This window comes from Parasphingorhabdus sp., assembly GCF_039982395.1.
Lineage (GTDB): Bacteria > Pseudomonadota > Alphaproteobacteria > Sphingomonadales > Sphingomonadaceae > Parasphingorhabdus.
In genome coordinates, this window is record NZ_JBDWYO010000001.1 from 794,561 (window position 1) to 850,313 (window position 55,753).

Below are 55,753 nucleotides of genomic sequence, written 5' to 3' on the forward strand. Positions count from 1 at the left end.
GAAGAAACCGACGAGCCAACGGCTCTGACGAAAATTCTCGAGATTTTGAATATTGCAGCGCCGCAATATTATGAAGTTAAGGAAGATTGATCGATAGTCTTCTGTCGTTCGTCGAAATAGGAAAGGGGTTGTCACAGCGATGTGGCAGCCCCTTTTTTCATGCTTGGATGAGGGTATTTTTAATTTGATCTCCGTCGAGCAAGGGTGTATTAGTTAATTAATACAGCATGGAGGCATAGATGAAAAAAGCAATATTCTTGATACCATTATTGGCGCTAGCAGCTTGCGAGGGCTCAATCGCCAATGCTGTTGGAGATGCGGCATCCAGCACCAGCAGTTTCTCCGATGGCTTGGCCATCGGAACCAGCGCAAGCGATCCCGGAGCCTTTGACGGCGTAACGCTGGCTGGCCCGGACAATATAATTTTCACAACCGCCGATGACTTTTCGATCCGGGCTGAAGGCGATGATGAGGCGATCGAACAATTGCGATACAAAGTCTCCGGCGACCAGATTAAAATTGGTCGAGAGAAAAACGGTATGTCATGGAATAGTAACGGCAAGGCGACGATCTACGTTAGCGCACCGGCTCTGAAAAGCGCAAAGCTTGCCGGTTCTGGTGACATAGAAATAGATGCGATGACGACGGATTCAGCGGCGTTGAGCGTGGCTGGTTCCGGCAATATCCGGGTGACAAAGGTCGATACCGCCTCGCTCAGTTCCAAGATTGCCGGATCTGGCGAGCTATCGATGGCTGGAACTGCAAAAGCGGTGGATATTTCAATTGCCGGATCTGGCGACGTCAATGGCAAGGCATTGGAAGCAGAAAGCGCCAATATTTCTATCGCGGGCAGCGGTGATGTCGAGCTGTCATCCGATGGCACGGTAAATGCCAAGGTCATGGGGTCTGGTGATATCCAAATCCACGGTGATGCAGAATGCAAGTCACGGAAGTCAGGGTCCGGTAAAATTACCTGCGGTTGATCGCGTGACCAACATGCTGAAATCGCTTGGCGATCTGTCCATGCTGTGGCAGATTCGCCGGCGATGGCAAATTTATGGGAAAAATATGCGGTTCCAAAGCTGATCCGCGTAGCATGTTCGCAGCCTGCGGTGATGAAAGACCGCAGCATGATCGTACCAAAAGCCGAAGGCGAGGTGCTGGAGCTCGGTTGCGGTGGTGGGATTAACCTGCAATTTTATGACCGGTCGAAGGTGCGCAAGCTAACCGGCCTCGATCCATCGGCAGAATTGCTCGACTATACCCGCAAGGAAGCAAGCGACCGGGGTTTTGAAATGGATATTTGCGACGGCATCGGTGAAGCCATGCCATTTGCCGATGCCAGCTTTGATACCGTGCTGACCACATTTACATTGTGTTCGGTGCAGGATGGCGCGCAGGTGCTCTCGGAAATGCGCCGTGTATTGAAGCCCGGTGGCAAGGTCCTGTTCCTAGAACATGGTCGTGCGCCCGACCAGGGCCCGGAAAAATGGCAGAAACGGATCGAACCTGTTTGGAAGCATATTGCTGGCGGCTGTCACTTGCATCGACCGGTGACAAAATTGTTTGAAACCCATGGCTATGCGATGACCGACAATGATGGTCATTATGCGCCGAAGACGCCGCGCTGGCTTGGTTGGATGGAATTTGGCGAGGCACGGCCAACATGAGATTTATATCTATTGCCCTTTTAACCGCATCTTTGCTGCTTTCTTCAGCGGCGTCAGCGGCAGAGCGCAAATTCTCTTTGTTCGGCTTTGATGATATTCGCATCGGCAATGGAGTGGATGTGGTGCTGACATCGGGCAAAGGCCCTTCGGCACAAGCAAAAGGCGAAACCCGGGAACTTCTCGACCGGGTGTCCTTGCAGAAGAACGGCAAGCAGTTGATTGTCTCCGTGCGTCCCAAATCTTTGGATGGTGATGACTATGATGCTGACAGCCCGGTCACGCTATATCTCAGCAGCTATGCAATCAGCAATATCACGCATCTAGGATCCGGCCTGGTGACGTTGGATCGTTTGTCCGGCCGGACGCCGCGCGTGCGGTTGGGTGGCTTTGGTACCCTCAAGATTGCCGCGATCGACGCCGACCGGGTGGATGTTGCCATGACCGGCGGTGGTCAAATGACAATGGCGGGTAAGGTGCGCGACGCGCGGCTAGAGCTGCAGGGGGCAAGTATGTTTGACAGCCCGGAACTTACGGCTGAAAAACTGAAATTAATTCAGCGCGGTCCGGCAAGCAGCCGAATGAGAGTGACTAGGGAAGTGGGTATTTCCAACAGTGGAACCGGACAGATTTCCATATCCGGAAAACCCAATTGTACGGTCCGAACCGATGGCGCAGCCGATATCCTCTGCAATCCAGATCGCTAAGTCAGTGTACTGTTCCGATCGTCTGGTCGATCGATAGCAAAACGCAGAGCCGTTCGACCTGCCGCCACTTACAATAATGAATATGGTTGCCGAGGGACCGGCTCTTGTCTGCGCGGTTGGCCGCTTCCAGACCTGCTTCTTCGCCATAGCTGGAAATCAACATCTCGGCGTCGCTATAATGGGTGGAGTCGATAAATACGGGTAATTGCATCAAGGGCTCCTTTTGCGGGAAACGATCGCGCTTCCACTCAGAATTCAAAGTCCTACAATTTACCTGTGGATATATCTTGAAAAGCTAGAGTTAACAACATGTTAACTATATGTTGGATCGGAATCTCTGGCCATCACGCAGCGCTTGGTTTAGGGCTGTCGCCATGGAACCCGAAACCTCAAAACATGCTTCCAATCCTTCCAGCGACGGATCGGAAAATCGCAGCGGCGGCGGCGTTTTCATTGCCATCGGCGCAATTGCTGGCGTATTTGTCGGCGGCTATATGGGACAGCCTTCTGCTGGTCTGCTCGTCGGACTAGCGCTGGGCGTCATTGCCGCACTCGCCATTTGGTGGAGAGGCCGGTAAGCGATCAGACCGCGCTTGTCAGGACGTTGGACGCCACCTATTATCGCTTCATGTTAAAACATCTCAGAAATGTAACGATTCTGCTTATCATCCTTGGGGTGGCCGCAGGCTATTATTTTACCCGGGGCGATACCGCTCGTTTGCCGCTCGAAGCAACCACCGGCGTTGAACCGCAATTGACCAATGTTCGTTCGGAAAATTTCCCGACGATCAATGTCGCGGAAGCTGAGCCTTGGGGGGAAGGAGAAGGGCCACTGGCTGCTGATGGCCTTGTGGTAGAACGATTCGCCGAAGGTTTGGATCATCCGAGAACGATGTTCCGCTTGCCCAACGGAGATCTTCTGGTGGCTGAAACCAACAGCCCGCCCCGGACCAACAAGGGTATTGAAGGCTGGTTCCTGCGCAACTTGATGAGCAAAGCGGGGGCAGGGACTGAATCCGCCAACCGGATCAGCCTGTTGCGGGACACGGATCAGGACGGTCAGGTCGATGAGAAGTTTACCTTCCTCGAAAATCTGAACTCTCCATTCGGAATGGCCTTGATCGACGAGACGTTTTACGTGGCTGATACGGACGCGGTTTATGCCTATCCCTATGCTGAAGGCGAGACCACAATCACCGCCGAAAGCCGCAAAGTTGCTATTTTGAACGCGAAGGCTCCGAACAACCATTGGACTCGCGATCTGCTGGCCAGCCAGGACGGAAAATTCCTCTATATTTCGGTTGGGTCGAATAGCAATATTGGTGAAAACGGGATGGAGCTTGAAAAGGAACGCGCAGCGATTTTGCGGGTTGAGTTAGCGACCAACAAGAAGGCTATTTACGCCGATGGCATGCGCAATCCTGTGGGGATGGCTTATCTGCCGGGTACCGACAAATTCTATACGGTGGTCAATGAACGCGACATGTTGGGCAGTGATATGGTGCCGGATTATCTCACTGAAGTCCGTTGGGGCTCTCATTATGGTTGGCCTTGGCATTTCTGGGGAGGCCATGTCGATCCGCGGATTGATGCAAAAAACCTCGATCACCGTCAATATGAGCGCCGACCGGACTATGCTCTAGGTGCGCACACGGCGCCGTTGGGCCTAGCCTTTTCGCATGGCCAGGCGCTGGGCAAGCCGTTCAATACCGGCGCGATTGTGGCGCGACATGGATCGTGGAATCGTAAACCCCTGTCTGGCTATGATGTTGTCTATGTGAATTTCAATGAGCGTGGCGTGCCGGAAGGCAAGCCTGTTACGATCCTCAGCGGATTTACCAATGAGGAAGAAATGGCGCGGGGTCGCCCTGCGATGGTCGCCTTTGACGAGACAGGAGCCCTGTTGGTCAGCGATGATGTTGGCGGCATTATCTGGCGTGTTTCCCGCAAAGCGGTCACCGGTGGTGCTGCGGCAGAGTGATCGGCTAAGTTAGGGCAACGCCCGTTCGTCCGGCCAGTTCGACAATATATTGCCATGCTATCCGGCCTGACCGGCTGCCGCGTTGTTTCGCCCATAAAAGCGCGTCTTCGCGATCGAATTGCAGCCCATGGATTTCGGCATATTTGGTGATTATCGCAAGATAGGCGTCCTGTGACGCGGCGTGAAAACCTAAGCGCAAACCGAAGCGATCGGACAGCGCCAGTTGGTCATCGACGGCATCGCGCGGGTTGATCGGGTCATCTTGTTCGCTCATCTGGCGTGATAGGATATGGCGCCGGTTGGAGGTCACGTAGAGGCGCACATTGGCGGGGCGTTGGCTCGCACCTCCTTCCAGCATTGAGCGCAGCAGCCGTGGTTCACTGCTGCCTTCGGCAAAGCCTATGTCATCGATGAAGAGGATGAAGCGGCGCTTTACCGGAGCAAGCGTCTCGAACAGCAGTGGCAGTTTTTCGAGCTGGTCCGATGGCGCCTCGATCAGGGCAATATCCTTACCTTGCTCTTGCAGCGCCCAGACTGCCGCTTTGGCGAGGGCCGATTTCCCCATGCCGCGTGAACCCCACAGCAAAACGTCATGGGCCCCATGACCTTTGGCGTGGCGGTCCGTATTGTCCAGCAAGCGTGCCTTTTGTTCATCAATACCGGTGAGCAGATCGATAGCGATAGGAGCAAATGGGATTATCGGACTGGCGTCTTGGCCATCCCAGCGAAATGCATCACCGGATGTCAGATCAACCGGGTTGGCAGCCGCGGGAGCGAGCCGTTCGAGCGCATCTGCAATGCGCTCCAGTGCCTCTCTATTGCCCCCATCAACCATGGCTATCCGGTCAATTCCGAGCTGCTGAGTTGATATAATATGTCAGCGCCATCCATGGCTGCGGCCTCTAGTCCCAATGCTTCCGGGACGATGTGATCCAGATAATAGCGTGTTGTCACGGCTTTGGATTTCAAAAAGCTGTCATCGCCATTGGAAAGTTCTGCCCGAGCGATGCGATTCTGTTTCTTCATCAACATGCCGCAGGTTGCGGTGGCCAGCATCGTCATAAAGGGGTAGCTCCCAGCCAAGCGATCATCGATCGATGCATCGCCGCTGGCCATCCATTTAGCCACTGTTTCACATGATTCTGCCAGCGCCAGCAGTCCGCTTTCATCGCGGCTCTCAGATTTGGCCTCGGCCTTGATATCGGCGATCAAGGACATCATCGCGTCACCGCCATCGAGCCCCAATTTGCGGCCTACCAGGTCGGCAGCTTGGATGCCGTTTGTGCCCTCATATATCGGTGCAATTCGGGCATCACGGAAGTGTTGGCCTGCGCCGGTTTCCTCGATGAAGCCCATACCACCATGTACTTGCACACCGATTGATGCGACTTCATTGCCGATATCGGTGCCATAGCCTTTGATCAGCGGGGTCAGGATCTCGGAACGCGATTTCGCTCCATCTACACCCAATGTCGCGCGATCGATGCTTGATGTGGCATAGTAAAGCAGCGCCCGTGCCGCCTGTGTCAGAGCTTTGGATCGCAAAAGCATCCGCCGCACATCGGGATGCTCGATGATCGCCACAGGCGTCTTATTGCCGCTGCCAGCGCGGGCCGATTGGACTCGTTCTGAAGCGAAAAGGCTAGCCTGCTGGGTTGCCCGCTCGGCGATTTGCACGCCTTGCGACCCAACGTTGATCCGGGCGTTGTTCATCATGGTGAACATCGCCTTTATGCCACCAAATTCGCCACCGATGATCTCGCCGATACAGGCATCTTCCTCGCCATAAGCCATGACACAAGTTGGCGAAGCGTGGATCCCGATCTTATGTTCAATCGATACGCAGGTGACATCATTGGGCGCACCCGGATTGCCGTTGGCATCGAGATGATATTTGGGAACAATGAACAAAGAGATGCCTCTGGTCCCTTCCGGCGCGCCCGGTGTCCGAGCGAGCACAAGATGAACAATATTGTCGGTCAGATCATGTTCGCCGAATGTGATATATATTTTTTGTCCCTTGATCCGGTATTTCCCGGCATGCTCTCCATCGACTATCGGTTCGGCTGTGGAGCGCAACGCGCCAACATCGGATCCCGCTTGTGGCTCCGTCAAGTTCATGGTGCCCGTCCATGCGCCAGAGATCAGGTTGGGGAGATATTGAGCCTTCTGTTTTTCGGACCCGTGAACCTGAATCGCTTCGATCGCTCCGAAGCTAAGCATGGGGCAAAGGGTAAAGGCGAAATTTGCCGCGCCGCAAGTTTCGAGGATTAGGGCTGACAGGGAATAAGGGAGATCTTGGCCGCCAAAGGATTCCGGCCCGTCGATAGAGGCCCAACCGCCTTCGACAAATTGTGCATAGGCCTGCTTATATCCCTCAGGCATGGTCACCTGTCCGTCATTCCAGCGTGCGCCTACCGTGTCGCCAATTCTGTTCAGCGGCGCAAATTCGCCTGCCGCAAATTGACCGATGCCCTCGACAATGGCCTCGACCATATCCGCGCTCGCTCCCGCAAAACGATCATGGTCAGCCAGTTCATCGATGTCAGCAACATGTTTGAGGACAAAATTTTGTTCGCGACCGGGGGCTGTAAAACTCATGAAATTACTATCCGTTGTTGCCTGAAATTCCGTTGGGCTATAGCGCAGGGTCATGTCCGGCTCAAATGATCATATTGGTGCAGAAGTCCGCCGCTACGGCACAGCGACGATTGGCGAGGCCGTCAAACGACTGCGCGCAGGCAGTCTGGTCGCCGTGCCTACGGAAACCGTCTATGGTCTGGCGGCCGATTCGACCAATACAGACGCAGTGGCGGAGATATACCGGACCAAGGGGCGTCCGGATTTTAATCCGCTGATCGTCCATGTTCCGGATTTGAGCGCGGCGAAAAAGCTTGGAGATTTTGGCAATCTTACCATTCAGTTTGCTCAAGCATTCTGGCCGGGCCCGTTGACGCTCGTTGTTCCCAAAGCCGCAAACTGTTCCGCTGCCGCTGCAGTGACCGCGGGCCTAGATACGATCGCTATCCGGTGTCCAGTGCATCCGGTGATGCGCGAATTGTTGGCGGAATCGGGAATGGTTCTCGCTGCTCCGTCAGCCAATCGAAGTGGAGGGATCAGCCCGACTACAGCGGATCATGTTGCGCGCAGCCTCGGAGATCGAGCCCCGTTGATTCTGGATGGAGGTCCATGCGAGCGAGGGCTAGAATCCACTATTGTTGCGATCGATGACAGCAATTATCGGATTTTGCGACCTGGACCGGTCACTCCGATGCAATTGGAAAAAGTGGCTGGCAAGCCATCGATGACTACAAGCACTGGAAAAATCGAGTCTCCGGGGCAATTGGCTTCGCATTATTCGCCTTCCAAGCCTCTGCGCCTGAACGCAACGGCTGCCGAACCGGATGAATATCTCATAGGTTTTGGATTGATTGCGGGCGATTGGAACCTTTCCCCCCAGGCTGACATTGCAGAAGCCGCGAGCCATTTGTTCGCTGCGCTGCACGATGCTGACGCGAGCGAAGGCCTTAAAATTGCAGTGGCTCCTGTGCCTGACGACGGTATCGGTCTCGCTTTGAATGACCGTCTTCGGCGCGCTGCATCGCCCGAATAGCAAGCCTCTTACACACTGTTACATCCTGTAACCTTGGAAAAACAGCCAATTTGCGGTACCGTTTGTTGGTTGGCGTTTGAATACGCTGTTTATCGATTGGAAGGGGAGGGTTATTATGACAACAATGCAAAAATCTTTAGCCGAATTTCTGGGGACATTCTGGCTTGTCTTCGGTGGGTGCGGCAGTGCGGTAATTTCCGCAGCATTTCCGGAAGTGGGCATTGGCCTTTTGGGCGTTTCACTGGCATTTGGTTTAACGGTAGTCACGATGGCCTATGCGATTGGGCATATTAGTGGGTGCCACCTTAACCCTGCAGTCACGATCGGTCTTTGGATGGGCGGGCGCTTTCCGGCCCAGGAAATTCCGGTCTATATTGTTTCACAAGTCGCCGGAGCGATTCTAGCCTCCGCTGCGCTCTATTTGATTGCTTCCGGCAATGCGGATTATAATCTTGCTGTGAATGGCCTCGCGTCCAACGGCGTAGCAGAGCATTCACCGGGCGGATTTTCTATGGGATCGGGCATCGCCATTGAAGTCTTGCTGACATTCTTTTTCTTGATGATCATTTTGGGTGCGACAGATGGTCGCGCTCCGGCCGGCTTTGCGCCCTTGGCGATTGGCTTGGGTCTGACATTGATCCATCTTATCAGCATTCCAATTACCAACACTTCGGTTAATCCAGCCCGCAGCACCGGGCCTGCCTTGATTGAAGGCGGCATAGCATTGTCGCAATTATGGGTGTTCTGGGTAGCGCCAATCGCAGGTGCGGTTTTGGCTGGGATCGTTTACAAAGTCATGGGTGGCTCTGCTAAAGACGTCCCCAGTACCGACGGCTGATACTGACTCATATATGACACATCCAAGGGGCCGGATTTGACAATCCGGCCCTTTTTGGTTTCATTTTGCAATTTTCTACTGGTCAAGCCCTGATAGCTACGTAAGATGCGTTCATTAGGGGTGGTAGTTCGCAATATGACGCTTGGCAGAACGATAATATCGATTTTGGTCGGCCTGGTTTTTCTGACCGGATGCAGCACCAGCGAGCCCGATGACAAACCCGAATCAAGCGAACCCATTCCCGCAGTCGTGACAACTGTTCAACCGATCAGCGCCAATGAAATCATCAACGCTGCAGGAACGGTTCGTTTGCGCAGGGAAACCTCTCTGGGCTTCACGACAAGCGGCAAGGTCGCATCGGTTCGATATGACGAAGGCGATAGGGTAAAGCGCGGCGCTGTGTTGGCTGCTTTGGACAATAGTATTGTTGCAGCGAACCTGAATGCAGCTCGTGCGGAACGCGACCGCGCAGAATCCGAATATGACCGTATCCAGAAATTGTTCAAAGATGGCTGGGTAACCAAATCCCAACTCGAACAATCGGAGGCCGCCGCGCGTGCGGCCCGAGCGCGGATCGAGTCAACTGAATTTGCCAGCCGCACTTCCCATATTCATGCGCCGAGCAATGGCATCCTGCTGACTCGCAACATTGACGTCGGCCAAATCGTAGGCGCGGGCACGACCGCTTTGGTTCTAGGAGAAATTGACAAAGGCTTTGTCCTGCGTGTGCCCATGACCGATTCCGATGCTGCCCGTTTGACGGTTGGCATGCCTGCCAAGGTCTCACTTTCTGCGGTTTCCGATACATTTCTCGAGGCTGTTGTGAGCGAAAAAGATGGACGAGCGGACGAGCGGACTGGAGCATTTGAGGTTAGTTTCTTGCTTCCTGGCAGCGATCAATTGCGTTCCGGTCAATTGGGGACGGTCGAAGTCCAGGTGGCACGGGAGGCATCGTCTAGCTTCGCGATTCCGGCGAATGCCATATTCGGGGTTCGTACCGGAGAAGGCTTGGTTTTTGTAGTAGATGACAAGAACAGGGTCAGGCATCGCAGCGTTACCCTTGGAAATTTGACCGATAACAACTTGGAAATTTTGGCAGGATTGTCGGAAGGCGAGGTTATCGTGATGCGGGGCATCGAGAAACTGCGCGACGGCGATTTGATAAAACCTCTCAGGACAGAGCGGTGATCGCTGCCTGGACCCAAAAGGACCGTCAAGCCTGATATGCTCGCCCAATTCGTCATTTCTCGCTGGCAGCTGACCTTGGTCCTTTTCCTGTTGCTGGTTGTGCTGGGCATGGCTGCGCTCAACAATATTTCAAAGGCTGTTGATGCCCATTTCCCTATACCGGCGGTAAAAATCATTGCGATCCAGCCCGGCGCCGATGCGCAGGAAATGGAAGAGACGGTAGCCAAACCCATAGAAGATGTTGTTCAAGGCCTGGATGATATCGTCGAAGTGCAGTCAACGAGCACGGATGGCGGAACTGTCGTCACCGTTGAATTCAGTGAATGGTCAGGGGATGTCGATGGTTATTTCGATGACGTTGTCCGCGAAGTCTCGGCCATTCGTGATCAACTTCCTCAAGAATTGCAAAAACTAGAATATCGTAAAATCCGTACGACCGAGGCTGCGGTGATGCAGGTGGCTTTGGTCAGCGAAACCGCTTCTTGGCGGCGGATGGAAAAATATGCAGATGATTTGGTGGACGTCTTTACCCGCAATCCCGGTGTCCGGGAATCGCGGATATTTGGCTTGCCTCAACCCGAGGTTAGTGTGGCAGTTAACCCGGAACGATTGTCTGAATTGCGCGTTCCCGCTAGTGCTGTTGCTGATGTCATTCGTCAGGGCGGTGCAGATTTGCCCGGAGGCGCAGTACAAAGCGGCGAGTTGAGGTTGAACGTCGAGGCCGGCGGTGCTTTTCGGGATTTGGATGCCATTCGCGGATTGCCGTTACGAGCGTCGGACGGTTCGCTTTTAACCGTCGGAGATGTCGCGGACATTGGCTGGGGAGCGGAAGAGCAGATTTATCGGACCCGGCACAATGGTCAGAGGGCCGTGTTTCTAACCGTGACGCAGAAAGACGGCGTCGATGTTACCCGTTTGAAAACCGAGCTTGATATTGCGCTGGATCAGCAGCGGGCGATTTTGCCTCAAGATATCAACCTTATCATGCAGTTCGATCAGAGCCGGGACGTGAAGAGACGATTGAGCGAGTTGACCCGCGACTTTTCGATTGCAATCGCATTGGTGATCTTCACGCTTTTGCCGCTTGGTTTGCGGTCTTCGGCGATCGTGATGATCTCTATCCCGCTGTCGCTGGCTTCCGGTCTTTTGGTCCTTTACGGGATGGGATATAATCTCAGCCAGCTTTCGATCGCTGGTTTTATCGTCTCGCTGGGTTTGCTGGTGGATGATAGCATTGTCGTGACAGAGAATATTGCTCGGCATCTGCGAATGGGCAAGACCCGAACCCAAGCAGCAATTGAGGCGAGTTTGGAGATCCGTGCTGCGGTTATTGGGTCGACTGCTGTTTTGGTTCTGGCTTTTGTACCCCTGCTGTTTTTGCCCGGTGGTGCGGGCGCTTATACCAAGTCTTTCTTCATCGCGATAATTGCGACGGTGATCGCTTCTCTGGTGATTTCCCTCTCCCTTATTCCCTTTCTCGCGAGCCGCATGTTGCGCCGCAATGAAGATCCGGAAGGCAATCGGGCGCTGCGTTGGGTCAACGACAAGATTCATAGGTTTTACCGGCCGTTTTTGGGCGTCGCATTGGGCGCTCCTGTGAAGACGGTTGTCATCGCTTTGGCTTTGTGTCTCTCGGCTTTCGCGTTTGTTCCCGCACTGGGCTTCTCGCTCTTTCCCTTTGCAGACGCCCCTTATTTCCGCGTCGCAGTTGAAGCAGAGCAAGGCAGCAGCCTTGACCGCACGGACCAGATTGTCGCGGAAGTTACGAAAGTCCTGGAAACCGAACCCAGTATAAAAGTGCGGGCCGAAAATATCGGCAACGGCAATCCTCAGGTATTCTATAATGTTGGTCCGAAGGCCGAACGCATCAACTATGGTGAAGTGCTGGCCGTGCTGGACGAATGGGACGCCAGTGAAGGTCCGGAGATGATTGATCGTTTGCGTAAGCAATTGGATCAGATTGCGGGTGCACGGATTAAGATTGAGCTTTTCCAAAATGGCACGCCGGTTGACGCACCAATTGTCATCAGGGTCACTGGCCCTGAACTGGACAAGTTAAAGGAACTGTCGAGTATAATTGCCGATGTGTTGAGGAAGACTCCGGGTGCCCGGGATATTGTCAATCCAGTGGAGACGGACAGGATTGATCTGGATATTGGTCTGGACGAGAAAAAGGCGGCTCTGCTCAATATACCGTCGGGCGAACCCCGGCGCGCTATCCGGCTTGCGATTAGTGGCGAACGCGCCGCATCGTTCCGCGATCAGGAAGGGGACAATTATCCTGTGACTGTTCGCTTCCCCTTCGAAGACAGCCTTCCGATATCAGTGCTGCAAACAATCTATGTCGCCACGCGCGCCGGTGATCCAGTGCCGCTATCTCAAATAACCGACCCCAAACTTACCAATGTCACTCCGCAAATTCAGCGCTATCAGCTGCAGCGGACAGTGCTGGTTACAGCGCAGGTTAACTTTGGCGAGGTCCCTTCGAAAGTCAATGATCAGGTCGTGCAACGGCTGGAGCAGGTCGATTTCCCCGATGGTTATAAATGGTCGGTCGGCGGCGAAAGCGAAGCCATCGGGAAGACCTTTGGAGACTTTGGGCCGTTGATCATTACTGCACTGATGCTGATTCTGGCCGTTTTGGTCGCCGAATTCCGGCGCTTTCGTGAAACGATTGTTGTTGCTGGCGTTATTCCTCTCGGGACTTTTGGCGGTATTCTTGCTCTTCTTATCACCGGGAACTCACTAAGCGTGATGGCCATTATCGGCTTCATTGCCCTGATCGGCATTGAAATCAAAAACTCCATATTGCTTGTAGACTTTACCTCACAATTACGAGCCCAAGGTATGGGATTGCGGGAGGCGATAGAGAAGGCAGGGGAAGTGCGCTTTCTTCCCGTTCTGCTTACCTCTATCACCGCGATTGGCGGCTTAACCCCTCTCGCCTTATGGGGGGGAGCAATGTATGCGCCCTTGGCCGTCATCATCATCGGAGGATTGATCAGTTCGACCCTCTTGTCTCGCGTGGTAACACCCGCCATGTATCTTTTGGTGGCTAGAAGCGATGAAGAAGGCAAGGGCACGGAAGAAGATCCAAGAGGCGATGCCGTCGCCGTATAAAGGAAATATATATGGCAACACAGGAAGCTATTTTTGCCGGCGGTTGTTTTTGGTGCACTGAGGCGGTGTTTAATGACATTGCCGGAGTGACTTCTGTCGAGAGCGGCTATATCGGAGGCGCCAACCCCGATCCTACCTATCGGGAAATTTGTACGGGCACCACTGGCCATGCAGAAGCGATCAAGGTCACCTTTGATGATCAGGTGGTGAGCTATTCGATATTGCTGGAAATCTTCTTCGCTACGCATGATCCGACGCAACTCAATCGCCAGGGCAATGATATTGGCACCCAATATCGTTCGGCAATTTTTCCATTGGATGATGATCAGCGCGCTGAGGCGGAAGCGGGAATCATAAGCGCCGGCGAGGGGCGCTCCGAGCCGATCGTGACCAGCATCGAAGGGCCTGCGACCTGGTATCCGGCAGAAGACTATCATCAACAATATTGGGCTGATGAAGGGCGCGGAAACCCTTATTGCTTGGCCACCATCCCCCCCAAATTGCAGAAGCTCCGAACCAGTTTTGCCGATAACCTGAAGGACTAGATCGAGACCATGAAACCAATTAAAAAAGCCGTCTTCCCGGTTGCAGGCATGGGAACCCGTTTCCTTCCGGCAACCAAGGTGATGCCCAAAGAGCTGTTCCCGATCGTTGACCGGCCCTTGCTCCAATATGCAGTGGATGAAGCGCTGGAGGCCGGGATCGAGCAGATGATCTTCGTCAATGGTCGTGGCAAAGGAATGATCGAGGATCATTTCGACATGGCATATGAGTTGGAACACACCATGGCCGATCGATCGAAGGACCGGTCGGTTCTCGATGGCACCCGCCTCAAACCTGGTGATTGTGTCTTTGTCCGGCAGCAGGAGCCGTTGGGTCTGGGGCATGCCATCTGGTGCGCCCGGGATATAATCGGCGACGAACCGTTCGCGATTTTTCTGCCCGACGAGTTCATGGTCGGTGCGCCCGGATGTATGAAGCAAATGGTGAGTGCCTATGACAAGCTGGGCGGCAATATCGTCTGCGCGCTGGAAATCCCGATGGAGGATACGCCGTCTTATGGGGTCATCGATCCGGGTAAGCGGGATGGGCCGATTACCGAAGTCAAAGGCCTGGTGGAGAAGCCAGCGGCTGGCACAGCGCCATCCAATTTGATTCTGCCGGGTCGCTATATCCTGCAACCCGAAGTGATGCGGATATTGGAAACCCAGGAAGCCGGGGCTGGCGGAGAGATCCAGTTGACCGACGCCATGGCACAGATGATTGGCAAGCAGGCTTTTCATGGCATGACCTTCGACGGGAAGCGCTATGATTGCGGATCGAAACAAGGCTATGTCGAAGCCAATCTGGCCCTAGCCCTGACCCATCCTGAGATTGGTCGCGACATTCGGGCAATGGCCGAGAGATTATTGGCTGAATCCTGAAACGATCCGGCATTCATCCGGACTTCATGATGGGGGCGACATAAAGCAATTGAGGAGTTTTACATGCGTGTATTTCCTAGCTATTCTGTGGTTCTTTCCTCTCTAATATTGTCTGGCTGTGTCGCGAGCACGATCATCTCAGCGCCGTTCAAGGCCGCCGGCACCGTTGTCGAAACCGCCGTCGATGCTACCACCCAGTCGCAATCCGAAAAAGAAGAAGACATAGGACGCCGTGTGTTGGCCGAGCGCAAAGCGGAGCGAAAGGCCTGTCTGGACAGGGCCGACAATAAAGAAGAGCGCAAGGCCTGTAAAAAGCAATATAAGGACGACTGATCGCCCGTCATTCCCATGCTATCTGCCGGAATGATCAATCATTGATAGCAAGCAAGGGTGGTGCATATTTGCCATCGACCGGATCGACCGCCGCCATTTTCGCGATTTCCTCTTCGAACAATTGCACCCGCTTTTTCCAGCGATAATGGGTTGAAGCGGAGAAGATGCCTTTGCCATGTTCCTTACCATAGCGGGTCCAGAAACGGATTGCGGCCTGCGGGTCATAGCCGGCATTGGCCATCAACCAGACCGATAGCCGGTCCGCTTCAATTTCAGCCTCTTTGACCCGACGGGCGCTTTTGCCAAATTGTCCGAAAAACCCTCGATTGACCTTCTGGGCATCAAGCCGTTCCCGGTGCTTCAGTAGATTATGGGCCAGTTCATGCGCGACAACCGCTGCAAATTCATCATCATCCAGAAAATATTCGGCGAGGCGAGAGGAGACGCGGACCAGCTTACCATCGGCGGAAGCGCTTCTGTCGGCGCTGACCCGGATCTGAAATTGTCCAGGACATGTCAGAACCGACGCAATGGGAACAGTCCGATTGATCCCTTTTTGGGAGACCGTCAATTGGACATTATTCTCCACCAGTGCCTGCTCGATCATCCGATTGATAGCGGCGATCCTGCGATAGGCGGGTTGCTCCGCCAAAAGCTCTGGATCATCAACCGTGATTTCATCGATCGACATGGTGTTGATCGCGCGGAGCGTGTCGCCCGGTGTCAATTTTACGAGGTCGGCCGGACTGTTGGGCGCCACCGCTGTGATTCCTATCGAACTATCGAACCCCAGTGCGAAGCGGGCTGTTTTCTGATCGGCATATTGGGCTACATCGTTGAGTAGTAATCCCGTTCGGGCCGCCTTCGTGTCGCAAAAGCGTATATTGGCATGAACGAGCCGATAGCCGATGTTGTGCAACCGCTGATCAAGTCGTTGCAGGCCTTTTACTGCGTCCAGCGCCTCCGGGTTGAAACCGTCATCGGGCGCTTCTTTTGCAGAGACAGGCGCCGCCAGCGTCAAGAACACCATAGAAAGGCAAAAACGGATCATGGCACACATCTAGGCGATGGCTCCTTTCGTCAGGTTGAACACGCTCAGCATGCTGCTGTCGGCGAGGTTCCACCAAGCCAAAATCAGCGCTGCTCCTATCAATACAGCAGATGCAATCTTCTGAAACACGGGTTGTGCCTGATCAGCATTGCCCAGATTGCGCGCCTTTGAAGCAAGCGCTGCATAAAAGCTCAATCCGATGGTTTCGGTGATCACGGTCAGACCAGCCAGGATCGCGAATTGCATCAGCAAGGGGCTGTTAGGGTCGATAAAGGGTGGGATGAATGCGGTGTAGAATAGCAAGGCCTTGGGATTGGACATATGGACCGCCAAGCCGTTCAGAAACCCTTTGGTGAAATGGGCACTATTGACCGGTTGCGCGTCAAGCTTGCTAGCGGCCTGTCGAAACATCCGGAAACCCATCCATGCAAGATAGGCGACGCCAATCCAGCGTAGGATGGAATAAGCGGCCGGCACAGTCTGTATCAGGGCAATCAGTCCGAAAGCGGTTAGCCCATACCAAATGAAGTTACCGACATTGATGCCGACCATAGGTCCCAGTGCACCGCGCATTCCGCCTGCGGGACCTTTTGGCAAGGCATGGCTGACGGTGACCATCGTCGCAGGCCCTGGCGTTAAACAGAACATCAAGTCGACAGTGATGAATAGGATGATGGTTTCGATCGGCATTGATATTTATATCTGTTTTCCTGACGAACTTTACAAAGTTTACAGTGTAAGAGCAAAAATAACTTCATGTTCGATTTGGGTGAAAATCCTATTCTGAGGCACATGACATTGTCCACGTGGATCAAATCTATCGGCATTGGCACTGATTCTAATTTCATGATTCATAAGACAAAGATACAGCTTTCGGCGTGTGTAGGACAGAAGGAATGATCGGCAATCGATCGGTTCCGCCACAGGCCTTAGCGCAGCTTGTCCTTAAGATAGTTGATGAGCGCATCGACCCGGGCTGGACGCAAGCGCGATGGCGGCATGATTATATTCAGAGCGATATCACCCATGCGCCACCCCGGAAAGACATCGACCAATTCTCCAGAATCCAGTGCATTTTGACATAGAAAGTCGGGCAAATATCCAATGCCCCGTCCGGCAATGAGCGCTGGCAGCATTACATCTCCATTGTTGCTTCGGAACCGGCACCTGGGTGTGACATTCACCGTCTGGTTGTTCGGCCCAGCAATGTGCCAGATCTCGGGGCTTGTGTGGTTGGAATAGAGAAAACAGTCGTGAGCGGCGAGATCGGCTGGCGTTTCTGGTTGGCTGGAACGATCGAGATAACTTGGGGCGGCAAGGAAATAGCCCTTCATCTTGCGCAGTTTGACGGCTCTCAGGCTGCTGTCAGGCAGAACGCCAATGCGGATCGCACAGTCAAAACCCTCTTCGATCAGATCGATTCTTGCATCATTGAGTTGGAGGTCGACAGTGATCCCGGGATATGCGCACATGAAATCGGCGATTACAGGTGCGAGGTGCGAGAGGCCATAGCTGAGCGGCGCGGCCAACCGGACCTGTCCTTGCAATAAGTGGGTGGTATCGCGTGCCGCCTCCATGGCGGCTTCCCCGTCCCGCGTAATTTGCTGTGCATGATGCAGAAGCGATTTTCCTGCGGTGGACAGAGAAATTTTACGCGAGCTGCGGTGGAACAAGACCGTACCAAGCGACCGTTCCAACCTGGATATCGCTTTGGATATCGTGGGTTTGGAAAGAGCCAGCTCATGCGCTGTCGCGGTGAAACTGCCGAGCCGTGCAACCGCCGCGAAAATCGCCCATGCTTCATAATCGGGTAGAGCCATGAATTGATATTAGATAATATTGGGAAACAATCAAATTCTATATTGTCTATTTTAGAAACTGATAGATCATCCTATCTCCTGATCAAGCGGAACCGAAACGCCTCCGTTCGAAAAGGAGAAAGACGATGATAGAGAAACGCGAATTCAAAGACCTGGCCCACATCAATCATGACTGGCTTCAGGCCCGGCATCATTTTTCCTTCGGCAAATATTGGGATCCCGCCCGCATGGGCTTTGGTCCGATCCGGGTGTGGAATGATGATGAAATCAGCCCGCAAACCGGATTTCCGATGCACGGCCATCAGGATATGGAGATCATCACCTATGTCCGCGAAGGCGCGATTACCCATCGCGACAATATGGGCAATGAAGGCCGCACCGAGGCGGGCGATGTTCAGGTGATGAGCGCCGGCAGCGGAGTGATGCACAGTGAGTATAATTTGGAGAATGTCGCAACGCGTCTGTTCCAGATCTGGATTGAGCCGCGCGCACCAGGAGGGGATCCTCGCTGGGGAGCGCAGAGCTTTCCGAAAGCAGATCGGGCGGATCAACTCGAAATTCTCGCCAGTGGTTTTGAAGAGGATCTCGATAGCGGCGCTTTGATGATCCAGTCCGATGCCCGCCTATATGGCGCTACGCTGACGTCTGGGACAGAGATCGAGCATGAGCTTGCCGATGGAGCCCATGTCTATCTGGTGGGCTCAGCGGGGCAGATCAAGGTCAATGGCGAGCATATCCATGCCCGCGACTCGCTCGCTATCAGAGATGTCTCTATGCTGACGATCGAAGCGATCGACGATGCTGAGCTGGTCTTTGTAGAGGCATGGGATTCGCCAAATTAACACCCGTGCCCGGAGGGATGCTCTCATCCCCTATGACCCAGAGCATCCCTCCATTCTTACCGCATAACCCCAATTCAAAAGGAACTGATTTTATGACACAGACACCAAATATACTCCGCATCGATGCCAGTGCGCGCACCGCTGGTTCGTCTTCCCGCGCCCTGACAGATGCCTTGATAGAGAAGCTGGCACCGAATAATGTGGTCACCCGCGACCTAATCGAACCCTTGCCATTTGTGACAGAAGAGTGGGTGGGCGCAAATTTCACCGACGAAAGCGAACGGACCGCTGAGCAGAAGGCTGAACTGGCTTTGTCAGATCGGTTGGTAGATGAATTGTTTGCGGCCGACATATTGGTGATTGGCACGCCGATCTACAATTTTGCAATTCCGGCTTCTCTCAAGGCGTGGATCGATATGATCGCCCGGGCCCGCAAGACTTTCCACTATACCGCCAATGGTCCCGAAGGCTTGCTGTCTGGCAAGAAGGCCTTTGTGCTGATCGCATCGGGTGGAACCGAAGTGGGCAGCGACATCGATTTTGCTTCCGGCTATTTGCGCCACATACTCGGCTTTGTCGGGATCACCGATGTAACGATAGTCGCGGCTGACCAGCAGATGATGAAGGGTGAAGCGGCGCTGGACCAAGCGCTGGCGGATGTTGCTGAAATCTAGACAGCTCTACAAAAAAAGCCCCGCTGGAGATCGTCCAGCGGGGCTTTTTTATTTTGGCTTGGACCGTGACGTTTATTCTTTTTCGTCGGTCTCGGTTTCCTCAGAAGCGTCTTCCGCAGGTGCTTCTGCAACCGCTTCAGCTTCTTCTTCAACGACCACTTCTTCTGCCGGAGCTTCAGCTTCTGCTGCTGGAGCGGCGAAGACGTCTTCTGCGGTTGGCTCTGCTTCGACAGGAGCGGCAGCCTGGGCTACTTCTTCTGCCTTCAGTTCCGCTGCAGCCTGCATCGCATCCAGCATTTTCTGCTGTTGCGCCCGCAATGCCGCATCACGGCTGGTTGCGGCGATACGCGCGCGGTTCATACCCGCTCCGGTACCGGCCGGGATCAAACGACCCACGATCACATTCTCTTTGAGACCGATCAGCGAATCCTTCTTGCCCTCAACAGCCGCCTGGGTAAGCACCCGGGTGGTTTCCTGGAAAGAAGCGGCAGAGATGAAGCTGCGGGTTTGCAAGCTCGCCTTGGTGATACCAAGGAGCACTGGCTTACCAGCTGCAGGCGCCTGCTTTTTGGTCAGCTTGGCGTTATATTCGAGCATCTCTTCAAGATCGACCTGTTCGCCCGGAAGAAGCGTCGTATCACCGCCGTTGGTGATTTCAACTTTCTGCAACATCTGACGAACGATCGTTTCAATGTGCTTATCGTTGATTTTCACGCCCTGCAGACGATAGACTTCCTGAATTTCCGATACGAGATATTCGGCCAAAGCCTCGATCCCCAGAACTTCAAGAATATCATGCGGATCCGGAGAACCGGAAACGAGATTGTCGCCCTTCTTGACGAAATCGCCTTCCTGAACGTCGATGACTTTCGTCTTCGGTACCAGATATTCGACTGATTCGCCCTCTTCCGGAACAATCGCGATTTTGCGCTTCGCTTTGTAGTCGCGAACAAATTCAATCCGGCCATCGATTTTCGCGATGATGGAATTGTCTTTCGGAATACGCGCTTCGAACAGTTCGGCTACCCGTGGCAGACCACCCGTAATATCACGCGTCTTCGCAGCTTCGCGAGACACACGCGCCAGTACGTCACCAGCAGCAACCTTGGCGCCGTCGTCGACGGACAGGGTTGCGCCATTGGCGAGCATGTAGCGACCGGATTCGCCGCTATTCTCATCCAGCAGGGTGAGGCGCGGACGCAGGTCCTCTTTGTTGGCACCACGGCCGGAAGCCCGATATTCCGTGATCACACGCTGTGCGATACCGGTGGCTTCATCGGTTTGTTCGGTCATCGTCTTGCCGTCGATAACGTCCTGATATTTGATGACACCGGGTTTCTCAGTGATCATCGGCATGGTGAACGGATCCCATTCTGCCAAACGATCGCCGAGGTTAACCTTCGCGCCATCCTTGATCAGCACGCTGGTACCATAAGGCACCTTATCAGCCGAACGTTCACGTCCCTCACTGTCGATCACGGCGATAATACCGCTACGCGCCAATGATAGGAAGCGACCGTTCTTGTCTTCGATAACCGGCATGTCGCGATATTCGACTGTACCTTCTGCTACCGCTTCCAGATTGGACTGTTCATTGAGCTGTGCCGCGCCGCCGATGTGGAAGGTCCGCATCGTTAGCTGCGTGCCTGGTTCACCAATGGACTGGGCTGCGATAACACCAACGGCTTCACCGATATTTACCGGTGTACCGCGAGCAAGGTCACGACCGTAGCATGTGCCACAGACACCCATTTTGGATTCACAAACCAGCGGTGAGCGAATGCGCGCGGACTGAATGCCGAGCTCTTCGATCACAAGGATGGCTGCTTCGTCCAGCAAGGTGCCGGATTTGATCACAACGCTATCGTCTTTGCTGTCGATAATATCTTCCGCCATGGTCCGACCGAGGATGCGTTCGCCAAGCGATGCAATAACCGAACCACCCTGGACGATGGCCTTCATCTCCAGTGCGTTTTCGGTGCCGCAATCGACTTCGACGATGGTGCAATCCTGAGAGACGTCAACGAGACGACGGGTCAGATAACCCGAGTTTGCCGTCTTCAACGCCGTATCCGCAAGACCTTTACGGGCCCCGTGGGTGGAGTTGAAATATTCCAGAACCGTCAGGCCTTCTTTAAAGTTCGAGATAATTGGTGTTTCAATAATCTCGCCAGAAGGTTTGGCCATCAAGCCGCGCATACCGCCCAGCTGCTTCATCTGCGCCGGTGACCCACGCGCGCCGGAGTGGCTCATCATGTAGATCGCGTTAATCTCGCGCTCGCGGCCATGTTCGTCCTCTGGCGTCGCAGCCAGCTCGTCCATCATGGCGTTGGCAACCGTGTCACCACAGCGAGACCATGCATCGATGACCTTGTTGTATTTTTCCTGCTGCGTGATCAGACCATCTTGATATTGCTGTTCATAGTCAGCCACCAAGGTCCGGGTTTCTTCAACCGTAGCATCTTTGGAGTCAGGAATGATCATATCGTCCTTACCGAACGAAATACCGGCACGGCAGGCGTGGCGGAAGCCAAGACCCATGATCGCATCGGCGAACAGGACCGTGTCTTTCTGACCGGTGTGACGGTAAACCTGGTCAATCACGTCGCCGACTTCTTTCTTGGTCAGCAAGCGGTTCACGATATCGAACGGCACCAGATGTGACTTCGGCAGGCATTCTGCGATCAGCAGGCGGCCAGGGGTGGTTTCGAACCGTTTGAGGATGGGGTTGCCATCTTCATCGGTCTGCGGAACCCGGGTGGTGATCTTGGAGTGCAAGGTCACCGCACCAATTTCCAGCGCCTGATGGACTTCGGCCATATCGGCCAGCAACATGCCTTCGCCCGGTTCGCCTTTGCGATCCATTGTGAGATAATAGATGCCGAGAACCATATCCTGCGAAGGAACGATGATGGGCTTACCATTTGCTGGTGACAGGATGTTGTTGGTCGACATCATCAAGACACGGGCTTCCAGCTGCGCTTCGAGGCTCAGTGGAACGTGGACCGCCATTTGGTCACCGTCAAAGTCGGCGTTAAAGGCGGAACAGACCAGCGGGTGAAGCTGGATGGCTTTGCCTTCGATCAAGACCGGTTCAAAGGCCTGGATACCCAAACGGTGAAGCGTTGGCGCGCGGTTCAGCATCACGGGATGCTCGCGGATCACTTCTTCCAGAATGTCCCAGACTTCTTTGCGCTCTTTTTCGACCCATTTTTTGGCCTGTTTGAGCGTCATGGAGAGGCCCTTGGCGTCAAGGCGCGCGTAGATGAATGGCTTGAACAATTCCAAAGCCATTTTCTTCGGCAGACCACATTGATGCAATTTCAGTTCAGGACCGGTCACGATAACCGAACGGCCGGAATAGTCGACGCGCTTACCGAGAAGGTTCTGACGGAAACGGCCCTGCTTGCCTTTGAGCATGTCGGACAGAGACTTCAACGGACGTTTGTTCGCACCGGTAATCGTCCGGCCGCGACGGCCATTGTCGAACAACGCATCAACCGATTCCTGAAGCATACGCTTCTCGTTGCGGACGATGATGTCTGGCGCGCGCAATTCCATCAGGCGTTTCAAACGGTTGTTCCGGTTGATAACCCGGCGATAGAGATCGTTGAGATCGGAAGTCGCGAAACGGCCGCCATCCAAAGGCACCAACGGGCGCAACTCGGGTGGAATCACTGGAATGATTTCGAGGATCATCCATTCCGGTTTGTTGCCAGAATCGATGAAGCTTTCGACGACTTTCAAGCGCTTGATGATCTTCTTGGGTTTCAGCGTCGACTTGGTCGTCCGCAGATCTTCCATGAGATCGTCGCGTTCTTGTTGCAGATCGAGGTCCTGCAACATGATTTTGACGGCTTCTGCGCCGATGCCGGCAGAGAAAGCGTCTTCGCCATATTCATCCTGCGCTTCGAGCATTTCGTCTTCGGTCAGCAGCTGGAATTTTTCCAGAGCCGTCAGACCGGGTTCGATAACGACATAGCTTTCGAAATAAAGCACGCGTTCCAGCTGCTTGAGCTGCATGTCGAGCAAAAGACCGATGCGCGATGGCAAGGATTTCAGGAACCAGATATGCGCGACAGGAGCGGCAAGGTCGATATGACCCATGCGCTCACGACGGACTTTGGTTACTGTGACTTCAACACCGCATTTTTCGCAAACGATGCCTTTATATTTCATGCGCTTATATTTGCCGCACAGGCATTCGTAATCTTTTACCGGACCAAAGATACGCGCGCAGAACAGACCGTCACGTTCCGGCTTGAAGGTCCGGTAGTTGATGGTTTCCGGCTTTTTGATTTCACCAAAAGACCAGCTGCGGATGCGCTCTGGCGAAGCTAGACCAATTTGAATTTGGTCAAATGTTTCTACCTTGGCGATCGGATTTGCGAAATTTGTTACTTGATTCATGTCTTAATTCCTCTTGGGCTTTCGCCCCAAATTTGAAATGCTGCGTGGTGTGAAGCTCGGGCTTCACTCCGCCGCTATCGCAATCCCGTCGTCGTCTTCCTCATCGTCGTCACCAAAGCTGGAGAGTTGGATGTTGAGGCCGAGCGACCGCATTTCCTTGACCAGAACGTTGAAGCTCTCCGGCACGCCGGCTTCGAATGTATCGTCGCCTTTGACGATCGCTTCGTAAACCTTGGTCCGGCCGATGACATCATCCGATTTGACCGTAAGCATTTCCTGCAGCGTGTAAGCCGCGCCATATGCTTGCAGTGCCCAGACTTCCATTTCCCCGAAACGCTGTCCGCCGAATTGGGCTTTACCGCCGAGAGGTTGCTGCGTGACCAGGCTGTAGGGGCCAATGGAACGAGCATGGATCTTGTCGTCGACCAGATGGTGAAGCTTGAGCATGTAAATATAGCCCACGGTCACCTTACGGTCGAACTTGTCGCCGGTACGGCCGTCAAACAGATTGACCTGACCACTGCGATCCAGACCCGCCAATTCCAGCATGTCGGAAACATCGCTTTCATGGGCACCGTCAAACACTGGCGTTCCCATCGGGACGCCGTGGCGAAGATGGCCAACCATTTCGACGATCTCATCGGAATCACGGCTATCAATATCATCATGATATTGTTCGCCATAGATGACCTTGAGCCGTTCCTTGACGGCATCCGGCGGCGGTGCCGCTTTCGGATCTGGATTTGCCAGCTTCCACTCTTCCAGAGCTTTCGTTACCTGTTCGCCAAGACCACGTGCGGCCCAGCCAAGGTGGGTTTCGAAAATCTGCCCGACGTTCATTCGCGAAGGCACACCCAATGGATTGAGCACGATGTCAACCGGTGTACCGTCTTCCAGGAACGGCATATCTTCTTGTGGAAGGATGCGGGAAATAACCCCTTTGTTTCCGTGACGACCAGCCATTTTATCGCCGGGTTGCAGCTTGCGCTTCACCGCGACGAAGACTTTGACCATCTTCAACACGCCCGGTGCGAGTTCGTCGCCGCGTTCCAACTTCTCACGACGGTCTTCGAACCGCTCGTTGATCAGTTTGATCGCTTCGTCATATTGTTGACGGGTCGCTTCAAAGTCGGACTGAACCTGGTCATCCTTGACCGCGATCTTCCACCAGTCGACCTGTTCCAGTTCGGTCAGGCCTTCTGCAGTGATTTCAGCACCCTTCTTCATCGGCTTCGGAGCGGAGGTCGCGACCTGGCCAATCAGCATATCCTTCAATGCGTTGAAGGTTGCACGGTTCAGAATAGCGCGTTCGTCGTCACGATCCTTGGTAAAGCGCGAGATTTCTTCGCGTTCGATCGCCAGGGCACGTTCGTCCTTGTCGATACCGTGGCGGTTGAACACACGAACTTCGACAACCGTACCAGCAACGCCGGGATGCAGTCGCAAAGACGTGTCGCGAACGTCGGATGCTTTCTCGCCGAAGATGGCGCGGAGGAGTTTTTCTTCCGGCGTCATCGGGCTTTCGCCTTTGGGCGTAATCTTGCCGACGAGAATATCGCCTGGCTCGATTTCAGCACCAATATAGACAATGCCTGCTTCGTCGAGGTTGCGCAGGGCTTCCTCACCGACATTCGGAATATCACGGGTGATATCTTCAGGGCCCAGCTTGGTATCACGCGCCATCACTTCAAATTCTTCGATATGGATCGAGGTGAAGACATCGTCTTTCACAATCCGCTCGGAGATCAGGATGGAATCTTCGTAATTGTAGCCATTCCAAGGCATGAAGGCGACGAGGCTGTTTTTGCCAAGCGCCAATTCGCCCATATCCGTGGACGGACCATCAGCAATCGTGTCGCCCTTCTGGACGATTTCGCCAACCTTCACCAGTGGACGCTGGTTGATGCAGGTGTTCTGGTTGGAACGCTGGAATTTCTGAAGCGTGTAAATGTCCACGCCCGATTTTCCGGCTTCCACGGCGCCCGATGCGCGGATCACGATACGGGTGGCATCCACCTGATCGACAATACCGGCGCGTTTCGCGGCAATGGCAGCGCCAGAGTCGCGGGCCACGGTTTCTTCCATGCCGGTGCCGACAAACGGCGCTTCGGCTTTCACCAAAGGCACAGCCTGGCGTTGCATGTTCGATCCCATGAGTGCGCGGTTGGCGTCATCATTTTCCAGGAACGGGATGAGCGAAGCAGCAACGGATACCAGCTGTTTCGGACTAACATCCATCAGGGTAATGATGTCGCGTGGCGCCATCAGGAATTCGCCAGCCTGACGGGAAGAAACGATTTCTTCCACAAAGCTGCCGTCTGCGGTCAGGTCGGCGTTTGCCTGTGCTACGGTGTGCTTCTGCTCTTCCATCGCGGAAAGATAGACCACATCGTTGGTTACTTTGTTGTCGACGACTTTCCGATAAGGTGTCTCAATGAAGCCATATTGATTGACGCGGCTAAACGAAGCGAGCGAGTTGATCAGGCCGATGTTCGGACCTTCAGGCGTTTCAATCGGACAAATCCGGCCATAGTGGGTCGGGTGAACGTCGCGGACTTCAAAGCCGGCACGTTCACGGGTCAGACCACCGGGGCCCAACGCCGATACACGGCGTTTATGCGTAACTTCTGAAAGCGGGTTGGTCTGATCCATGAATTGGGACAGCTGCGAAGAGCCGAAGAATTCACGAACCGTTGCAACAGCAGGTTTCGCATTGATGAGATCGTTCGGCATCACTGTGGATACATCTACGCTGCTCATGCGCTCCTTAACGGCACGCTCCATCCGCAACAGGCCAACGCGATACTGGTTTTCCAGAAGTTCGCCAACCGAACGGACACGGCGGTTTCCGAGGTTATCAATGTCATCAACTTCGCCCTTGCCGTCTTTCAGATCGACGAGGGTTTTCACGACGGCGAGAATATCTTCCTTGCGGAGGATCGTATAGTCAGCAGGCGCATCAAGTTCGAGACGCATGTTGAGTTTGACACGACCCACAGCGCTAAGGTCATAGCGCTCAGGATCAAAGAACAGGCCTTCGAACAAGGCTTCAGCGGTTTCACGCGTTGGTGGTTCACCAGGGCGCATGACGCGATAGATATCGGACAGCGCGCCGTCCCGATCTTCAGCCTTGTCGACTTTCAAGGTGTTGCGGATCCAAGGGCCGGTCGTGACATGGTCAATGTCCAGCAATTCGAGCGCGTCGATGCCGGCATTGTCAATCTTCTCAAGATTTTCGGCGGTTACTTCGTCACCAGCTTCGATATAGATCTCACCAGTTTTCTCATTGATCAGATCAAAGGCGCTGTAGCGACCGAAAATTTCTTCGGTCGGGATGACGATGTTTTTCATGCCATCGGATTCTGCCTTTTTCGCAGCGCGCGGCGTGATTTTGGCGGTGGCTTCGAAAACGACTTCGCCGCTCTCCGAATCGACAATGTCGAAGGTCGGCTTAAGCCCGCGCCACTGTTCTGCTACGAAAGGAATGGTCCAGCCATCTTTCGCACGCTTGTAGACAATGCGCTCGTAGAATAGGTTCAGAATATCTTCTTCCGAATAGCCCTGCTTGACGATCTTGACGATTTCAGCGCTCTTAGTGCGGCCTTCATCTTCAATCTTGCCGCCGTTAAATTCGATTGCGCCCATCGGCTCGCGGATGGTGATCAGATTGCCGTCAATTTCCAGGATTTCGGCAGGCTGTTTCATCCCGCCAACCCGAACCATTTCGCCGACTTTGAAATCAGGCTTCTTTTCTTTGACTTCGAGAATTGCGTCACCCAGCGAACGCAGCAATGCGGTCACAGGTAGTTTGCGCTTCCGGTCGATGCGGACGTTGACGATGTCTTTGGCATCAAATTCAAAGTCGAGCCAGCTGCCGCGATATGGAATGACACGGGCGGCGAAGAGGAATTTACCAGAGCTGTGGGTCTTGCCGCGGTCATGGTCAAACAATACGCCGGGCGAACGGTGCATCTGGCTGACAATGACGCGCTCGGTGCCATTGATGACGAACGTGCCGTTCTTGGTCATCAAAGGCATGTCGCCCATATAAACGTCTTGCTCTTTAATATCGAGAACCGAGCGCGCTTCCGTTTCTGGATCGACTTCAAAGACGATCAGACGCAGCGTGACTTTCATCGGCGCTGCATAGGTGATGCCGCGCTGACGGCATTCTTCTACATTATATTTGGGATCTTCGAGCTGATAGTTGACGAAGTCCATTTCAGCGGTACCGGCAAAGTCGCGGATCGGGAAAACGCTGCGCAGCGTTTTTTCGAGGCCAGACACATATCCGATCGAGGCATCAGAACGCAGAAACTGTTCATAGGATTCGCGCTGTACTTCGATGAGATTCGGCATCTCGATGACTTCGTGAATATCGCCGAAGATTTTGCGAATACGCTTTTTTCGGGTGGGTGTCGGAGCCGTCGTTTTGACCGAAGCTGCTTGGGTAGCCATATAGTTTTGCCTTCTCGCCATCGCCGGAAAACCGGCGGAAAATCAAAATGTGGAGGCGCTTCAAGACGACAAAAGCCGCATGTCTCCCAAAGCGGGAAACTGCAGCTTCTTAGCGTCCTGAAAACCGTTCAAATTCCATTTCTTTTGGCGTGCCGCGCGACTGCACGCCCTGTCTCGAAATCTGTGGTAGGCGCGGGATATAGAGAGATGTTGGATTTTGGTCAAGGGTTGGCAATATCCTTTGGCACCTGTCCGTCACTTGGATCCGCCTGATACCATTTTGTCGCCCCTATGCGCACCAGCCAGAAAAGCATGATGGCCAAAATTAGTGGTTCCGGTGCGGACAAAATACCGCTTTCACGAACCGCTTCGGGAAAGGCCGATGCTCCCGGGCCGGTGAACAAGGAGCCGGCAGCAATGAAATAGGCAAAGCACATCCGCCACAAATGCCTGGCGATGCGCTGTTTGCCGGCAATACCACGTTTCGCAATCAACGAGATGTCGCCTGCTGCCGCGAACAAAGCCAGTGCTCCGAAAAAATAATGGGGGAAGGCTGGCAAGCCGTCCTTCAGGCCGGTCGGGCTGTTTTGTGCCTCCAGCCCAAAGGCCAGCCCGCCAACGGCAACGCCGAGTGCCAGTGCAAGCGCCAGATAGTCGAACATGCTCGTCCCGCTTCTGGTTCCACGCGCCGCAAGCCAAGATGTGGCAACGAGATAGATTGTGAAAACGCCGACCAAGATTGAAATTGCCATCGGCTTGGCAATGGCCAGATAAATGCTAGCGGCGGCCATGATCAGCATGGTGCCGAAAAATATAGTGCCGATCATGCGATGAGGGCGTGAGCCTTTGCGCACCATTAGGGCACCCGCGCCTGCGAAAACGGCGAGTGTTCCCATGCTGATATGAATGAAGATGATGAACGACATTGGCTTTCCTTTGGTGCTGCCTTGAGATGCCGAATAAAGTGAAGCATATCGAAAAACAATAAAATAATTGACGATTATCGATATTGTGATATTGAAGAACGATAAACAATGACGAATCAGAAATGGAATCAGCAATGACGGAAACCAAAGAAGCAAATGATATGGTGCTGAAGTCAGCACGCGGGATATTGATTTTCACCAAATGGTTGTTGGTGCTCGGGGTCGGCGGGCTGGTTGTCGGCATACCATCGATTTTGATCTTCGCGGACAAGGTAACAAAAGGGATGGCGGACGTTTTTGTTGCGCCGCCCGGCACCGAAGTTGTCTGGATGATTGCAGGCATCATGATGTTTGCGGTGGTCATGTTGCTGCTGACGCTCTTTTCTATCAACCGCCTGCGCCGAATTGTGGACTCGGTGGCGGAAGGCAATCCTTTCACCCGGATAAACGGCACGCGACTGCGCGGCATGGGCGTCGCGGTATTTGCGATTCAGGTGGTGACATTTTTTGGAGGCGTGCTCGCCACAACAATTCTGACGACCCTGGGAGAGGTGAAGCCGGATCGGGACTTCCACATGTCGATCGATGGCGGCATTTCGGTCACCGGCATTTTGTTGGTGCTGCTTCTGATCATCCTCGCCCGGGTCTTTGATCGAGGCGCTGACATGCAGGACGAGCTGGAAGGGACAATTTGATGATCAATATAATCGCTGATCCCTTTTTAAAAACCGGGGCTTTCGCCCTAAAGGCGGGCCAGCATCTCTTTGCCATCGCCGCTGCGCTGGTTCTGCTTGCGGTGCCGCTCGCGGTCGTCTTCTCTGACCATATATTGCAGGCTGTTCACCAACATTTCTCGATTGCAGAATCGCACTATCCAGTTGGCCCGGTCGTGCTGCTAATGCTGCTGGTGTCGACGGCCCTATCTCTGTGGTGGATGTTCTTTCGCAATCTGGCAAATATCGCCGACACCGTGGTCAAGGGCGATCCATTCATCGCCAGCAATGCAGACCGATTGCAGCGGATGGCCTTTCTTTTGCTCGCGATCCAGTTGATCTACATTCCCACAGCGGCTTTCGGATTGATCGTTGAAACGGCCTTTAAGGGACCAACATCAACCGTGGACGTTTTCTGGGATTTTACGGGAATGTTGATGGTCATCACTTTGTTTGTTTTTGCCCGCGTCTTTCGCCAAGGCACCGACATGCGTAGCGAATTGAAGGGATTGATTTGATGGCGATCACTGTGAAGCTCGACGATCTGTTGCACGACAACCGGATGACCCTCACCGAGCTGGCAGAGCGGGTCGACATAACGCTCGCCAATCTCTCCATATTGAAAACCGGCAAGGCCAAGGCCATGCGGTTCACGACATTGGAGGCGATATGCCGCGAACTTAATTGTCAGCCTGGCGATTTGCTGGCGTTTGATGAGGCCGCGGCAAAAGGATCGATCGGATGAACATCCAAGATAGCGCCTTGCAAGCCAGCCCTCAAAAAATAGGCCGGATAGCTGGCTGTTCCTTGTTGGGAACCATCTTCATCGGGATAGTATCAGCGCTATTTGTAGTGGAGGGCATCGACATAAATCTGTCCGCAGATGTAATCGCCACAGCGCAAAATATGCTGGAAGCCGAAACGCATTTGCGCGCGAAAGCCTATATTGGGCTTGCAACATTCGGTCTTGGAGTGGCGGTGAGTGTCGGATTGTTCCTGCTTCTCAAACCATCCGGTCAACTGCTGGCCGGGTGGAGCCTTTTGGTCAGCCTGGGCTCCGCCATATTATCATTGCTCGGCGCGGTGTTTGCCTTGACCGCGGCTGAAATCGCAGGTGATGTTGCTTATGCCCAACTCGCCAGTGATGATCAGCGGCTTTTGCTTACCGGTCTGCAAGCGACCTCAGATTATACATCTTTCCATCTGGGCCTGATTCTTTCAAGCGCATCCATGGCTGGATTTTTCTATCTGTTTTTGAAATCTGGTTTGTTGCCCAAGATTCTCGCCGGCTGGGGTTTGTTTGCCTCGCTCTTTGTCGTCACAGCGGTCGTTGTCCGGGACTTCATACCTATTGTCGGGCACAATGCAGTTACGCTTTCGTTCATGGCGTCGAATTTAATCGCATTGGTCGGGACAGGACTTTATCTTGCGATCAAGGGCGTTCGTTCAGTCTGATTGGCTCAAACCGAAGTCCATCATCGTCACAACTTTACGAACCAGCTCCGGATCATATGCAATCTGACCATCCAGGATTAGCATCGCTAGCCCGTGTACCAGCGACCAAGAATGCAAAGCGGCGGCCGTGCGTTTTTCCTCCGGCATTTCACCGGGCATCATGGCGGCAATGCCGGCCTTTAACTGGCGAAACGCCTCGCCCATTTCATCGGGATCGCAATCCGCCAGATCGACATTTTCGACACGGTTGTAAATCAACCGGAAAAGAGCAGGGTTGGCGACCGCCCATTCGACATATGTAATCCCGACTTCTAGAAAACCTTCGCGGCCTCCGCCTGCTGCCATGCCAGCCTTGGCCTGATTGCTGCCCAGGCGATAGAGCGCTTCCAGCGCCAATGCATCCAGCAGAGCGTCTTTGTTGGGAAAGTGCCGATATAGCGCTGTTGCTGAGACGCCGAGATCCCGCGCCAGAGCGCGCAGTCCAACGTCGGGATGTTCTTGTTTCTCAATCCGCACCATACCCAGTTCAAGCACCGCTTTGCGCAGATCCCCATGGTGATAGCTACTTGCGTTCTTGGTTTCGCCTTTAATGTTGACACTGTTATCATTTGCGTTCATGTTAACGGCATAAACATTCCTGCTTGTACGTGTAAAGGAAATTCACCATGGCTTCCGTAATCGAAAAAACCATTCGCGCTGCCGTAACCCCCGTTCTGACAGGCGTTGCCGGCCTCAACCGCAAACGGATGAAAGCACCGGAAGGCGGACACCCCTATTTGACCGGCCCGCACAAGCCGATGACCGAAGAAGTGACGCTTGCTGATTTGCAGGTCGATGGAGAAATTCCGGTAACCCTCGACGGCCGTTATCTGCGCATCGGCCCCAATCCGGTCACTCCTCCCGACGAGGCAAGCTACCACTGGTTTGTCGGAGATGGCATGACGCACGGTATCCGGATCGAAGATGGCAAGGCTCTGTGGTATCGCAACCGCTGGGTGCGGTCCAACCAGGTCAGCGATGCTTTGGGAGAGGACCGCAAGCCCGGTACCCGCAAGCCGCGAACCGATACCGCAAACACCAATGTGGTCGGGATTAACGGCCGGACCTTTGCGATTGTCGAGGCTGGTGGATACCCGGTGGAATTATCTGATGAACTGGAAACGATCGCGCACAACCCGTTTGATGGCACGTTACAGCACGGATTTTCCGCTCACCCGCATCTTGACCCCAAGACCGGCGAAAGACATGCCATTGTTTATGATGCACCGGTTGCCGACACAGTCTGGCACACCGTGCTCGGTCCGGATGGACTGGTGAAGCGGCAGGAACCGATCCCGGTCAAGGATGGCCCGTCCATCCACGATTGCCAGATCACCGACAATTACGTGTTGGTTTTTGATCTGCCTGCAACTTTTTCGATGAAACGCATGCTCGCCGGTTTTACCTTTCCTTATGACTGGAATCCGGATCATCCGGCGCGTGTTGGACTGTGCCCCCGCAATGGCCTGGGTATGGAAACTATCTGGTGCGACGTTGATCCTTGTTACGTCTATCACCCTGCCAATGCATTTGAAACGGAAGACGGCAAGGTCATTGTTGATGTTGTGGTGCACGAAAGCACCTACGCGCGGACGACTTTCGGCCCGGGCGGAACATGGTCGCGGCTTGAGCGCTGGACGGTTGACCCGGAGGCGAAGAGAGTGGATCGCAAGATATTGCACGATCGGGCGCAGGAATTTCCACGTTACGACGAACGGAAGACCACGCAAGATTATCGCTATATTTATAGCATAGCGCTTGCAGGGCGTCCGGATGAGCTCGACATGGCGGGCACAGAATTGTTCAAACATGATCTGACAACGGGGAAAACCGCTGTTCGAACCTTTGGCGAAGATCGCCATCCCGGGGAATTTATATTCGTCCCTCGCAGCGAGGACTCCGGCGAAGATGAAGGTTGGTTGATCGGCTTGGTGATCGATATGAGCAATGAAACCACCGAGCTACAAATTCTGAATGCAGATGATTTTCTTGGGAAACCACAGGCGGTTATATATTTGCCGCATCGCATCCCTCCGGGATTTCACGGCAATTGGGTCGAAAACTAAAGCAATTCGATAAACCGCGCTGCCTCTCGGGCGGCGCGGTTGGCAGCCCGTTCCAGATTGGCGTGAAAGTCGCCGGAACTTTCGCTGTTCGCGCCGTCGGTCACCGCCTTGATCCCGGCCCATGGTATATCGAGTAGCGTGGCGATTTGCGCCACGGCTGCTGTCTCCATATCTACCAGATCCGCCTTTAGCGCATCGCGCAAATAGCCGGAGCGGTCCGGGCATTTCACAAAGCAGTCCGCCGTGGCAATGCGGGCATGGGGCAGGCCCAGCCCATCAGGCTGGGGCAGGGCCGCAAAGGGGGACCATTCCGCTGGCCCGATTGGCCAAGCGCCTGCGTCATAGTGGGTAAATCCTCCGTGATCGCCGAATTTCTCCAACGTCCCATAGTCGGCCTGCACGCTTTCATGCAGATAGAAGCAATCGCCTTCACCGTCGCTTACCTGACCTGCTGTGCCAATCACAAGAAACAGGTCCGGTTTGAAATGCTGTCGCAAAAACATCGCGGCCGCCCCGGCGTGCACTTTCCCGATGCCTGAACACAGGACCGCCAGCTTTGCTGGAATCTTGTTCAGCCTTGGATGATATAGGGTCCGATAGTCGCCAAAGGGACTGGCTTCTCGATCCGCACTTTGGTCCCGAAGAAAGGCATCCGCTTCATCTTGAACGCCAGTGATAATGGCTATCCGATTGATATTCCTCAAGGCATCAATCACCGGCAAAGGCCATCAATGCCATGGGCTGCACTCCGGCGCCGGCCAGTTTCTGAGCGCCGCCAAGGTCAGGCAGGTCGACAATGAAAAGCGCCGATTCGACTATCGCACCCTGACCCCGCAACAATTGGACACCTGCCATTGCTGTTCCGCCGGTGGCAATCAGGTCATCGACGAGCAGCACCCGCTGCCCCGGCTGGACCGCATCGACATGCATCTCAATCCGGTCGGTTCCATATTCCAGCGCATAGTCGATGCTCACCGACTGGCCTGGCAATTTCCCCGGCTTTCGCAACATGACCTTCCCCTTTTGCAAGGCATAAGACATTGCTGCCGAAACGATGAAGCCGCGCGCTTCTATCCCTGCAATCAGATCGAAACGTGAGGGATCCACCAACGCGATCATCCGGTCGATGGTTTGTCGAAAGGCTGGCCCCTCGAGCAGCAAGGTCGACACATCGCGAAACTGGATTCCCGGCTTTGGATAGTCCGGAATTGTCCGAACCAGATCGATCAGGTCCTGATTGTCGGCCATGTTGTCCCTTCTCTTTTTCCAAACCCTAGTCGCGGAGCCGTTAAACTCTGTCAATCACCCTGCCCCAGAAAGAGACCGGCATATCGGGCAGCTTCCGCGTTATCCAGAATCGCTCTATGGATGGATCATGACCAAGTTTCAGATATCGCTTGCCGCCAGTTTTGCTGCCCTGGCCCTTTCCAGTCCAGCGCAAGCGGATGAACTATATGGCGGGTTGGCGGCGCATCAGGTGGCCACCATCATCGCGGTGGATTCCAATCAGGAAGGCGTTGATTTTCAGGTCGGCTATCGCGGAGACCCGATTGAAGGCCTGTCCTTTATCGGCAAGCCGTCGCCTTATATATTGGCATCGATCAACCTCTCTGGCGATACCAGTTTTGCTGCAGCCGGCTTGAGCTGGAAGTTCGGGGACAAGGTCTATGTGCGTCCTGGCATCGGTATTGCCGTTCATGATGGCCCCGAATTGCGCTTCGCCCCTGACGGCTCGCAAACCCAATTGGGATCGCGGATATTGTTTGAACCGGAATTGTCAGTGGGTGTGCGATTGTCGAACAAGGCCGACTTGGAAGCCACATGGGTCCATCTCAGCCACGCGGGTATCTTCAGTAGCGTTCAGAATCCCGGGTTGGATATCATTGGTGCCCGGCTGGTCATCAAACTGCCATAAAAAAGGGCGGCTTCCGCATTGGAACCCGCCCCTTGAATTGGTTGTAGTCGAAAAGCTTACTTGAGCTCGACGGTACCGCCAGCAGCTTCGATCTTGCCTTTGATTTCTTCTGCTTCGGCTTTGCTAACGCCTTCTTTGACGGCCTTAGGCGCGCCTTCGACGAGGGCTTTGGCATCGGTGAGGCCGAGAGCCGTGATCGCACGGACTTCTTTAATCACCTGGATTTTCTTGCCGCCGTCGCCGGTCAGGATTACGTCAAATTCGCTCTGCTCTTCAGCAGCTTCGCCACCGCCTGCAGCCGCAGGTCCAGCAACAGCAACAGCAGCCGCTGCAGAAACGCCCCAAGCTTCTTCCAAAGCTTTAGACAGTTCAGCCGCTTCCATGACGGTCAGTTTCGAAAGTTCTTCAACAAGTTTAGCAATATCAGCCATTTTATAACTCCAAATTTCTAATCAATTTAATCGGTAAAAGTTCACTCACCCGTAGCAGCATAAGCGCTGGTTACGCGTGCAACACTGGTTGCCGGCTCGACAAGAACCCGAGCGATTTTGGTTGCTGGTGCTTGAAGCAGTCCAACAATCGTTCCGCGCAGTTCATCAAGCGAAGGCATAGAGGCCAGCGATTTAACGCCAGCTTCGTCCAGAAGGGTATCGCCCATTGCGCCACCAACGATTTCCAAACGGTCGTTGGTTTTTGCAAATGCAACTGCAATTTTTGCAGCAGCCACCGGATCATCCGATGTTGCGAGCGCGACTGGACCCGTTAGCAAATCTGCTATCGGGGCATAGTCGGTTCCTTCAAGAGCCAGTTTGGCAAGGCGGTTTTTAGAGACTTTGAAGCTTGCGCCTTCTGCCCGCATTTTCGTCCGCAGCTCGGTTGATTGAGCGACAGTCAGACCCAGGTTGCGTGTTACCACGACGACCCCGGCCTCTTTGAAAGCTGCGTTCAGAGCGGCAATCGCTTCGGTCTTTTGACCACGATCCATATTTTGCTCCTTCACATGAATATGAGCCGAAACCCATATCCCATTCTAGTTACCGTCATCCTGAAACAGGTTCAGCATGACGAGCGAAAGGATTGATCGAAATCAATCCTGTATAATCCGAAGGGGGGTTTTGGCTGCTCTGCCAGGTTAGCTAACCTTGGCTGCGAACCCGTGTGTCTCCACACGAAAAAACTGATCCCCGTCTAGGCTGGAAATTAAGAGGGCCAAATTACCCTCACCCGCTGTCTCGGACGGAAATTGTGATTCGTTTGACCGAACCGCAATTTGTAGGGGAGCCATTAAAGGATGGGGCAAGGAAGTCAAGAGCTGTCGCTGCGCCATAGGCGCCGAATCTCGCCGTCAGCGCCTCGGACCTGACTTCCGATCTGCCTCTTTATTCGGCAAGGCTTTCCATCGTTTTCAAGTCGATGGCCGCAACGGCAGCTTTCAATTCGTCAATGGAATCGACCTTGCCTTTGGCCTCTACATTGAAGCGATCAGCAAAAATCACGCTGTAGCGGCCCCGTCGGTTGCTGCTATCATAGCGTTCTGTTGTCATTCTTCCGTCAACCTTGCCGGTTTTCTCCTGGACCGTTCCGCTTTGTTTCTCTGATTCGATGTTCAGGGCTCCGCCCAACGCAGCAAGGCCTGCGACCCCGCCCAGATCGGTGATTTCGAGAGTGATCTTATTTTCGCCGGTGCCGTAGGTGGCCTCGGCGGCCGATCCTCCAATGCCGGCAACGGAACCGCCGTTGGTTTCAAAACCGGACCGATCCAGCCCGCCGGATAGGCTGGTTGGCAATAGTTCGAGCAATTGGGCTGGTGGTGTAGCGGGCGATGCGTCGCCGTTCTGGGCCTTTTCGCTAGCAGCAGCGAGTTTTTCGCCGGCTTCTTCCAATTTGCCGAGATCCAAAGAGCCGACGCCCGGAACAGAAACGGTTCCGGCGATCCTGCTATCATCATCCAATGTAGAGGCCCCGCCAGCGAAGAGTAGCATCAAGGGAGCCATGATTGCGCTCAGAATGAATCCGGCAACGGCGGCGGAGACCACGATAACAGCGGTGTAAGCGATGCTCTTATCTTCTGGCGCTTTCATCAATATGGGTAGGCCGGTGTATAGAAGATAAACACTATAAAGCCCGAGAAGCGAGAGCATGCCCAAGCCCGGCACAAGATTGAAAATGGCCGCAACCCAACCGGCAGTGGCGCTATAGGCAGCAATCTTGAACGCCTTGTCCCGATTGGCTGTCGCGCCAAATTTCGGGGCCAAAAAGTCAATCAGCAAAGCCAAAAGATAGACAATGATGAGGGTCGCCAAATAGCTGACTATTGCGGTAGAAATGGCGCTCAAGAAAGACGGGCGATAGGTGATGCCAAAGGCGCCGTGTCCGAAGACCAGCGAATGGAACAGTGTCGCGACGGGCCCGATTGCTGCGAGCGGGAGAATGTAGGATTTATAAATTTCTGCTACGGATGTGGTCTCGCCATCAATGACAGACCATTCCGCCTTCGGCTTCATCAATATACCTTTGACCCGATCCACTATGGCATTTGGAAAATTTTTCTCGACCACTATCGTCCTCCTATGATGCTCACAAACGAGCATGGATGTGAAATCTAGGCAAGGTCTGTCCTTGCTTCGATTGTGTAATATATCCTGTAGAAATAGCTATTTATAGTATCGCCTGGGCGCAACCAACTAAGTTCTTGGCGCTATCATAGTCCGTTAAACAGCGATGGCAGTGAGGCAGATCACTGAGGAATGTCAGGAAACCGGTTTCGCTATGTCCACTTGGCGCGCAGGTCCGTTTTAAGATCTGAGGCCAACAGGACTTTAAGTGTCCCGCTGCAAAACCCCTTCTTCAATTGTATAATAGTCTCCCTTGTCAGCGACAAAGATGTGACTCCAGATTTTGGTGTCCGTCGGCGTGTCAAACACGCCCATGGCAATGGCGATCTTGTCGTGATGGATGGGATCCCAGAACAGAGATGCGCCGCACGTGTCGCAAAAGCCACGGCGGACTTTGTCTGAGGATTGATACCAGCGGACATGGTCTTCGCCCGTCACGCTCACAGAGCTGGTGGGGACATCGGTAGAAGCCCAATAATGGCCGGACTGCTTGCGACATTGGGTGCAATGGCAGGCATCGGCCTCGGGCAGTTCACCCGCGACTGTAATCTTTACTGCGCCACAGAGGCAGGAGCCTTTGTGCATATTTTCCTCCCGGATTAGTTCGGTGACTATCCTAAGGGAAAAATCTTTCCGTTTGAAACTCTGAAATTGTCGGCTGGATTTCGGACGGGTGACACTGGCACGCATGCCGAGTGCTTAACCCAAAAAAAAGGCCGGGATTGCGCCCGGCCTTTTTATTAAATCTTCGGGCTGAGCCCGGGGCTTATCAGGCGCCTTCAATCTCGTTGAGATCAATCTTGAGCCCTGGGCCCATGGTTGAACTCAGGCCGATTTTCTTGACATATTTGCCCTTTGCACCGGCTGGCTTAGCTTTGACGACAGCATTGACCAGCGCATCGAAATTCTTGCGCAGATCTGCTTCCTTGAAGCTGGTCTTGCCAATGCCGTTGTGGATGATACCCGCTTTCTCAACGCGATATTCGATCTGGCCGCCTTTGGCGTCTTTGACCGCTTGCGCGACATTCGGGGTAACCGTGCCGAGTTTCGGGTTAGGCATCAGGCCTTTTGGACCAAGAACCTTACCGAGACGGCCGACAACGCCCATCATGTCAGGGGTTGCGATGATGCGATCATAGTTGAGGTCGCCACCTTGCATGGCTTCCATCAGATCTTCTGCGCCAACCGTATCAGCGCCTGCTTCTTTTGCTTCGTCTGCTTTCGCATCCTTGGCAAATACAGCAACGCGGGTTTCTTTACCCGTGCCGGCAGGAAGCGAGATCACGCCGCGAACCATTTGGTCTGCATGGCGAGGATCAACACCGAGGTTGATAGCAATATCAAGCGTTTCATCGAACTTGGTCGTCGATGCGAGGCCTTTCAGCGTCTTGATTGCTTCGTCGATGCTGTACAGTTTTTCACGATCGACTTTTTCGTTGACCGCCTGCATTTTTTTGGAGAGTTTCGCCATATTCTTATCCTCCCACCACGTCGATGCCCATCGAACGCGCGCTGCCTTCGATGATTTTCATGGCTTGCTCAATGCTGTTGGCGTTGAGGTCGACCATTTTGGTTTCAGCAATTTCTTTGATCTGCGAAGATTTGATTGTTCCGCCTGATACTTTGCCAGGTTCGCTTGAACCTTTTTTCAGCTTGGCGAGCTTCTTGATCAGATAGCTTGCTGGCGGGGTCTTGGTTTCAAAGGTAAAGCTGCGATCGCCATAGACCGTAATCTTGGTCGGGATCGGTGTGCCTTTTTCAAGCTTGTCTGTAGCCGCGTTAAACGCCTTACAGAATTCCATGATGTTGACGCCGCGCTGACCCAATGCTGGACCGATCGGCGGGGATGGATTTGCAATACCGGCAGGTACTTGCAAATTGATATAGCCATCAATTTTTTTAGCCATTTGGCTGTCCTTTCATTCTTTTGGGATTGGCGAAATTGCCGCACCCGCAAATTAAGCGGTCAAACAGAGATCGAAACCTCCTCCCGCGCTGGCATTCGAAACCGAAGTTTCAAATTCTGTGTGCTCCGAGTTAGAATCCGGAGCGTGAAAACTAGCTGATCAGGTCGACTTCGCCAAAGTCCAGTTCGACCGGGGTTGCGCGACCAAAGATGGAAACGGAAACCTTGACCTTGTTCTTGTCGAAATCCAGTTCTTCGACAATGCCGTTGAAACTGTTGAAGGGGCCGCTCTTGACCTTGACCTCGTCGCCAATTTCGTAGGCGACTGTGATCCGCTCTTTCGGAGCGTTGGCCGCTTCTTCCTTGGTGTTCAGGATACGCGCTGCTTCTGCTTCGCTGATTGCCTGTGGTTTGCCGCTGCTGCCGAGGAAGCCGGTAACCTTGGGCTGGTTCTTGACCAAGTGATAGACATCATCGGTCATTTCCAGCTTGGCCAACACATAGCCGGGGAAGAATTTCCGCTCCGACTGGATCTTTTTGCCGCGTTTGACTTCGGTAATGGTCTCGGTCGGGACTTCGATATCCTCGACCAGCTCGGTCAGGCTAAGCCGCTTGGCGTCAGCCTCAATGGCTTCTTTGACCTTGTGCTCAAAGCCCGAATAAGCGTGAATAATATACCAGCGTGCCATGCGAATAACCTAAAAAACTGTGAGGGGCGTTTAAGCGAGGCTCAGGAGCCAGGCCACAATGCCGTTAAAAACCGAATCAACGCCCAGAAAAAACAGGCCTAGAATAGTGGTCATGATCAGCACGAGGATCGCCGTACGGACGGTCTCGGGCCATGTAGGCCAGACGACCTTATTGGTCTCGGCCTTGACCTGATTCATAAATTCGCCTGGATTGACTTTCGCCATGCTTGATTCCCTAAACTTTCTCGCCGGTTTCCACATAAACTCCGGGTGTCAGTCATTTGACTGTGTTCGGATATATGCATGGTTTCGGAAAGAACCAGCCCTTTAGACGCAGATTCCCGGATTCGCAAGAAAAAGAGTAGGATTTTGCCGGATGCTCGTCCCTAGATCAGGGACCGTATCCAGGGAAGATGTTCCCGGCCAAGGAAGAGTTGGTCGGCAATGATATAAGATGGTGATTCGAAAACCCCCATTTCTTCAGCCTTTTTCCGGCTCGTCATCAGCTTTGCGTGCGCCGATTGCGGATCGGGGACCACCATATCCAGCGAAGCAAGCAAGGACGCTACCACCGATTCATCATTCAAATCTGCTTGCTCTATCCAATAGGCATCGAAAGCGGTCTGGATGAACGGGATCGGGTTGCCTTCTATGCCAGCCATGGCCGCGAGGGCGTGGTCGCTGCCGGCAGGGGCGTCCGAAAAGCACATCTGGAGACCCTGAACCGCGGCATAGTGTAAATGGGTGTCCCGCTGGGCAATCGCACGAACGCGACGGTGGCGATCACCCACTGTCTCGTCAGGCCTTTCTTCCGGCACGGAAAAGGGACGAACCGAAAAGGGAAGCCAGTCAATTTCCACACCGGTTTCCTGTGCCAGATTCAATGTCGGCCGAAGCGCCAGATAGGATGCCGGCGATTTGAAATCGATGGAAACCGTCAACATGATACGGCCTCCAAGGCTTCGATCTCGTAAGCTATGTCGGGGGCCGAGCCTTTTTTGCCTTCCAGGTGCCAGCGGACAAAAGGCAAATGTTCGCGACCGAACAGGATGGTGTCATCAAACACATAGGTTGGGACACCATAAATACCGCTAAGGTGGAGCTGGGATTGCAGCTCATCATGCTGGAGGCGTCCTTCGCCTTGTTGAAAGGCAGCAAAACCCTCTGCATTGATTCCCGCAGCCTTCAGGCAGCCTTCGACCACCGCAATATCTTCAATATCCAACTCACGTCGCCAAAAGGGAGGATAGACGGTCTCCAGATAGGCGCCGAGTCGATTGCGGTCCGTCTGCATGACCCATAAGATCCCGATATTGGCGATCGAAGAGTCCCAGATTTTTTCTGTTCCCTTCAGCATTAGTCCCTGGCGTTCGGCATAGCGGCGTGCGTCGCGATAGCCGTATTTCACACGCTCCCATTGGCTCGCGCTGCGGGTGCTTTCGACCACTTTGCCCTGACTCTTGCGCGCGGAGCCCAGATAGCTTGGAATGTCGAGCGTCAAGGGCCGCCAGTCGAATCGCATGCCGAGCGCTTGCTCCAGCGCCAGCGTTGGCCGGATGGCGGCAAAGGCATAGGGGCTTTTGATGTCGATATAGATGATGAGCGGCGCGTCGCTTTCCAGGGCTTTCAAAGCTATCTCCTTTGACACGAATTATATCCGGCGATCCGATTGACTAACCCGCCAATGTTCTGCCCGGATGCATGCCATCGACATAGCCCATGAACGGCTCGTGGATAGAATAGCCCAGCAATTCCTGAACGCGCTTTGGCAAGGCAGCGGCTTTGTCTTCCGGCACCGCCAGCAACATCGTTTCGAGGGGCCGCATCCAGCCCGGGCAATATTGCGGTGTCACGATCAAACGCGACTTGTCTGAACGGTTTGCACCGCCACGATGCCATAGATTTCCCTTGGTAATCATCAGGGAGCCAGCTGGCATGATGGCCTTTATTGCGTCCTTATGTGCGCCGGGATCCACATCTTGATCGTCGCTGCCTTTGCTGATGAAATCGCCGAGGCTATTGGCGCCGTTCAATTCGACCTTGCCCCATTTGTGGCTACCCGGAATGAGTTCGGTCGCGCCATTATCTTCTGTCATCGGATCAATCGCCCAGAAGGTGCTTACCCCCAAGGCTTTGCGAGGAGATGGCTGGCGACAGTGGTCATCGTCCATATGCCAGGGCTGGACCGTTTCTCCCGGATGCAAGTTGATTGCAAGACAGGCTGACAAGAGGCAAGACTGTCCCAGTTCTTTTGCCGCAAAAGCCAATTGCAGAGGATGGACTATCAGGTCGGAAAAAACAGGATCTTTGCCCAACATGGCGTAGATGCGATTGGACTGGACGCCTTCAAATACATTGCGCCCGCGAATGTCGGCTTCGATAAAGGGTTGCAACGCGCCCCGCTGCCGTTCGATATCTTCCTCGGACATGATTCCTGGGAAAATCACATAGCCATCGGCTTCATATTGTTCCCAGCATTGCGCGAAACTTCTGCCGCCCAGATAGGGCTCCAGTGCGGCCTCGTCGGCTGATGCCATTTTATGTTTGTTCATGGGAGGATAGTGGCAGAAAATGGCGCTTCAGGCAATTTACTGTGGTGACGCTACGGCATCCGATTATTAGTGCCGTTCGATCAGATCCCATTTGTTGCCAAAAGGATCCCGAAAGACAGCCACCTGACCATATTTTTCGACTCGGGGTTCTTCCACAATGTCGATGCCGGCCCGCTCCATGAGAGCGAAATCTCCCTCAAAATCGTAGGTTTCGAGGAACAGGAATACCCGGCCGCCGGCTTGTTCGCCAATGATCTCTTCCTGCGCTTCATTGCTCGCTCTGGAGAGCAGCAGGCGGGTTTCTGTGCTGCCGGGCGGTGCTACCAGAACCCAGCGTTTGTCCTCGGACAATTCGGTGTCTTCGATCAGCTCGAATCCCAATAAGCCGACATAGAATGCGATGGCCTGATCATAGTCGGGAACGACTAGCGAAACGGCGGAAATAAACTGGGTCATGAGAATTTCAATCTTCAATGAAAGAAATGGCAGGAGTGCACGGACTCGAACCGTGGGCCCTCGGTTTTGGAGACCGATGCTCTACCAACTGAGCTACACTCCTGCACGGGACGTATCACCCTTGCGATACAGCCGGTTCGCGCGCCTTAGCGTCCCGAGATGCTTTCGGCAAGCGTGATTGTACGCAAGCAGGGCAAAAGACAAGATGGTTAAATTTTACCAAATGGCTGTTTACCTCGAGGAGGAAGACACGGTTTACCTGCGAAGACCAATATGTTTCTGTCGCTGGCTAATCAAGGACCAGGGCGGCGTTGGACGCCGTATAACCCGCGCACAGGAAACAGAAATGTCAGACTTAACAATCGACTTGCTTTCAGAAGTTGCCAATGATGCAGACGAGCTTGTCCCTTATGCCATTGCTTCTGATGAAGACCGATGCTCCCCACGGCATCGACTGGCGATTCCTGCGCGAATGCGATTTTCCTGTTCCAGTGGCTTTGCTGTGGAGGTCACGGACATGTCGCTTGCCGGCTTTGCCTGTGATGCCTTGCTTGAAGTGCATCCCGGTACGCTATGCTGGATAACTCTCCCGGGTCTCGGCGCGCTTGAGGCCGAGGTGGTGCGGCATAGCAATGAAGGTATTGGCTGCGCTTTCAAAAACCTGCTGAATTTGGCTGTCCTGAAGCATTATCTGGACAAATATCCCGCAGAATAGGCAAAGCCTAACAATTTGCCCGCTTTTCCTGAGGGCGTCTGCGCTGCTATGTTCCCCTTCTACTTTGATCCGGAGGAATATATGACAGACGCAGGCGCTCCCATTTCCCAAAAGCCGGAACCGCTGAAAGTCATGCGGATCTTCAGGGGCCAGGATGCACCCAGCCTCGATGAAGCGGGACATATGGCATATGTCGACAAGGATCCGGTGATATTGGATGGTGCGGCCAAGCTTGGCGAGGCCGGTATTGGGGAAGGCGCCGTTCTAAAATGCCTGTTCAGCGGCTTTGGTTTCTCGCTTCATTATGTGTGGTTCAAGCCCGCTTACCCGTTGCCGTTGCACAGCCATGACAGCGATTGCCTCTATTATCTGATCAGCGGTACAATCAAAATGGGCACGGAAGAAATGGCGGCGGGCGACGGCTTTTTTCTGCCGGCCGACACCCCCTATACTTATACGGTCGGGGACGAAGGCGTCGAGATTCTTGAATTCAGAACCCAGGAAGATTTTGATATTCAATTTAAAGGGAAAACCGAGGCCTATTGGGAAAAAATGCTCGAAAAACTGCGCACTGAGCAACCCAAGTGGAAGGAAGCGATGCCCCCTGTTCGGGAATATCGCAACGTCTGAGCCCCGCTATTCCGCTGCTTGCAACTGCGGCGCGAATATCTGATCCAGTTCCGCGTCATCGGCCTTGATCAACCGGTCGACCCATTGGTGGAAGACCTGGCCACCGCCTTCGTTGCGGCCAAACCAGACCTTGTCCATCAATCCGGATTGCAACGCTTCATGCTGCCGCTTTCCGGTTTTATAATCTTCTTCCGCGACGACCGTTTCCAGAAACGCAAATTGATCATGTGCGCCTTGCCGGACGGCGTCATCGGTCGGTTCAAATTCCATCACATAAAATTGTGTGGTGTAGCTTTCGCCCACGGTCTTGCCTGGGAAAAGCTGTGAAATAAGCGCGCCACGCCCGCCTCCGCCATAGAAGCTGGCGATCGAGATGTGCGGGAAGATCGTCCAGACGCCCTGCAAAAGAGCATCAATTGGCCAGTCTTTTTCATCAATTTCAGTGAGATCAATTTGCTCATCGCTGCCGGTCTTCTGAATGCATTTTGAGGGCGAGGAAAGGCGCTGATGTGGCCCCCAGGCAAAGAAATTGGCGCGGTTGAAGAAATCCGCGCCGAACGTGTCCTTGTGGAGGACAGGCAGGTGGTAAAAATCGAGATAGCCATCATAGGCTGTCTTCCAGTTGGGTCCCGAAATCGTACGCTGATCGAACAGATGCCAGCCGTCGAAACCAAAATGTTCGAGTAGGCTATCATAGCCGCACAGATAGGCTTCGATATCGAGCGTGCTTTCCGGATCCAGGGTTGCCCAGATCAAGCCGGCGCGTTCCAATGTCGGAAATTTCTTGAGACAGAATTGCGCTTTGTCGACCGTACCAAAATCTTTAGGCGACGCGACCGCTAACAAATCCCCGTCATTTTTGAATGTCCAGCCATGATAGCCACAGGTGAAACGGGTGGCTTTCCCAGAACCTTGGGCAACCGGATTGCCACGATGTGAACAGCTGTTGAGGAATGCCTGTGCGGTGCCGTCCTTCTGGCGGGTCATCAGCACAGGGATGCCGGCCATTTCCATCGCTTTGTAACAGCCCGGCTCAGGCAATTCGCACGACGGCGCCATCATCAGCGGCAAGCGTTTGAAGATACGATCTTTCTCAAGTTCGAAACGGTCTTCATCAATATAGTCGGCCACGGGTACCGCGACCACATCATCGGTCAGTTCCATGGTGTCTGCTTTGCCATGTTCTACCAGCGAACGAGTCATTTCCAACAATTGCTGCCGCGACATTTTTCTCTCCTTAATTCACCCGTAGAATATCAGATTCGCGTGCAGCGCACACTATTCTTTCTGCGAAGGGGGGCGGGTGATTGCTTTTTCAGGATCGGGCTCGTTGCGGGTCCATATCCAGCTGCCGCTGATCAACGCTGCGGCAATGGGAATGAGGTTCCAGGGCGGTTTAACAAATAGAAGGGCAATTACGCAACTGGCTGCAAAGGCGGCTGTCGCGGCCCATTTTCCGCGGCGGGTGATGGCCCGTCGCTGACGCCAGTTGTTGATATGAACACCGAATACAGGATGCTCGACGAGCCACGCTTCCAGCCGTGGCGAGCTATTGGCAAAACAGAAGGCGGCCAATATCATGAAGGGTACGGTCGGGAGCAACGGCAGAATCACTCCGATGCCGCCGAGGCCGAGCGATATCAGGCCCGCTATCAGATAGAATTGCCTCTTCATATTTGTGCTCTATCACGGATTGTCAGGAACGCCGATAGATTCGATCGATCCATTTGATCTACCAAAAGGGTGTTTAGCCATTGTTGGTTCTAGCGGCTGGAGCGGTGTGCCGACGAGAAAAACCGCAAGAGACAATATCCCAGCAGACCCGAGACCAGTGAACCGCTAATGACGCCCAGCTTGACGGTTTCTATCTGGGCGGGATCGACAAAAGCCAGGTTACCGATGAACAGGCTCATGGTGAACCCGATCCCGGTCAAGCAGGCCAGTCCATATAGTTGGAGCCAAGAGACGCCGGTTGGTCGCTTAACCAGGCCGAGCTTGGTCGCGAGAAACATGAACCCGAACACACCGATTTGCTTGCCGATAACGAGGCCCGCCGCCACGCCAAGAGCCAGGGGCGCCATCAAGTCGGAAATTTCTAGTCCGGCTAAGGAGACGCCGGCATTGGCAAAGGCGAATATCGGCAGCACCAGGAAGGCGGTCCATGGATGTAGGGTATGCTCGAGATGCTTTAACGGCGAACTGCCATCTTTGGCGTTTAACGGTATAGCAAGAGCGGCAATCACGCCGGCCAGCGTGGCGTGGACGCCGGATTTCAGGACGCAAATCCAAAGGAATGTGCCGACCAATATGTAGGGGGCCGTCCGAATCACGCCCATGCGGTTCATTGCAAACAAAAGGATGGTCCCGCCTCCCGCGAGCAACAGAGAGAAGCTCGATACTTCTGCGGTATAAAAAAGAGCGATGATGACGATTGCTCCGATGTCATCGATGATCGCGATCGCCAGGAGCAATATTTTCAGTGAGACGGGCGCATGTTTGCCGAGCAGGGCGAGAACACCCAGGGCAAAGGCAATGTCGGTTGCCGCCGGAATGGCCCAACCGTTGATATTCGAGGGGATCGACCAGTTAAAATAGAGGAAGACAAGCGCCGGGACTGCCATGCCACCCACCGCTGCGATGGCCGGAAGCGACGCTTGCTCGATACTCGAAAGCTGTCCCTCGAGCAGTTCGCGCTTCACTTCTAATCCCACCAGGAAGAAGAAAATCGCCATCAAACCGTCATTGATCCATAGCGCTAAGGGTTTGGCAATTTCCAGTCCGCCAAATTGCACGGCAACCGGAATGTCGAGAAAAGCCAGATAATAAGGACTCAATGCGCTGTTCATCGCAATCATGGCGGCGACGGCCGCGCAAAATAAAACAATGCCTGCGCTGGTTTCCTGCGCAATAAACTCCTGAAGGGCGGTGCCCATTTTTTTTACCATCGCGGCATCATCCTGATTGAAAAAATAGGGGCGGCTAGCGGGAGAGGGAGTGCTGCCGCCCCAGGAGAGGGGGAACGAAAAGGATCAAGCGGATTCGCTTGGTTGATTATATCGGGTCCTGCGCTGTAATTCCTTCAGCTCAAGACCTTCTTCGCTATTGTCGTGATCGCTCGCGATCTCATGGTCCAATTTGCGCCGATTTCGGATTAAGCTGTTGGCGTATTGTTCCATGATTAATACTCTTTCTATCGCGCATCAGCGTCGATAGAGTTGATATATCGAAAAACGCATGATAACCCCAATCGAATGAAATTGTAAAAAACGATAGAAATTTTCTATAAGGTGAAATGATAGGTTTATGCCAACTTTACGCCAATTCGAATATCTAGTCGCAGTTGCTGATCACGGTCATTTTGGTAAGGCGGCCCAGGCCGCCGCTGCTTCGCAACCAACGTTGAGTCATCAGCTGCGAACCCTTGAACAAAGATTGGGCGTGACCTTGGTGGAGCGGCGCACCCATGGTGCGGAACTGACACCTGTGGGCCGCGAGATTGCTGCGCGCGCGCGACAGGTGTTGGTGGAAGTGAAAGATATTCGTGATTTGGCTGAACGGGCGAGCGACAGTCTCGCCGGTATATTGCGTTTCGGTGTGTCTCCGACTTTAGGCCCCTATCTCATGCCTCCGGTGATTGCAGCCTTGCACCGGACGCGACCGGATTTGCGCTTTTACATGCGAGAAGGGATTCCCGATTTACAAGCTATGGAGCTGACCAAAGGCTCGATTGATATGTTGCTAGGGCCCTTGCCAATCGAAGGCGAAAACCTTCACATTGAACCGCTTTTCCGCGAGCCGTTGATGCTTGTCGCGCCACCCGATCATCCGTTTGCGTCTCGTGACCATCTTACGCTTTCCGATTTGGCCGGCTCGCCGGTGCTGAGTCTTGATCGACGGCATCACCTGCACCGTGATGTGGTCAGCCAATGCCAACAACATGATATGAACCTGCTGCGCGATTATGAAGGCACTAGCCTGGATAGCGTGCGACAAATGGTTGCATCGGGTCTGGGATTGGCCATTTTGCCGGAACTATATGTTCGCTCCGAACTGGCGCGCGGCGGTGATGTAGCATTGCTCAATGTCGAGGGCTGGTCCGTGACTCGCAGCATCGGGGCTGCTTGGCGAAGCAACGCCGGTTTTGCTGCCGAATATGCTTTGATTGCGGCAAAAATTGCCGATGAAGCACGCGTGTTGATGGCCAGTTGAGCGGTAGCAAGTCTGGTCTGATTCGATATGGTCGGGTCACGCTGTTCAGGATATCCTTTCAAAATGACAATTGACCTCGACCTGCTTCTCAAAGCCTATGCGTCCGGGATTTTCCCTATGGCGGATGCACGGGATGACCCGGATACATTCTGGGTAGAACCGAAAAATCGCGCGATCATGCCGCTCGACAATTTCCAGATGTCTCGCTCGCTTCGCAAAACCATCAGATCCGATCGCTTTCATGTGACCGTAGATCGTGCTTTCGCTGATGTTATTGCGATCTGTGCAGAAGAAGCTGCTGACCGGAGAGAAACTTGGATCAATGCCGAAATCGAACAGTCTTTCAATGAACTGCATAAACGCGGATATGCGCACAGTGTCGAATGCTGGCTCGCAGATGATGCTGGCGGCGAGGATGCCCTTGTCGGGGGGCTTTATGGCTTAGCCATTGGCGGAGCCTTTTGCGGTGAAAGCATGTTTTCAAGAGCAAGTGATGCGTCGAAAGTCGCGTTGGCATGGCTCGTAGCCCGCTTGAAAGTCGGCGGTTTCCTTCTGCTCGATTGCCAGTTCATAACGGACCATCTCGCCTCTTTAGGGGCGATCGAAATCAGTCAGCAAGAATATCTGGAACAGCTTAGTCGGGCCAGGGGTTATTCGTCTGCTTCGGTTTCGGCGATCAAGTCACCGATCAAATCTTCCGGCTCGGCTGCAGGTGGCGGTGCGGGAGCAACTGGTGCGGGCCTGGCCGGCGGCGCGGCTGCGGGGGCTGGCGCTGGAGCTGGAGCCGGTGCGGCGGTTTCAGGAACCGTTTCGTTCGGGGCGCTTGATACGCTATTGGACAAATTGGAAGAAGATGTACGCGGCGCGGTCGGATTGATCGAATCTTCCGGTGGACTTTCTTCACCCGGGAAGCTCATCGCGCAGCTCTTGACCCACACATCGTAAATCGGATGTTCCACTACGTTTAGGGACGGTGATTCCCGAAACAGCCAGCCTGAGAATACGCGCTTCCATTGATCATCGCCGGACCGACTGGACGGGCGTTCATTGACAAGCAATTGCACAAAAGCACCTTGTTCGGGAGTGAGCTCCCAAGGGGCTGCTCTCTCGCAAGCGCGCAGACGGACAATGGCCCGTCCGATCCTAATCGACTGACCCGGCCTGAGTTCTAGATCTCGCGTCAGTCCGTTGCGTTTGTTCAAGAAACCAAGCGTTGCCACACGTTCTGCCATCGGTGTCCCGATCTGCTCGGTCACGGAAGCGATCAGATCATCATCCGTTGCCGCGACTTCGGCCTTTTCGGCAGATTGTCCGGTGGCATTTTCATCCACATTATCACTGTTGAACCAGCTGCAACCAGTCAGCAGGAAGGTTGCCGCGAGCAGCGAGAAAAGATTGGATTGGCGAATCATGCCGGTCATTCCGCTTCGGCGGGGTTCCAGGATTCATAGTCGCCGGTTGCTGCAGCGCGATGGCCGCCTTCTTCTAGCGCACCTGCAGGCCGATAGGCTTGCGCGGTTCCGGTTAGGTTTCCGCTCGGTTCTTTTTCCCAGATCCGCGGCTGTGGAAGATGGCTTTCGGGAATTTCATCATAGCTATTGTGAAGCCAGCCATGCCATTCGGGCGGCACGCGGCTGGAATCGTTGGAGCCATTATAGATGACCCAACGTTTTCTCGCGGGATGGCCGGTGCCAGCTTTCTTTGCCTGAAAATATATATTGCCAAACACATCTTCGCCGACGCGTTGACCATTGCGGGCACTGAACAGGGTCGTGCCGATTGTTGCGCCGTCCCACCAAGTGAAAATTTTCGCCAATATGCTCATGGCGTTCGCTTAGCCCCGCAGCCATGCGCTTCGCAATGAAAAAATGTCAAATTGGACGGATGTTGGTCGATGCGGAGGTCATCGAGGCCAAGTGACCGTGTCACCCGGACCGATATTCAATTCCGCAGCGCGGCCTGCAGCAATTTCGAGCACCGTCGCAACGGGTTCGTTGGAGCGAACCGGAGCGAGTGAATAGGGTATGGTATTGGCTGCAATCGATTCGATCGTTCCATCCCGCCGGAGAAAAATTATGTCGAGCGAAATGACGGTGTTTTTCATCCAGAAACTCGCAGCGCGATCCTTTGCAAAAGGAAAAATCATACCCTTGTCGGGTGCCAATTCGGTCCGAAACATCAAGCCCTGCGCCTGTTGAGCGCTGCTTTCCGCGACTTCTACGACAAGCTCATGGGTCGCATTGGCTGTCTTTATGCTGAGCGGAACTTGACGGAGGCCAGCCTCCGATAGTGCCAAATCACTCTGCGGATTGGCTGCCGCAGCGTCACCCGCTCGGGCATTGCAGCCGGACAACCCCATTGTGAAAAGCAGCATCAGGGCCAGCGTGGCCGCTTTGTTCATCTTTTTCATAGGCGCTATATTCTATTTTAGTCGGACGGATGCAAGCACACTTGCACTGCCATATGACCGCGGTCGCTGGCTTTTATGCGAGCGAGCAATTGTTGGCCAGGCACAACTTCCGCCATGCCGGCATCGCGCAGCGTTTCCATGTGCAAGAATATGTCGCCACTGAAATCGTGACTGACAAGAAAGCCATAGCCTTTGACGCGATTGAACCATTTCACTTCTGTCTCGGAGAAAGGGGATGCATCATCTACAATGTGCATTGCCTGACGAGGGTCTGACGTTGCCGATGGTTCGATTTCTGCACTGCAGGGCGAGAGATCGATGTCGAGGATTTTTGTCGCTTGCAACCCTTTGGGCGCAGCCACATATTCGCAAGTGACTACAGCTTTTTCCGGAAGCTCCCGGGTGCCAAGCGTCTCGAGGAGACTCCAGTGCACCAATATATCCGATTGCGGGTTGGACAGACCGTCGTCAGATTGATCGTCTTGCGGAACGATGAAGCCGAAGCCGCGATGACTATCGAACCATTTCACGATGCCTTTTGCGCGAAGCTGATCTGGATCTGCAGAAGCATGATCATCTTCGCTGGGAAAGACTGTGTCACTATCCGCAGGGACTGGTTCAGCAAATAAGCTTGCCACGATACATCTCCGAACAAAACTAAACCAAATCAAAAGTCTATCGGACTTCCGACTCGGTGATTTCTCTATATCATATTAATTGTAAACTGGCGATTCCGGACGTCAAAGCGTCCCAGGCGATCGTCTCTAGTCTTCCTCCGTTAAATCTGCGCCAGGTTTCGCGAAGACAAAGCGAGACGCCAAATCGAAGTCATGGCCGGCCCGCATGAAGGCCTGCAGTTGCTTGTGGCGTTTATCGGGATCTTGCTCGGTTTCGGCATAGGGACCCACTTTTCTCTTGCGAGCAAATTTATCCGCTGCTGCCCATTTGTTCGTTTCGCTGGCATGGAAAGCCTCGCGACCATCCGTTTCACTAATGCCCGCCTGATACAGCGCTTGTGATACTCGACGGATTCCATATCCGCGGCGGGTGAGGGAAGCTGCCTTGGTCTGGGCGTATAGCGCATCATCTATATAGCCCAGATCAGCAAACCGCTCCACCAACTCCTCTACCGCGGCAGGGGCTGCATCTTGCCATTCCCTTTCCCCAATTTTCCGGTGGAGATAATCTGCCAGTTTCTTGCGGGTCGTTGCATATCGTTCGACATAGCGTATAGCCAGCCGATACAAACTCTCCTGATTTAACGTTTTAACGCTGTTTTTCAACGGTTTGACCTTCAACTATGACCTTTGCCCTTTTTGTGCCACAGTCGGGTCGAAATTTAAACGCCAGAGGTTATCAATGACGATGGCAACACAGGCGAAAGGGAGGTCAAAAATACCGAACTCCCTTACCGAAGCAAGAAGATTGGTTTTAGGAAGGCTGGACCTTCCGGAAATGGATATTGGATGACTGAACTGACATCAACCCCGACTTTGGACGAACTGCCGCGCCGTTTCTCGGATTTTGATACGCTGGGTGATGCCCTGGATTATGCGGCACAGGGCCAAAAGGGTTTCAACTTTCACGATGCGCGTGCTTCGCTGGTCCGGGTATACCCGTTTAGCGAGCTGCGTGAAGACGCACTGGCAGCAGCAAAGCGATTGATCGCTTCCGGCATCAAGCCGGGCGACCGGGTCGCGCTGATCGCCGATACCGAACCGCAATTTTGTGCTCTATTTTTCGGAGCTGTCTATGCTGGCGCCTTGCCGGTTCCTTTACCTTTGCCGACATCTTTTGGTGGCAAGGAAAGCTATATCGACCAGATCGGTGTGCAATTGGATAGCTGTAACCCCGCATTATTGTTGTTCCCGGATGAAATTGCAGAATTGGCGGCTGCGGCTGGCCAATCTCGCGACATTCCGGTTTTTGGCTGGGATGCATTTGCCGAACAGCCTGCGCCCGATGTCGAACTGCCTTCGGCCAAAAGCAGCGATATTGCATATCTGCAATATTCAAGCGGTTCGACCCGCTTTCCGCACGGTGTCGCGGTGTCGCACGAGGCATTGTTGCACAATCTCGGTTCGCATGCTCACGGCATGTTGATCAATAGTACCGATCGATGCATCTCTTGGTTGCCCTTTTATCATGACATGGGGCTGGTCGGTTGCTTCTTGTCGATGGTCGCAAATCAGGTCTCAACAGATTATCTCAAGACTGCCGATTTTGCTCGACGACCTTTGTCCTGGCTCGATCTCATTACACGCAACCCGGGCACATCCTGCAGCTTTTCACCGACCTTTGGCTATGAGATTTGCGCGCGGCGTATCGGCAGTCAGTCGAACGTAAAAGAGCGCTTCGATCTCTCGCGCTGGCGGCTGGCAGGCAATGGCGCGGATATGATCCGGCCCGACGTGATGCAAAGGTTTACCGATGCTTTTGCGCCCGCAGGATTTGACGCGAAAGCTTTCCTGCCAAGCTACGGTCTCGCAGAAGCGACGCTCGCGGTGACATTGATGCCATCTGGCGAAGGTATGGAAGTGGAACTGGTTGAAGAAACCGAGCTTGCCGGAGAGAAAAAGAGCGATGGCAGTCGCCCCAAACGTTTTCGGGCGATCGTCAATTGCGGCAAACCTGTGCGGGACACATTGCTGGAAATACGCGAGGAAAATGGCGCGATTCTGGCTGAAAAAACCATTGGCAAAGTTTGGATGAAAAGCCCAGCGGTGATGGATTGCTATTATGGTGATCAGGAAGCGACCGATGCCTGTCTGGTCGACGATTGGTTGGACACGGGTGACATGGGCTATTTATCCAACGGCTATCTTTATATTGTCGGCCGGGCGAAAGACATGATCATCATCAACGGCAAAAACCACTGGCCGCAGGATATCGAATGGGCGGTGGAACAATTGCCAGGTTTCAAAGCGGGAGACATAGCCGCTTTTGCGATAACCACGCCAGGAGGAGAAGAAACACCTGCTGTGCTGGTTCAGTGCAGGACTTCTGATGAAATCGAACGTTTGCGGCTATGGAACGAGATTAGAGAAAAGGTGAGAGCCATTACGGGAATGAATTGCGTCATAGAACTCGTGCCACCGAGAACATTGCCACGCACCAGTTCAGGAAAATTGAGCCGCGCAAAGGCCCGTAACCTATATCTTTCAGGAGATATTCAACCCTACGCGATTGCTGCCTGAAGCAGATTAATTCTTATTAACCGAGAATTGCAAAAAAAACTTAGCCCGTCCTTACTTTTCGATAAGAATTTCGACGTAAGGACGGGGCGTGTTAAAAAATGTTACTCAATCCGGTCTGCCACGGGAAATCCCGCTTAGCGTTCTACTCGGCCTCTCCGATCCCAAAGGGATTGATTGGGGGAGAATTCGTGCGCTTCAGTTCAGCGGAATTCATCAGCACAGCCTGCTGAAAATTCTTTCTGCCATCGTGTGCGGTCTTTTGACCGTGCAATGGGGAATTGGTCAAATCAATGTCATATCGCTCAGTGTCTGGCTGTTGGGGCTCACTGCGCTATATGTCTATTCGCATTTCAAGTTTCGCAAGCAATCTGCGTGGCAGAGAAAAACTGTTGATCGTTCGGATACACTGTTTGTCTATCTCATTTCCTTAGCCAGTGGCGCTTTCTGGGGCGCTGGATTTCTGCTTTTCTCATTCAGCGCGGATCTCATGACGATGATCCCGGTATGGGCGACCATCATTTGTCTGATGGTGGGTTCTGCAATGATGTTCTCGGCTATGCCGTTGAGCAGCATCTTGTTCATTGCATCGACAAGCCTCTCGCTGGCCTTTGGTTGGTATAATGTCGGCAACGTTCAATTGGCAGTTGCATCAATAGCGATCGCGGTCTTGCTGACCTCTGCCTGCCTGATGACCGGTCGGGCGTTCATTGACCGAAAGGTCGCCGAAGCGAGTCTGAATGAAAAAAGTGAAGTGGTTAGCCTGTTGCTCAAGGAATTTGAGGACACAGGTGCAGACTGGCTTTGGCAGACTGATACATCGCGGCGCATATCTCATGTTTCTCCGCGCTTCGCACATGCCATTGGACAGCCGGCTGAGGAGATTGAAGGCAAACCCTTTTTGCAGCTGGTTGCCGGAGAATCTTGGGAAAGCGGGAACTTCTCTAACGCCCTGCATGAGCTGGCAGACAAGCTGAAACAGCGTGACAGTTTCAGCAATATGCTAGTGCCGGTTCAAATTAATGGCGAAAGCCGCTGGTGGGAATTGTCTGCTTCACCGAAGCTTGACGATAATGGGGCCTTTCATGGTTTCCGCGGCGTTGGATCTGACATCACCGAACAGCGTGAGTCGGCCGA

The 55,753-nt window shown here is 53.7% G+C and carries 58 protein-coding genes, 1 tRNA gene and 1 pseudogene (2 of these 60 cut by a window edge); 27 read left to right on the plus strand and 33 right to left on the minus strand.

Going from position 1 to position 55,753, the window contains the following annotated elements:
• From ABJV08_RS03950 to ABJV08_RS03965, 4 genes are all read left to right on the plus strand, one after another.
• Window positions 1-90, plus strand: the end of a protein-coding gene (locus tag ABJV08_RS03950) for a CarD family transcriptional regulator (RefSeq protein WP_176280795.1). It extends 441 nt beyond the left edge of the window; only the last 90 of its 531 coding nucleotides appear in the window; the start codon falls outside the window, past its left edge; its stop codon occupies window positions 88-90.
• Window positions 91-239: 149 nt separating this feature from the next.
• Window positions 240-983: a head GIN domain-containing protein gene (locus ABJV08_RS03955; RefSeq protein WP_348041497.1), complete on the plus strand. Its 744-nt coding sequence runs from the start codon at window positions 240-242 to the stop codon at window positions 981-983.
• A gap of 63 nt (window positions 984-1,046) precedes the next feature.
• A complete protein-coding gene (locus ABJV08_RS03960; RefSeq protein WP_348041495.1) occupies window positions 1,047-1,670 on the plus strand; it encodes a class I SAM-dependent methyltransferase in 624 nt (207 codons plus the stop codon).
• On the plus strand, window positions 1,667-2,374 hold the full coding sequence (locus ABJV08_RS03965) for a DUF2807 domain-containing protein (protein WP_348041493.1): 708 nt from the start codon (window positions 1,667-1,669) through the stop codon (window positions 2,372-2,374). Before ABJV08_RS03960 ends, ABJV08_RS03965 begins: the two co-directional genes overlap by 4 nt.
• A 1-nt stretch (window position 2,375) precedes the next feature.
• Here the strand turns inward: ABJV08_RS03965 and ABJV08_RS03970 are convergent, their stop codons facing one another.
• Window positions 2,376-2,585 (minus strand): hypothetical protein, encoded by a 210-nt coding sequence (locus ABJV08_RS03970; protein ID WP_348041491.1) that lies wholly within the window; start codon window positions 2,583-2,585, stop codon window positions 2,376-2,378.
• A 163-nt stretch (window positions 2,586-2,748) separates the two neighbouring features.
• On the opposite strand from ABJV08_RS03970, the gene ABJV08_RS03975 reads away from it, so the two are divergent.
• Both ABJV08_RS03975 and ABJV08_RS03980 read left to right on the plus strand, forming a co-directional pair.
• Entirely contained in the window at window positions 2,749-2,952 is a 204-nt protein-coding gene (locus ABJV08_RS03975; RefSeq protein WP_348041489.1) for a hypothetical protein, read from the plus strand.
• A 50-nt stretch (window positions 2,953-3,002) separates the two neighbouring features.
• On the plus strand, window positions 3,003-4,355 hold the full coding sequence (locus ABJV08_RS03980; protein WP_348041487.1) for a sorbosone dehydrogenase family protein: 1,353 nt from the start codon (window positions 3,003-3,005) through the stop codon (window positions 4,353-4,355).
• A 4-nt stretch (window positions 4,356-4,359) separates the two neighbouring features.
• Here the strand turns inward: ABJV08_RS03980 and ABJV08_RS03985 are convergent, their stop codons facing one another.
• Together ABJV08_RS03985 and ABJV08_RS03990 are read right to left on the minus strand one after the other, a co-directional pair.
• A complete protein-coding gene (locus ABJV08_RS03985) occupies window positions 4,360-5,190 on the minus strand; it encodes an ATP-binding protein (protein ID WP_348041485.1) in 831 nt (276 codons plus the stop codon).
• Between the two features lie 2 nt (window positions 5,191-5,192).
• Window positions 5,193-6,956 (minus strand): acyl-CoA dehydrogenase, encoded by a 1,764-nt coding sequence (locus ABJV08_RS03990; protein WP_348041483.1) that lies wholly within the window; start codon window positions 6,954-6,956, stop codon window positions 5,193-5,195.
• 52 nt (window positions 6,957-7,008) lie between these two features.
• Here ABJV08_RS03990 and ABJV08_RS03995 point away from each other — a divergent pair, with 52 nt between their 5' ends.
• The 7 genes from ABJV08_RS03995 (at window position 7,009) to ABJV08_RS04025 (ending at window position 14,871) form a co-directional block, all read left to right on the plus strand.
• Entirely contained in the window at window positions 7,009-7,968 is a 960-nt protein-coding gene (locus ABJV08_RS03995) for an L-threonylcarbamoyladenylate synthase (RefSeq protein ID WP_348041481.1), read from the plus strand.
• Between the two features lie 115 nt (window positions 7,969-8,083).
• A complete protein-coding gene (gene aqpZ / locus ABJV08_RS04000; RefSeq protein ID WP_348041479.1) occupies window positions 8,084-8,806 on the plus strand; it encodes an aquaporin Z in 723 nt (240 codons plus the stop codon).
• 135 nt (window positions 8,807-8,941) lie between these two features.
• Complete coding sequence (locus tag ABJV08_RS04005; protein WP_348041477.1) at window positions 8,942-9,994, plus strand: efflux RND transporter periplasmic adaptor subunit; 1,053 nt, start codon at window positions 8,942-8,944, stop codon at window positions 9,992-9,994.
• 36 nt (window positions 9,995-10,030) lie between these two features.
• Window positions 10,031-13,114, plus strand: coding sequence for an efflux RND transporter permease subunit (locus ABJV08_RS04010; protein WP_348041475.1), 3,084 nt, complete (start codon window positions 10,031-10,033; stop codon window positions 13,112-13,114).
• Window positions 13,115-13,125: 11 nt separating this feature from the next.
• Window positions 13,126-13,659, plus strand: a complete 534-nt coding sequence (msrA, locus tag ABJV08_RS04015; RefSeq protein WP_348041473.1) for a peptide-methionine (S)-S-oxide reductase MsrA — start codon at window positions 13,126-13,128, stop codon at window positions 13,657-13,659.
• A 9-nt stretch (window positions 13,660-13,668) separates the two neighbouring features.
• Window positions 13,669-14,538 (plus strand): UTP--glucose-1-phosphate uridylyltransferase, encoded by an 870-nt coding sequence (locus ABJV08_RS04020; protein ID WP_348041471.1) that lies wholly within the window; start codon window positions 13,669-13,671, stop codon window positions 14,536-14,538.
• A gap of 63 nt (window positions 14,539-14,601) precedes the next feature.
• On the plus strand, window positions 14,602-14,871 hold the full coding sequence (locus ABJV08_RS04025; RefSeq protein ID WP_348041469.1) for a DUF6726 family protein: 270 nt from the start codon (window positions 14,602-14,604) through the stop codon (window positions 14,869-14,871).
• Window positions 14,872-14,905: 34 nt separating this feature from the next.
• Here ABJV08_RS04025 and ABJV08_RS04030 read toward each other — a convergent pair whose 3' ends face one another.
• From ABJV08_RS04030 to ABJV08_RS04040, 3 genes are all read right to left on the minus strand, one after another.
• Window positions 14,906-15,922: a M48 family metallopeptidase gene (locus ABJV08_RS04030; RefSeq protein ID WP_348041467.1), complete on the minus strand. Its 1,017-nt coding sequence runs from the start codon at window positions 15,920-15,922 to the stop codon at window positions 14,906-14,908.
• 9 nt (window positions 15,923-15,931) lie between these two features.
• On the minus strand, window positions 15,932-16,612 hold the full coding sequence (locus ABJV08_RS04035) for a LysE family translocator (RefSeq protein WP_348041465.1): 681 nt from the start codon (window positions 16,610-16,612) through the stop codon (window positions 15,932-15,934).
• A gap of 239 nt (window positions 16,613-16,851) precedes the next feature.
• A complete protein-coding gene (locus ABJV08_RS04040) occupies window positions 16,852-17,742 on the minus strand; it encodes a LysR substrate-binding domain-containing protein (RefSeq protein WP_348041463.1) in 891 nt (296 codons plus the stop codon).
• 125 nt (window positions 17,743-17,867) lie between these two features.
• Here ABJV08_RS04040 and ABJV08_RS04045 point away from each other — a divergent pair, with 125 nt between their 5' ends.
• Entirely contained in the window at window positions 17,868-18,584 is a 717-nt protein-coding gene (locus tag ABJV08_RS04045; protein ID WP_348041461.1) for a pirin family protein, read from the plus strand.
• A gap of 92 nt (window positions 18,585-18,676) precedes the next feature.
• The gene (locus tag ABJV08_RS04050) at window positions 18,677-19,258 is read left to right on the plus strand and encodes an NAD(P)H-dependent oxidoreductase (RefSeq protein ID WP_348041459.1); all 582 of its coding nucleotides are present in this window, start codon (window positions 18,677-18,679) and stop codon (window positions 19,256-19,258) included.
• A gap of 72 nt (window positions 19,259-19,330) precedes the next feature.
• Here ABJV08_RS04050 and rpoC read toward each other — a convergent pair whose 3' ends face one another.
• The 3 genes from rpoC to ABJV08_RS04065 form a co-directional block, all read right to left on the minus strand.
• Window positions 19,331-23,668, minus strand: a complete 4,338-nt coding sequence (rpoC, locus tag ABJV08_RS04055) for a DNA-directed RNA polymerase subunit beta' (protein ID WP_348041457.1) — start codon at window positions 23,666-23,668, stop codon at window positions 19,331-19,333.
• Window positions 23,669-23,731: 63 nt separating this feature from the next.
• Window positions 23,732-28,147 carry a DNA-directed RNA polymerase subunit beta gene (rpoB, locus tag ABJV08_RS04060; RefSeq protein ID WP_348114720.1) on the minus strand — a complete coding sequence of 1,472 codons (4,416 nt, stop codon included), beginning with the start codon at window positions 28,145-28,147 and terminating at the stop codon, window positions 23,732-23,734.
• 200 nt (window positions 28,148-28,347) lie between these two features.
• Entirely contained in the window at window positions 28,348-29,052 is a 705-nt protein-coding gene (locus ABJV08_RS04065) for a hypothetical protein (RefSeq protein ID WP_348041453.1), read from the minus strand.
• A gap of 134 nt (window positions 29,053-29,186) precedes the next feature.
• Between ABJV08_RS04065 and ABJV08_RS04070 the strand changes: the two genes are divergently transcribed.
• The 4 genes from ABJV08_RS04070 to ABJV08_RS04085 are packed head-to-tail and all read left to right on the plus strand — an operon-like array spanning window position 29,187 to window position 31,220.
• Window positions 29,187-29,747 (plus strand): DUF2975 domain-containing protein, encoded by a 561-nt coding sequence (locus tag ABJV08_RS04070; RefSeq protein ID WP_348041451.1) that lies wholly within the window; start codon window positions 29,187-29,189, stop codon window positions 29,745-29,747.
• Entirely contained in the window at window positions 29,747-30,283 is a 537-nt protein-coding gene (locus ABJV08_RS04075) for a DUF2975 domain-containing protein (RefSeq protein WP_348041449.1), read from the plus strand. Before ABJV08_RS04070 ends, ABJV08_RS04075 begins: the two co-directional genes overlap by 1 nt.
• Window positions 30,283-30,510 (plus strand): helix-turn-helix transcriptional regulator, encoded by a 228-nt coding sequence (locus tag ABJV08_RS04080; protein ID WP_348041447.1) that lies wholly within the window; start codon window positions 30,283-30,285, stop codon window positions 30,508-30,510. The genes ABJV08_RS04075 and ABJV08_RS04080 overlap by 1 nt, the downstream gene beginning before the upstream one ends.
• Window positions 30,507-31,220 (plus strand): DUF4386 domain-containing protein, encoded by a 714-nt coding sequence (locus ABJV08_RS04085; RefSeq protein ID WP_348041445.1) that lies wholly within the window; start codon window positions 30,507-30,509, stop codon window positions 31,218-31,220. Before ABJV08_RS04080 ends, ABJV08_RS04085 begins: the two co-directional genes overlap by 4 nt.
• On the opposite strand, the gene ABJV08_RS04090 is transcribed toward ABJV08_RS04085, so the two are convergent.
• On the minus strand, window positions 31,212-31,838 hold the full coding sequence (locus ABJV08_RS04090) for a WHG domain-containing protein (protein WP_348041443.1): 627 nt from the start codon (window positions 31,836-31,838) through the stop codon (window positions 31,212-31,214). The two genes, ABJV08_RS04085 and ABJV08_RS04090, sit on opposite strands and share 9 nt — an antisense overlap.
• 47 nt (window positions 31,839-31,885) lie before the next feature.
• Here ABJV08_RS04090 and ABJV08_RS04095 point away from each other — a divergent pair, with 47 nt between their 5' ends.
• Complete coding sequence (locus tag ABJV08_RS04095) at window positions 31,886-33,325, plus strand: carotenoid oxygenase family protein (RefSeq protein ID WP_348041441.1); 1,440 nt, start codon at window positions 31,886-31,888, stop codon at window positions 33,323-33,325.
• On the opposite strand, the gene ABJV08_RS04100 is transcribed toward ABJV08_RS04095, so the two are convergent.
• Both ABJV08_RS04100 and ABJV08_RS04105 read right to left on the minus strand, forming a co-directional pair.
• Window positions 33,322-34,029, minus strand: a complete 708-nt coding sequence (locus tag ABJV08_RS04100) for a 5'-methylthioadenosine/S-adenosylhomocysteine nucleosidase (RefSeq protein ID WP_348041439.1) — start codon at window positions 34,027-34,029, stop codon at window positions 33,322-33,324. The genes ABJV08_RS04095 and ABJV08_RS04100 overlap by 4 nt on opposite strands.
• Before the next feature lie 4 nt (window positions 34,030-34,033).
• Window positions 34,034-34,573 (minus strand): adenine phosphoribosyltransferase, encoded by a 540-nt coding sequence (locus tag ABJV08_RS04105; RefSeq protein ID WP_348041437.1) that lies wholly within the window; start codon window positions 34,571-34,573, stop codon window positions 34,034-34,036.
• A 127-nt stretch (window positions 34,574-34,700) separates the two neighbouring features.
• Between ABJV08_RS04105 and ABJV08_RS04110 the strand changes: the two genes are divergently transcribed.
• Window positions 34,701-35,240, plus strand: a complete 540-nt coding sequence (locus ABJV08_RS04110; protein WP_348041435.1) for an acyloxyacyl hydrolase — start codon at window positions 34,701-34,703, stop codon at window positions 35,238-35,240.
• 56 nt (window positions 35,241-35,296) lie between these two features.
• Here the strand turns inward: ABJV08_RS04110 and rplL are convergent, their stop codons facing one another.
• The 13 genes from rplL to ABJV08_RS04175 form a co-directional block, all read right to left on the minus strand.
• Window positions 35,297-35,671: a 50S ribosomal protein L7/L12 gene (gene rplL / locus ABJV08_RS04115; protein WP_348041433.1), complete on the minus strand. Its 375-nt coding sequence runs from the start codon at window positions 35,669-35,671 to the stop codon at window positions 35,297-35,299.
• A gap of 41 nt (window positions 35,672-35,712) precedes the next feature.
• Window positions 35,713-36,225 carry a 50S ribosomal protein L10 gene (rplJ, locus tag ABJV08_RS04120; RefSeq protein ID WP_348041431.1) on the minus strand — a complete coding sequence of 171 codons (513 nt, stop codon included), beginning with the start codon at window positions 36,223-36,225 and terminating at the stop codon, window positions 35,713-35,715.
• A 394-nt stretch (window positions 36,226-36,619) separates the two neighbouring features.
• Window positions 36,620-37,798, minus strand: coding sequence for a Yip1 family protein (locus ABJV08_RS04125; protein ID WP_348041429.1), 1,179 nt, complete (start codon window positions 37,796-37,798; stop codon window positions 36,620-36,622).
• A 261-nt stretch (window positions 37,799-38,059) separates the two neighbouring features.
• Window positions 38,060-38,440: a GFA family protein gene (locus ABJV08_RS04130; protein ID WP_348041427.1), complete on the minus strand. Its 381-nt coding sequence runs from the start codon at window positions 38,438-38,440 to the stop codon at window positions 38,060-38,062.
• A gap of 184 nt (window positions 38,441-38,624) precedes the next feature.
• Window positions 38,625-39,326 (minus strand): 50S ribosomal protein L1, encoded by a 702-nt coding sequence (rplA, locus tag ABJV08_RS04135; protein WP_348041425.1) that lies wholly within the window; start codon window positions 39,324-39,326, stop codon window positions 38,625-38,627.
• 4 nt (window positions 39,327-39,330) lie between these two features.
• Complete coding sequence (gene rplK, locus ABJV08_RS04140; RefSeq protein WP_348041423.1) at window positions 39,331-39,762, minus strand: 50S ribosomal protein L11; 432 nt, start codon at window positions 39,760-39,762, stop codon at window positions 39,331-39,333.
• A gap of 151 nt (window positions 39,763-39,913) precedes the next feature.
• Window positions 39,914-40,450 (minus strand): transcription termination/antitermination protein NusG, encoded by a 537-nt coding sequence (gene nusG, locus ABJV08_RS04145; protein WP_348041421.1) that lies wholly within the window; start codon window positions 40,448-40,450, stop codon window positions 39,914-39,916.
• A gap of 30 nt (window positions 40,451-40,480) precedes the next feature.
• Window positions 40,481-40,675 carry a preprotein translocase subunit SecE gene (secE, locus tag ABJV08_RS04150; protein WP_067197601.1) on the minus strand — a complete coding sequence of 65 codons (195 nt, stop codon included), beginning with the start codon at window positions 40,673-40,675 and terminating at the stop codon, window positions 40,481-40,483.
• Window positions 40,676-40,836: 161 nt separating this feature from the next.
• Complete coding sequence (locus ABJV08_RS04155; protein WP_348041419.1) at window positions 40,837-41,394, minus strand: DsbA family protein; 558 nt, start codon at window positions 41,392-41,394, stop codon at window positions 40,837-40,839.
• On the minus strand, window positions 41,388-42,080 hold the full coding sequence (locus tag ABJV08_RS04160) for a DsbA family protein (RefSeq protein WP_348041417.1): 693 nt from the start codon (window positions 42,078-42,080) through the stop codon (window positions 41,388-41,390). Before ABJV08_RS04160 ends, ABJV08_RS04155 begins: the two co-directional genes overlap by 7 nt.
• A 43-nt stretch (window positions 42,081-42,123) precedes the next feature.
• Window positions 42,124-43,002 carry a phytanoyl-CoA dioxygenase family protein gene (locus ABJV08_RS04165; RefSeq protein WP_348041415.1) on the minus strand — a complete coding sequence of 293 codons (879 nt, stop codon included), beginning with the start codon at window positions 43,000-43,002 and terminating at the stop codon, window positions 42,124-42,126.
• A 66-nt stretch (window positions 43,003-43,068) separates the two neighbouring features.
• Complete coding sequence (locus tag ABJV08_RS04170; RefSeq protein ID WP_348041413.1) at window positions 43,069-43,458, minus strand: VOC family protein; 390 nt, start codon at window positions 43,456-43,458, stop codon at window positions 43,069-43,071.
• A 27-nt stretch (window positions 43,459-43,485) separates the two neighbouring features.
• A tRNA-Trp gene (locus ABJV08_RS04175) sits at window positions 43,486-43,561 on the minus strand.
• 243 nt (window positions 43,562-43,804) lie between these two features.
• Between ABJV08_RS04175 and ABJV08_RS04180 the strand changes: the two genes are divergently transcribed.
• On the plus strand, window positions 43,805-44,173 hold the full coding sequence (locus ABJV08_RS04180; RefSeq protein WP_348041411.1) for a PilZ domain-containing protein: 369 nt from the start codon (window positions 43,805-43,807) through the stop codon (window positions 44,171-44,173).
• Between the two features lie 81 nt (window positions 44,174-44,254).
• The gene (locus ABJV08_RS04185) at window positions 44,255-44,803 is read left to right on the plus strand and encodes a cupin domain-containing protein (protein ID WP_348041409.1); all 549 of its coding nucleotides are present in this window, start codon (window positions 44,255-44,257) and stop codon (window positions 44,801-44,803) included.
• Window positions 44,804-44,809: 6 nt separating this feature from the next.
• Here the strand turns inward: ABJV08_RS04185 and ABJV08_RS04190 are convergent, their stop codons facing one another.
• From ABJV08_RS04190 to nhaA, 3 genes are all read right to left on the minus strand, one after another.
• Window positions 44,810-46,030 (minus strand): aromatic ring-hydroxylating dioxygenase subunit alpha, encoded by a 1,221-nt coding sequence (locus tag ABJV08_RS04190; RefSeq protein WP_348041407.1) that lies wholly within the window; start codon window positions 46,028-46,030, stop codon window positions 44,810-44,812.
• A gap of 51 nt (window positions 46,031-46,081) precedes the next feature.
• The gene (locus tag ABJV08_RS04195; RefSeq protein WP_348041405.1) at window positions 46,082-46,477 is read right to left on the minus strand and encodes a YbaN family protein; all 396 of its coding nucleotides are present in this window, start codon (window positions 46,475-46,477) and stop codon (window positions 46,082-46,084) included.
• A gap of 89 nt (window positions 46,478-46,566) precedes the next feature.
• Entirely contained in the window at window positions 46,567-47,748 is a 1,182-nt protein-coding gene (gene nhaA / locus ABJV08_RS04200; RefSeq protein ID WP_348041403.1) for a Na+/H+ antiporter NhaA, read from the minus strand.
• A 358-nt stretch (window positions 47,749-48,106) separates the two neighbouring features.
• On the opposite strand from nhaA, the gene ABJV08_RS04205 reads away from it, so the two are divergent.
• The gene (locus tag ABJV08_RS04205; RefSeq protein ID WP_348041401.1) at window positions 48,107-49,012 is read left to right on the plus strand and encodes a hydrogen peroxide-inducible genes activator; all 906 of its coding nucleotides are present in this window, start codon (window positions 48,107-48,109) and stop codon (window positions 49,010-49,012) included.
• A gap of 63 nt (window positions 49,013-49,075) precedes the next feature.
• Window positions 49,076-49,957 carry a leucyl/phenylalanyl-tRNA--protein transferase gene (aat, locus tag ABJV08_RS04210; RefSeq protein ID WP_348041399.1) on the plus strand — a complete coding sequence of 294 codons (882 nt, stop codon included), beginning with the start codon at window positions 49,076-49,078 and terminating at the stop codon, window positions 49,955-49,957.
• Window positions 49,958-49,992: 35 nt separating this feature from the next.
• On the opposite strand, the pseudogene ABJV08_RS04215 reads toward aat, so the two are convergent.
• The 5 genes and pseudogenes from ABJV08_RS04215 to ABJV08_RS04235 all read right to left on the minus strand — a co-directional run.
• Window positions 49,993-50,433: pseudogene (locus tag ABJV08_RS04215) on the minus strand (DUF2155 domain-containing protein); the annotation flags it as partial.
• Window positions 50,430-50,837 carry an NADH:ubiquinone oxidoreductase subunit NDUFA12 gene (locus ABJV08_RS04220; RefSeq protein ID WP_348041397.1) on the minus strand — a complete coding sequence of 136 codons (408 nt, stop codon included), beginning with the start codon at window positions 50,835-50,837 and terminating at the stop codon, window positions 50,430-50,432. The pseudogene ABJV08_RS04215 and the gene ABJV08_RS04220, both read right to left, overlap by 4 nt.
• 78 nt (window positions 50,838-50,915) lie before the next feature.
• Complete coding sequence (locus ABJV08_RS04225; protein WP_348041395.1) at window positions 50,916-51,422, minus strand: DUF192 domain-containing protein; 507 nt, start codon at window positions 51,420-51,422, stop codon at window positions 50,916-50,918.
• A gap of 17 nt (window positions 51,423-51,439) precedes the next feature.
• Window positions 51,440-52,060: a cold shock domain-containing protein gene (locus ABJV08_RS04230; protein ID WP_348041393.1), complete on the minus strand. Its 621-nt coding sequence runs from the start codon at window positions 52,058-52,060 to the stop codon at window positions 51,440-51,442.
• Between the two features lie 126 nt (window positions 52,061-52,186).
• Entirely contained in the window at window positions 52,187-52,669 is a 483-nt protein-coding gene (locus ABJV08_RS04235; RefSeq protein ID WP_348041391.1) for a RecX family transcriptional regulator, read from the minus strand.
• 219 nt (window positions 52,670-52,888) lie between these two features.
• Between ABJV08_RS04235 and ABJV08_RS04240 the strand changes: the two genes are divergently transcribed.
• Together ABJV08_RS04240 and ABJV08_RS04245 are read left to right on the plus strand one after the other, a co-directional pair.
• Window positions 52,889-54,619: a fatty acyl-AMP ligase gene (locus ABJV08_RS04240; RefSeq protein ID WP_348041389.1), complete on the plus strand. Its 1,731-nt coding sequence runs from the start codon at window positions 52,889-52,891 to the stop codon at window positions 54,617-54,619.
• 88 nt (window positions 54,620-54,707) lie between these two features.
• On the plus strand, window positions 54,708-55,753 hold the start of the coding sequence (locus ABJV08_RS04245) for an EAL domain-containing protein (protein WP_348041387.1). 1,324 nt of this gene lie beyond the right edge of the window; 1,046 of the gene's 2,370 nt are visible here — the first part of the coding sequence; the start codon lies at window positions 54,708-54,710; the stop codon falls past the right edge of the window.

Excerpts from the sequence above, each read along its gene's own strand:
- ABJV08_RS04105 (WP_348041437.1), bottom strand. The coding sequence starts at position 34,573 with ATGGCCGACAATCAGGACCTGATCGATCTGGTTCGGACAATTCCGGAC.
- msrA (WP_348041473.1), top strand. The coding sequence starts at position 13,126 with ATGGCAACACAGGAAGCTATTTTTGCCGGCGGTTGTTTTTGGTGCACT.
- ABJV08_RS03955 (WP_348041497.1), top strand. The coding sequence starts at position 240 with ATGAAAAAAGCAATATTCTTGATACCATTATTGGCGCTAGCAGCTTGC.
- rplJ (WP_348041431.1), bottom strand. The coding sequence starts at position 36,225 with ATGGATCGTGGTCAAAAGACCGAAGCGATTGCCGCTCTGAACGCAGCT.
- nhaA (WP_348041403.1), bottom strand. The coding sequence starts at position 47,748 with ATGGTAAAAAAAATGGGCACCGCCCTTCAGGAGTTTATTGCGCAGGAA.
- rplA (WP_348041425.1), bottom strand. The coding sequence starts at position 39,326 with ATGGCGAAACTCTCCAAAAAAATGCAGGCGGTCAACGAAAAAGTCGAT.
- ABJV08_RS04040 (WP_348041463.1), bottom strand. The coding sequence starts at position 17,742 with ATGGCTCTACCCGATTATGAAGCATGGGCGATTTTCGCGGCGGTTGCA.
- ABJV08_RS04220 (WP_348041397.1), bottom strand. The coding sequence starts at position 50,837 with ATGAGCATATTGGCGAAAATTTTCACTTGGTGGGACGGCGCAACAATC.
- ABJV08_RS04050 (WP_348041459.1), top strand. The coding sequence starts at position 18,677 with ATGACACAGACACCAAATATACTCCGCATCGATGCCAGTGCGCGCACC.
- ABJV08_RS03995 (WP_348041481.1), top strand. The coding sequence starts at position 7,009 with ATGTCCGGCTCAAATGATCATATTGGTGCAGAAGTCCGCCGCTACGGC.
- ABJV08_RS04190 (WP_348041407.1), bottom strand. The coding sequence starts at position 46,030 with ATGTCGCGGCAGCAATTGTTGGAAATGACTCGTTCGCTGGTAGAACAT.
- ABJV08_RS03970 (WP_348041491.1), bottom strand. The coding sequence starts at position 2,585 with ATGCAATTACCCGTATTTATCGACTCCACCCATTATAGCGACGCCGAG.
- rplL (WP_348041433.1), bottom strand. The coding sequence starts at position 35,671 with ATGGCTGATATTGCTAAACTTGTTGAAGAACTTTCGAAACTGACCGTC.
- ABJV08_RS04020 (WP_348041471.1), top strand. The coding sequence starts at position 13,669 with ATGAAACCAATTAAAAAAGCCGTCTTCCCGGTTGCAGGCATGGGAACC.
- ABJV08_RS04170 (WP_348041413.1), bottom strand. The coding sequence starts at position 43,458 with ATGACCCAGTTTATTTCCGCCGTTTCGCTAGTCGTTCCCGACTATGAT.
- ABJV08_RS03980 (WP_348041487.1), top strand. The coding sequence starts at position 3,003 with ATGTTAAAACATCTCAGAAATGTAACGATTCTGCTTATCATCCTTGGG.
- ABJV08_RS04035 (WP_348041465.1), bottom strand. The coding sequence starts at position 16,612 with ATGCCGATCGAAACCATCATCCTATTCATCACTGTCGACTTGATGTTC.
- ABJV08_RS04025 (WP_348041469.1), top strand. The coding sequence starts at position 14,602 with ATGCGTGTATTTCCTAGCTATTCTGTGGTTCTTTCCTCTCTAATATTG.
- ABJV08_RS04155 (WP_348041419.1), bottom strand. The coding sequence starts at position 41,394 with ATGTTGACGGTTTCCATCGATTTCAAATCGCCGGCATCCTATCTGGCG.
- ABJV08_RS04165 (WP_348041415.1), bottom strand. The coding sequence starts at position 43,002 with ATGAACAAACATAAAATGGCATCAGCCGACGAGGCCGCACTGGAGCCC.
- rpoB (WP_348114720.1), bottom strand. The coding sequence starts at position 28,147 with ATGGCGAGAAGGCAAAACTATATGGCTACCCAAGCAGCTTCGGTCAAA.
- ABJV08_RS04070 (WP_348041451.1), top strand. The coding sequence starts at position 29,187 with ATGACGGAAACCAAAGAAGCAAATGATATGGTGCTGAAGTCAGCACGC.
- ABJV08_RS03960 (WP_348041495.1), top strand. The coding sequence starts at position 1,047 with ATGGCAAATTTATGGGAAAAATATGCGGTTCCAAAGCTGATCCGCGTA.
- ABJV08_RS04130 (WP_348041427.1), bottom strand. The coding sequence starts at position 38,440 with ATGCACAAAGGCTCCTGCCTCTGTGGCGCAGTAAAGATTACAGTCGCG.
- ABJV08_RS04045 (WP_348041461.1), top strand. The coding sequence starts at position 17,868 with ATGATAGAGAAACGCGAATTCAAAGACCTGGCCCACATCAATCATGAC.
- ABJV08_RS03965 (WP_348041493.1), top strand. The coding sequence starts at position 1,667 with ATGAGATTTATATCTATTGCCCTTTTAACCGCATCTTTGCTGCTTTCT.
- ABJV08_RS04030 (WP_348041467.1), bottom strand. The coding sequence starts at position 15,922 with ATGATCCGTTTTTGCCTTTCTATGGTGTTCTTGACGCTGGCGGCGCCT.
- ABJV08_RS04005 (WP_348041477.1), top strand. The coding sequence starts at position 8,942 with ATGACGCTTGGCAGAACGATAATATCGATTTTGGTCGGCCTGGTTTTT.
- ABJV08_RS04110 (WP_348041435.1), top strand. The coding sequence starts at position 34,701 with ATGACCAAGTTTCAGATATCGCTTGCCGCCAGTTTTGCTGCCCTGGCC.
- ABJV08_RS04080 (WP_348041447.1), top strand. The coding sequence starts at position 30,283 with ATGGCGATCACTGTGAAGCTCGACGATCTGTTGCACGACAACCGGATG.
- ABJV08_RS04185 (WP_348041409.1), top strand. The coding sequence starts at position 44,255 with ATGACAGACGCAGGCGCTCCCATTTCCCAAAAGCCGGAACCGCTGAAA.
- ABJV08_RS04010 (WP_348041475.1), top strand. The coding sequence starts at position 10,031 with ATGCTCGCCCAATTCGTCATTTCTCGCTGGCAGCTGACCTTGGTCCTT.
- nusG (WP_348041421.1), bottom strand. The coding sequence starts at position 40,450 with ATGGCACGCTGGTATATTATTCACGCTTATTCGGGCTTTGAGCACAAG.
- ABJV08_RS03975 (WP_348041489.1), top strand. The coding sequence starts at position 2,749 with ATGGAACCCGAAACCTCAAAACATGCTTCCAATCCTTCCAGCGACGGA.
- ABJV08_RS03985 (WP_348041485.1), bottom strand. The coding sequence starts at position 5,190 with ATGGTTGATGGGGGCAATAGAGAGGCACTGGAGCGCATTGCAGATGCG.
- rpoC (WP_348041457.1), bottom strand. The coding sequence starts at position 23,668 with ATGAATCAAGTAACAAATTTCGCAAATCCGATCGCCAAGGTAGAAACA.
- ABJV08_RS04195 (WP_348041405.1), bottom strand. The coding sequence starts at position 46,477 with ATGAAGAGGCAATTCTATCTGATAGCGGGCCTGATATCGCTCGGCCTC.
- ABJV08_RS04090 (WP_348041443.1), bottom strand. The coding sequence starts at position 31,838 with ATGAACGCAAATGATAACAGTGTCAACATTAAAGGCGAAACCAAGAAC.
- secE (WP_067197601.1), bottom strand. The coding sequence starts at position 40,675 with ATGGCGAAAGTCAATCCAGGCGAATTTATGAATCAGGTCAAGGCCGAG.
- rplK (WP_348041423.1), bottom strand. The coding sequence starts at position 39,762 with ATGGCTAAAAAAATTGATGGCTATATCAATTTGCAAGTACCTGCCGGT.
- ABJV08_RS04180 (WP_348041411.1), top strand. The coding sequence starts at position 43,805 with ATGTCAGACTTAACAATCGACTTGCTTTCAGAAGTTGCCAATGATGCA.
- ABJV08_RS04225 (WP_348041395.1), bottom strand. The coding sequence starts at position 51,422 with ATGAAAAAGATGAACAAAGCGGCCACGCTGGCCCTGATGCTGCTTTTC.
- ABJV08_RS04240 (WP_348041389.1), top strand. The coding sequence starts at position 52,889 with ATGACTGAACTGACATCAACCCCGACTTTGGACGAACTGCCGCGCCGT.
- ABJV08_RS03990 (WP_348041483.1), bottom strand. The coding sequence starts at position 6,956 with ATGAGTTTTACAGCCCCCGGTCGCGAACAAAATTTTGTCCTCAAACAT.
- ABJV08_RS04085 (WP_348041445.1), top strand. The coding sequence starts at position 30,507 with ATGAACATCCAAGATAGCGCCTTGCAAGCCAGCCCTCAAAAAATAGGC.
- aqpZ (WP_348041479.1), top strand. The coding sequence starts at position 8,084 with ATGACAACAATGCAAAAATCTTTAGCCGAATTTCTGGGGACATTCTGG.
- ABJV08_RS04075 (WP_348041449.1), top strand. The coding sequence starts at position 29,747 with ATGATCAATATAATCGCTGATCCCTTTTTAAAAACCGGGGCTTTCGCC.
- ABJV08_RS04205 (WP_348041401.1), top strand. The coding sequence starts at position 48,107 with ATGCCAACTTTACGCCAATTCGAATATCTAGTCGCAGTTGCTGATCAC.
- ABJV08_RS04095 (WP_348041441.1), top strand. The coding sequence starts at position 31,886 with ATGGCTTCCGTAATCGAAAAAACCATTCGCGCTGCCGTAACCCCCGTT.
- ABJV08_RS04065 (WP_348041453.1), bottom strand. The coding sequence starts at position 29,052 with ATGTCGTTCATCATCTTCATTCATATCAGCATGGGAACACTCGCCGTT.
- aat (WP_348041399.1), top strand. The coding sequence starts at position 49,076 with ATGACAATTGACCTCGACCTGCTTCTCAAAGCCTATGCGTCCGGGATT.